The 57362-nt window shown below is 49.3% G+C and carries 57 protein-coding genes, 1 tRNA gene and 3 pseudogenes (1 of these 61 running past the window's edge); 21 read left to right on the top strand and 40 right to left on the bottom strand.

Annotated elements, in window-relative coordinates:
* Nucleotides 1-55 carry the 5' portion of a protein translocase subunit SecD gene (secD, locus tag O3682_RS03875; RefSeq protein ID WP_371508542.1) on the bottom strand. It extends 1799 nt beyond the left edge of the window, so 55 of the gene's 1854 nt are visible here — the first part of the coding sequence; the start codon lies at nt 53-55; its stop codon lies beyond the left edge, outside the window.
* Between the two features lie 75 nt (nt 56-130).
* On the bottom strand, nt 131-397 hold the full coding sequence (gene yajC / locus O3682_RS03870) for a preprotein translocase subunit YajC (RefSeq protein WP_003675720.1): 267 nt from the start codon (nt 395-397) through the stop codon (nt 131-133).
* 177 nt (nt 398-574) lie between these two features.
* Between yajC and O3682_RS03865 the strand changes: the two genes are divergently transcribed.
* The 5 genes from O3682_RS03865 (at nt 575) to copM (ending at nt 6626) form a co-directional block, all read left to right on the top strand.
* Nucleotides 575-1633, top strand: coding sequence for a histone deacetylase family protein (locus O3682_RS03865; protein WP_371508541.1), 1059 nt, complete (start codon nt 575-577; stop codon nt 1631-1633).
* Between the two features lie 233 nt (nt 1634-1866).
* The gene (locus O3682_RS03860; RefSeq protein ID WP_003745670.1) at nt 1867-2931 is read left to right on the top strand and encodes a 2,3-butanediol dehydrogenase; all 1065 of its coding nucleotides are present in this window, start codon (nt 1867-1869) and stop codon (nt 2929-2931) included.
* A 118-nt stretch (nt 2932-3049) separates the two neighbouring features.
* The gene (locus tag O3682_RS03855; protein WP_371508539.1) at nt 3050-4192 is read left to right on the top strand and encodes an NADH-dependent flavin oxidoreductase; all 1143 of its coding nucleotides are present in this window, start codon (nt 3050-3052) and stop codon (nt 4190-4192) included.
* Nucleotides 4193-4405: 213 nt separating this feature from the next.
* Complete coding sequence (locus O3682_RS03850; protein WP_371508537.1) at nt 4406-6001, top strand: peptide chain release factor 3; 1596 nt, start codon at nt 4406-4408, stop codon at nt 5999-6001.
* 241 nt (nt 6002-6242) lie between these two features.
* Nucleotides 6243-6626, top strand: coding sequence for a CopM family metallochaperone (gene copM, locus O3682_RS03845; protein ID WP_128581518.1), 384 nt, complete (start codon nt 6243-6245; stop codon nt 6624-6626).
* A 24-nt stretch (nt 6627-6650) separates the two neighbouring features.
* Here the strand turns inward: copM and O3682_RS03840 are convergent.
* A pseudogene (locus O3682_RS03840) lies at nt 6651-6821 on the bottom strand (IS3 family transposase); the annotation flags it as partial.
* Nucleotides 6808-7374: pseudogene (locus O3682_RS03835) on the bottom strand (sulfite exporter TauE/SafE family protein); the annotation flags it as partial. The pseudogenes O3682_RS03840 and O3682_RS03835, both read right to left, overlap by 14 nt.
* A gap of 196 nt (nt 7375-7570) precedes the next feature.
* Between O3682_RS03835 and O3682_RS03830 the strand changes: the two are divergent.
* Nucleotides 7571-8116 (top strand): TIGR00645 family protein, encoded by a 546-nt coding sequence (locus O3682_RS03830; protein ID WP_004519303.1) that lies wholly within the window; start codon nt 7571-7573, stop codon nt 8114-8116.
* Nucleotides 8117-8185: 69 nt separating this feature from the next.
* On the opposite strand, the gene O3682_RS03825 is transcribed toward O3682_RS03830, so the two are convergent.
* On the bottom strand, nt 8186-9073 hold the full coding sequence (locus O3682_RS03825; RefSeq protein WP_371508535.1) for a YicC/YloC family endoribonuclease: 888 nt from the start codon (nt 9071-9073) through the stop codon (nt 8186-8188).
* 138 nt (nt 9074-9211) lie between these two features.
* Here O3682_RS03825 and rph point away from each other — a divergent pair, with 138 nt between their 5' ends.
* From rph to O3682_RS03810, 3 genes are all read left to right on the top strand, one after another.
* Nucleotides 9212-9940, top strand: a complete 729-nt coding sequence (gene rph / locus O3682_RS03820) for a ribonuclease PH (protein ID WP_371508533.1) — start codon at nt 9212-9214, stop codon at nt 9938-9940.
* A 171-nt stretch (nt 9941-10111) separates the two neighbouring features.
* The gene (locus O3682_RS03815) at nt 10112-11332 is read left to right on the top strand and encodes an aspartate kinase (RefSeq protein WP_371508531.1); all 1221 of its coding nucleotides are present in this window, start codon (nt 10112-10114) and stop codon (nt 11330-11332) included.
* Nucleotides 11333-11664: 332 nt separating this feature from the next.
* Nucleotides 11665-12315 (top strand): PM1805 family lipoprotein, encoded by a 651-nt coding sequence (locus O3682_RS03810; RefSeq protein ID WP_371508530.1) that lies wholly within the window; start codon nt 11665-11667, stop codon nt 12313-12315.
* 87 nt (nt 12316-12402) lie between these two features.
* Here O3682_RS03810 and O3682_RS03805 read toward each other — a convergent pair whose 3' ends face one another.
* Both O3682_RS03805 and O3682_RS03800 read right to left on the bottom strand, forming a co-directional pair.
* Nucleotides 12403-12843: a DNA polymerase III subunit chi gene (locus O3682_RS03805; protein ID WP_070608039.1), complete on the bottom strand. Its 441-nt coding sequence runs from the start codon at nt 12841-12843 to the stop codon at nt 12403-12405.
* Between the two features lie 37 nt (nt 12844-12880).
* On the bottom strand, nt 12881-15367 hold the full coding sequence (locus tag O3682_RS03800) for a heavy metal translocating P-type ATPase (protein WP_371508655.1): 2487 nt from the start codon (nt 15365-15367) through the stop codon (nt 12881-12883).
* Nucleotides 15368-15728: 361 nt separating this feature from the next.
* Here O3682_RS03800 and O3682_RS03795 point away from each other — a divergent pair, with 361 nt between their 5' ends.
* Nucleotides 15729-15854, top strand: a complete 126-nt coding sequence (locus O3682_RS03795) for a hypothetical protein (protein WP_003678791.1) — start codon at nt 15729-15731, stop codon at nt 15852-15854.
* 68 nt (nt 15855-15922) lie between these two features.
* On the opposite strand, the gene hflX is transcribed toward O3682_RS03795, so the two are convergent.
* The 4 genes from hflX to lptF all read right to left on the bottom strand — a co-directional run bounded on the left by hflX (nt 15923) and on the right by lptF (nt 20650).
* Nucleotides 15923-17083: a GTPase HflX gene (hflX, locus tag O3682_RS03790; protein ID WP_371492572.1), complete on the bottom strand. Its 1161-nt coding sequence runs from the start codon at nt 17081-17083 to the stop codon at nt 15923-15925.
* Nucleotides 17084-17127: 44 nt separating this feature from the next.
* Nucleotides 17128-18348 carry a glycosyltransferase gene (locus tag O3682_RS03785; RefSeq protein WP_371508527.1) on the bottom strand — a complete coding sequence of 407 codons (1221 nt, stop codon included), beginning with the start codon at nt 18346-18348 and terminating at the stop codon, nt 17128-17130.
* 119 nt (nt 18349-18467) lie between these two features.
* Complete coding sequence (lptG, locus tag O3682_RS03780; protein WP_063075941.1) at nt 18468-19538, bottom strand: LPS export ABC transporter permease LptG; 1071 nt, start codon at nt 19536-19538, stop codon at nt 18468-18470.
* Entirely contained in the window at nt 19535-20650 is a 1116-nt protein-coding gene (lptF, locus tag O3682_RS03775; RefSeq protein ID WP_371508526.1) for an LPS export ABC transporter permease LptF, read from the bottom strand. Before lptF ends, lptG begins: the two co-directional genes overlap by 4 nt.
* Nucleotides 20651-20808: 158 nt before the next feature.
* Between lptF and O3682_RS03770 the strand changes: the two genes are divergently transcribed.
* The 3 genes from O3682_RS03770 to znuD all read left to right on the top strand — a co-directional run bounded on the left by O3682_RS03770 (nt 20809) and on the right by znuD (nt 25306).
* Nucleotides 20809-22218, top strand: a complete 1410-nt coding sequence (locus tag O3682_RS03770; protein ID WP_371508524.1) for a leucyl aminopeptidase — start codon at nt 20809-20811, stop codon at nt 22216-22218.
* 100 nt (nt 22219-22318) lie between these two features.
* On the top strand, nt 22319-22801 hold the full coding sequence (locus O3682_RS03765) for a cupin domain-containing protein (protein ID WP_371508522.1): 483 nt from the start codon (nt 22319-22321) through the stop codon (nt 22799-22801).
* A gap of 216 nt (nt 22802-23017) precedes the next feature.
* A complete protein-coding gene (gene znuD / locus O3682_RS03760) occupies nt 23018-25306 on the top strand; it encodes a TonB-dependent zinc receptor ZnuD (protein ID WP_371508520.1) in 2289 nt (762 codons plus the stop codon).
* 84 nt (nt 25307-25390) lie between these two features.
* Here the strand turns inward: znuD and O3682_RS03755 are convergent, their stop codons facing one another.
* The 16 genes from O3682_RS03755 to sdhC form a co-directional block, all read right to left on the bottom strand.
* Complete coding sequence (locus O3682_RS03755) at nt 25391-26221, bottom strand: phosphatidylserine decarboxylase (RefSeq protein WP_371508518.1); 831 nt, start codon at nt 26219-26221, stop codon at nt 25391-25393.
* A 225-nt stretch (nt 26222-26446) separates the two neighbouring features.
* Complete coding sequence (locus O3682_RS03750) at nt 26447-26713, bottom strand: hypothetical protein (RefSeq protein ID WP_371508516.1); 267 nt, start codon at nt 26711-26713, stop codon at nt 26447-26449.
* Complete coding sequence (locus O3682_RS03745; protein WP_049330957.1) at nt 26694-27101, bottom strand: phage holin family protein; 408 nt, start codon at nt 27099-27101, stop codon at nt 26694-26696. Before O3682_RS03745 ends, O3682_RS03750 begins: the two co-directional genes overlap by 20 nt.
* 109 nt (nt 27102-27210) lie before the next feature.
* Entirely contained in the window at nt 27211-27645 is a 435-nt protein-coding gene (locus O3682_RS03740; protein WP_371508515.1) for an ElaB/YgaM/YqjD family protein, read from the bottom strand.
* A gap of 193 nt (nt 27646-27838) precedes the next feature.
* Nucleotides 27839-28729, bottom strand: a complete 891-nt coding sequence (sucD, locus tag O3682_RS03735) for a succinate--CoA ligase subunit alpha (RefSeq protein ID WP_002244992.1) — start codon at nt 28727-28729, stop codon at nt 27839-27841.
* Nucleotides 28730-28739: 10 nt separating this feature from the next.
* Nucleotides 28740-29906: an ADP-forming succinate--CoA ligase subunit beta gene (sucC, locus tag O3682_RS03730; RefSeq protein WP_003675098.1), complete on the bottom strand. Its 1167-nt coding sequence runs from the start codon at nt 29904-29906 to the stop codon at nt 28740-28742.
* Nucleotides 29907-29977: 71 nt separating this feature from the next.
* Nucleotides 29978-30265, bottom strand: coding sequence for a hypothetical protein (locus tag O3682_RS03725; RefSeq protein WP_371508511.1), 288 nt, complete (start codon nt 30263-30265; stop codon nt 29978-29980).
* A 123-nt stretch (nt 30266-30388) separates the two neighbouring features.
* Nucleotides 30389-31822 (bottom strand): dihydrolipoyl dehydrogenase, encoded by a 1434-nt coding sequence (gene lpdA / locus O3682_RS03720; RefSeq protein ID WP_371508509.1) that lies wholly within the window; start codon nt 31820-31822, stop codon nt 30389-30391.
* Nucleotides 31823-32079: 257 nt separating this feature from the next.
* Nucleotides 32080-33261 (bottom strand): 2-oxoglutarate dehydrogenase complex dihydrolipoyllysine-residue succinyltransferase, encoded by a 1182-nt coding sequence (gene odhB / locus O3682_RS03715; protein ID WP_002217383.1) that lies wholly within the window; start codon nt 33259-33261, stop codon nt 32080-32082.
* Between the two features lie 99 nt (nt 33262-33360).
* Nucleotides 33361-36189, bottom strand: coding sequence for a 2-oxoglutarate dehydrogenase E1 component (locus O3682_RS03710; protein WP_371508508.1), 2829 nt, complete (start codon nt 36187-36189; stop codon nt 33361-33363).
* A gap of 209 nt (nt 36190-36398) precedes the next feature.
* On the bottom strand, nt 36399-37682 hold the full coding sequence (gene gltA, locus O3682_RS03705; protein WP_371508507.1) for a citrate synthase: 1284 nt from the start codon (nt 37680-37682) through the stop codon (nt 36399-36401).
* Between the two features lie 124 nt (nt 37683-37806).
* Entirely contained in the window at nt 37807-38055 is a 249-nt protein-coding gene (locus O3682_RS03700; protein WP_003678830.1) for an FAD assembly factor SdhE, read from the bottom strand.
* Between the two features lie 3 nt (nt 38056-38058).
* On the bottom strand, nt 38059-38766 hold the full coding sequence (locus tag O3682_RS03695; protein ID WP_002241462.1) for a succinate dehydrogenase iron-sulfur subunit: 708 nt from the start codon (nt 38764-38766) through the stop codon (nt 38059-38061).
* Nucleotides 38767-38885: 119 nt separating this feature from the next.
* Nucleotides 38886-40649: a succinate dehydrogenase flavoprotein subunit gene (gene sdhA, locus O3682_RS03690; RefSeq protein ID WP_003686011.1), complete on the bottom strand. Its 1764-nt coding sequence runs from the start codon at nt 40647-40649 to the stop codon at nt 38886-38888.
* Between the two features lie 2 nt (nt 40650-40651).
* The gene (sdhD, locus tag O3682_RS03685; protein ID WP_004519264.1) at nt 40652-40993 is read right to left on the bottom strand and encodes a succinate dehydrogenase, hydrophobic membrane anchor protein; all 342 of its coding nucleotides are present in this window, start codon (nt 40991-40993) and stop codon (nt 40652-40654) included.
* Complete coding sequence (gene sdhC / locus O3682_RS03680) at nt 40987-41364, bottom strand: succinate dehydrogenase, cytochrome b556 subunit (protein ID WP_004519263.1); 378 nt, start codon at nt 41362-41364, stop codon at nt 40987-40989. Before sdhC ends, sdhD begins: the two co-directional genes overlap by 7 nt.
* Nucleotides 41365-41826: 462 nt before the next feature.
* On the opposite strand from sdhC, the gene O3682_RS03675 reads away from it, so the two are divergent.
* Nucleotides 41827-42210: a YkvA family protein gene (locus tag O3682_RS03675; RefSeq protein WP_285070787.1), complete on the top strand. Its 384-nt coding sequence runs from the start codon at nt 41827-41829 to the stop codon at nt 42208-42210.
* Nucleotides 42211-42294: 84 nt separating this feature from the next.
* Here the strand turns inward: O3682_RS03675 and O3682_RS03670 are convergent, their stop codons facing one another.
* The 4 genes from O3682_RS03670 to dapF form a co-directional block, all read right to left on the bottom strand.
* The gene (locus O3682_RS03670) at nt 42295-42795 is read right to left on the bottom strand and encodes a membrane lipoprotein lipid attachment site-containing protein (RefSeq protein WP_371444493.1); all 501 of its coding nucleotides are present in this window, start codon (nt 42793-42795) and stop codon (nt 42295-42297) included.
* A 154-nt stretch (nt 42796-42949) separates the two neighbouring features.
* The gene (cysK, locus tag O3682_RS03665; protein ID WP_371508504.1) at nt 42950-43882 is read right to left on the bottom strand and encodes a cysteine synthase A; all 933 of its coding nucleotides are present in this window, start codon (nt 43880-43882) and stop codon (nt 42950-42952) included.
* 106 nt (nt 43883-43988) lie between these two features.
* A complete protein-coding gene (locus O3682_RS03660; RefSeq protein ID WP_371508502.1) occupies nt 43989-44591 on the bottom strand; it encodes a hypothetical protein in 603 nt (200 codons plus the stop codon).
* Complete coding sequence (gene dapF / locus O3682_RS03655) at nt 44588-45439, bottom strand: diaminopimelate epimerase (protein WP_371508500.1); 852 nt, start codon at nt 45437-45439, stop codon at nt 44588-44590. The genes O3682_RS03660 and dapF overlap by 4 nt, the downstream gene beginning before the upstream one ends.
* 180 nt (nt 45440-45619) lie before the next feature.
* On the opposite strand from dapF, the gene O3682_RS03650 reads away from it, so the two are divergent.
* The gene (locus O3682_RS03650) at nt 45620-46111 is read left to right on the top strand and encodes a NemA protein (protein WP_107723632.1); all 492 of its coding nucleotides are present in this window, start codon (nt 45620-45622) and stop codon (nt 46109-46111) included.
* A gap of 139 nt (nt 46112-46250) precedes the next feature.
* Nucleotides 46251-46326, top strand: a tRNA-Asn gene (locus O3682_RS03645).
* A 261-nt stretch (nt 46327-46587) separates the two neighbouring features.
* Here the strand turns inward: O3682_RS03645 and O3682_RS03640 are convergent.
* The 3 genes from O3682_RS03640 to dnaX form a co-directional block, all read right to left on the bottom strand.
* Nucleotides 46588-47154 carry a hypothetical protein gene (locus O3682_RS03640; protein ID WP_371508498.1) on the bottom strand — a complete coding sequence of 189 codons (567 nt, stop codon included), beginning with the start codon at nt 47152-47154 and terminating at the stop codon, nt 46588-46590.
* 187 nt (nt 47155-47341) lie between these two features.
* Complete coding sequence (locus O3682_RS03635) at nt 47342-47677, bottom strand: YbaB/EbfC family nucleoid-associated protein (protein WP_003678854.1); 336 nt, start codon at nt 47675-47677, stop codon at nt 47342-47344.
* A 90-nt stretch (nt 47678-47767) separates the two neighbouring features.
* Nucleotides 47768-49771 carry a DNA polymerase III subunit gamma/tau gene (gene dnaX, locus O3682_RS03630; protein ID WP_371508497.1) on the bottom strand — a complete coding sequence of 668 codons (2004 nt, stop codon included), beginning with the start codon at nt 49769-49771 and terminating at the stop codon, nt 47768-47770.
* 198 nt (nt 49772-49969) lie between these two features.
* Here dnaX and O3682_RS03625 point away from each other — a divergent pair, with 198 nt between their 5' ends.
* Nucleotides 49970-50683: an aldose epimerase family protein gene (locus O3682_RS03625; protein ID WP_371508496.1), complete on the top strand. Its 714-nt coding sequence runs from the start codon at nt 49970-49972 to the stop codon at nt 50681-50683.
* A gap of 57 nt (nt 50684-50740) precedes the next feature.
* Here the strand turns inward: O3682_RS03625 and mltB are convergent, their stop codons facing one another.
* The 5 genes from mltB to rpsF all read right to left on the bottom strand — a co-directional run bounded on the left by mltB (nt 50741) and on the right by rpsF (nt 53406).
* Nucleotides 50741-51820: a lytic murein transglycosylase B gene (mltB, locus tag O3682_RS03620; RefSeq protein WP_371508495.1), complete on the bottom strand. Its 1080-nt coding sequence runs from the start codon at nt 51818-51820 to the stop codon at nt 50741-50743.
* A gap of 209 nt (nt 51821-52029) precedes the next feature.
* Entirely contained in the window at nt 52030-52482 is a 453-nt protein-coding gene (rplI, locus tag O3682_RS03615) for a 50S ribosomal protein L9 (RefSeq protein WP_003678862.1), read from the bottom strand.
* Between the two features lie 16 nt (nt 52483-52498).
* On the bottom strand, nt 52499-52729 hold the full coding sequence (gene rpsR, locus O3682_RS03610) for a 30S ribosomal protein S18 (RefSeq protein WP_003678863.1): 231 nt from the start codon (nt 52727-52729) through the stop codon (nt 52499-52501).
* Between the two features lie 6 nt (nt 52730-52735).
* Nucleotides 52736-53038: a primosomal replication protein N gene (gene priB / locus O3682_RS03605; RefSeq protein WP_191620531.1), complete on the bottom strand. Its 303-nt coding sequence runs from the start codon at nt 53036-53038 to the stop codon at nt 52736-52738.
* On the bottom strand, nt 53035-53406 hold the full coding sequence (gene rpsF / locus O3682_RS03600; protein WP_003686150.1) for a 30S ribosomal protein S6: 372 nt from the start codon (nt 53404-53406) through the stop codon (nt 53035-53037). Before rpsF ends, priB begins: the two co-directional genes overlap by 4 nt.
* 245 nt (nt 53407-53651) lie before the next feature.
* Here rpsF and hscA point away from each other — a divergent pair, with 245 nt between their 5' ends.
* From hscA to fdx, 4 genes are all read left to right on the top strand, one after another.
* Nucleotides 53652-55511: a Fe-S protein assembly chaperone HscA gene (gene hscA / locus O3682_RS03595; RefSeq protein ID WP_371508494.1), complete on the top strand. Its 1860-nt coding sequence runs from the start codon at nt 53652-53654 to the stop codon at nt 55509-55511.
* Between the two features lie 82 nt (nt 55512-55593).
* Nucleotides 55594-56223 (top strand): GIY-YIG nuclease family protein, encoded by a 630-nt coding sequence (locus O3682_RS03590; RefSeq protein ID WP_371508493.1) that lies wholly within the window; start codon nt 55594-55596, stop codon nt 56221-56223.
* The gene (locus tag O3682_RS03585) at nt 56220-56582 is read left to right on the top strand and encodes a TIGR02328 family protein (RefSeq protein WP_293206147.1); all 363 of its coding nucleotides are present in this window, start codon (nt 56220-56222) and stop codon (nt 56580-56582) included. The genes O3682_RS03590 and O3682_RS03585 overlap by 4 nt, the downstream gene beginning before the upstream one ends.
* A gap of 92 nt (nt 56583-56674) precedes the next feature.
* Entirely contained in the window at nt 56675-57016 is a 342-nt protein-coding gene (gene fdx / locus O3682_RS03580; RefSeq protein WP_003686005.1) for an ISC system 2Fe-2S type ferredoxin, read from the top strand.
* 205 nt (nt 57017-57221) lie between these two features.
* On the opposite strand, the pseudogene O3682_RS03575 reads toward fdx, so the two are convergent.
* Nucleotides 57222-57362, bottom strand: a pseudogene (locus tag O3682_RS03575) (IS5/IS1182 family transposase); the annotation flags it as partial.

Here is a 57362-nt window from a genome sequence, read left to right as displayed (position 1 = left end):
CAACCACAATCGTGAACGCAATCAGCAGGTATTTCCATAAAGGATAACGGTTCATGGTAAACCTTTGCTTTATTTATAAAGGCAAACAGCCGCGCTCGGAAAATGAGGCGGCTTTTTGCAAAAAAACGGATTATTCGGCTTTCGCGGCAATCGCGTTGCGCTCAACTTCCACTTCGATTTTCGCACCTTGACCGATGTCGACAGTGTAGAATTGCTCGCCGACTTTGGTCACACGGCCTTTGAAACCTGCTGCCAAAACGACTTTATCGCCGACTTTCAAAGCGGCCAACATCGCTTGGTGCGCTTTGAATTTCTTTTGTTGAGGACGCATAATCAGGAAGTAGAACACCACCATGATCAGCACTAAAGGGGCAAATTGAGCCACTGCTTGATTCATAATATATCCGTTCTTTCAAGTTTTAGATTAAGTAAAAAACTGCACACTGCAATCAAATACATTGGTTGGACTGCAAAATTGAGCTATTCTAAAGGCCGTCTGAAAAATTTCCAAGTATTTCCGTATTTATTAACCATATTTAGCAGTCTTTACGACTTGTCCGACATATACTGTTCCATGTTCAAAAAAATCCTTTGGCGCATCAGCACCCGCCTACGCCGTTTGTTTGGCAAAAACGCCCGCACCGTATGGATTTCGCATCCGATATTCCTACAGCACCAGCCGGGGTCCAACCATCCCGACAGGCCCGAACGCATCAGCGCCATTCAAACCGCCTTAAAACAAGAAGGCATTTGGCGTCGCCTGCAAACCACCGAAGCACCGGAAATCAAAGATGCGCAGCTGGCATTGGTCCACTCGCGCAACTATCTGCACGAGTTGGAAGCCGCCCAGCCGCTCCCCGGCAAAATCCACCGCATCGATGACGATACGGTCATCTGCCACGACTCCCTTCAAGCCGCCCGTTTTGCGGCCGGAGCCGTTGTCAAGGCAGTCGATATGGTGATGAATAAAAAAGCCTGGCATGCTTTTTGCGCCATCCGCCCGCCAGGTCACCATGCCCACAGCAACAGCGCCGGCGGATTTTGCCTGATCAACAACGTTGCCGCCGGCGTGATGCACGCCATTGCCCAATACCGCTTGCAACGCATCGCCGTCATCGATTTCGACGTCCACTTCGGCGATGGTACGGCGGAGATTCTCCAAGACGATCCGCGCGTGATGTTTTTCAACCTGTTTGAAACCGACATCTTCCCCTTCCCTCAGGCGGAACAATACGCCGGCAATAAAAATATGCTGCATACGCCCCTCAAACCGGGCACAGGCAGCCGTATCTTCCGCACGACCATCCGTGAACAATGGCTGCCCAAGCTGGAAGCTTTCCGTCCTGAGTTGGTGTTGCTTTCTGCCGGTTTTGACGGGCACAAACAAGACGAAACAGGCCGTCTGAACCTGCATGAAGCCGATTTTGCCTGGCTGACGCACAAAATCGTCCAAGCAACGGCAAGCTGTCAGGGACGTGTCGTTTCCGTACTGGAAGGCGGCTATACCTTGGAATCCATGTCCAAATCCGCCGCCGCTCACATCCGCGTATTAGCAGGCTTGAGCAAGGCCGACTACGTCATCGCCTACCAAAAGCATCTGAAGCGCGGCAAAAGTAATAATCCTACACCATAACGCATTCAAACTATTGCCCTAGGCCGTCTGAAAACAGATTATCCATTTCAGACGGCCTTTTTTTTCATTTACAAACTTTAATTTGAGCAAAGACAAACCATTTCCATATTATCAGTAGTAAAATAACAAACATAAAACATATCAATAAAAACATTTCACACGCCACACTGCTTCCCTTTCCCCAATTGACCGTCTTTTTCAGACGGCCTCCACTTTAAAAAAGGAGCGTTACAATGAAAGCAGCACGTTTTTACAACAAAGGCGACATCCGCATCGAAGACATTCCCGAGCCAACCGTAGCTCCGGGTACTGTCGGCATCAATGTTGCTTGGTGCGGTATCTGCGGTACAGACCTGCACGAATTCATGGAAGGCCCGATTTTCATTCCGCCTTGCGGCCATCCGCACCCAATCTCCGGCGAGTCAGCGCCAGTAACAATGGGTCACGAGTTCTCCGGCGTGGTTTATGCCGTAGGCGAAGGCGTGGACGACATCAAAGTCGGCCAACACGTTGTTGTCGAACCCTACATCATCCGCGACGACGTACCGACCGGCGAAGGCAGCAACTACCACCTCTCCAAAGACATGAACTTCATCGGCTTGGGCGGCTGCGGTGGCGGCTTGTCTGAAAAAATTGCCGTCAAACGCCGTTGGGTACACCCTATTTCCGACAAAATCCCATTAGACCAAGCTGCTTTGATTGAGCCTCTGTCTGTCGGCCATCATGCTTATGTACGCAGTGGCGCGAAAGAAGGCGACGTCGCATTGGTCGGCGGTGCAGGCCCAATCGGTTTGCTGTTGGCTGCCGTACTGAAAGCCAAAGGCATCAAAGTCATCATCACTGAATTGAGCAAAGCGCGTAAAGACAAAGCACGCGAAGCCGGCGTGGCCGACTACATCCTCGACCCATCCGAAGTCGATGTCGTTGAAGAAGTGAAAAAACTGACCAACGGCGAAGGCGTAGACGTTGCATTCGAATGCACCAGTGTCAACAAAGTGCTGGACACCATGGTCGAAGCGTGCCGTCCGACTGCGAAAGTCGTCATCGTATCCATTTGGAGCCACCCCGCTACCATCAACGTCCACAGCGTTGTGATGAAAGAGTTGGACGTGCGCGGCACCATCGCCTACTGCAACGACCACGCCGAAACCATCAAATTGGTTGAAGAAGGCAAAATCAACCTTGAGCCTTTCATCACCCAACGCATCAAACTGGACGAATTGATTTCCGAAGGCTTCGAGCGCTTGATCCACAACAACGAATCCGCAGTAAAAATCATTGTCAATCCTAATCTTTAATCCTAAGGATTAAAGAATAAATAGGCCGTCTGAAATTTTTCAGACGGCCTGTGTACTTGATAAATTCCCGAATGGCCCAATTCTATGCCGACCATTCACTTATCAAGAGTAAAACTCCATGAATCCAAAATACGCCCCACTCTTTCAAACATACACCCTCAATAACGGCGTAACCATCAAAAACCGCCTTGTCGTCGCCCCCATGACCCATTTCGGCTCACAAGCCGACGGTTTGATCAGCGACCAAGAGCGTACCTTCCTCAGCAACCGCGCAGGCGATATGGGCTTGTTTATCACTGCCGCCACTTTGGTTCAAAAAGACGGCAAAGCCTTTCACGGCCAACCTGAAGCCACAGGCGAACACTGCCTCGACAGCCTGAAAGAAACCGCACAAATCCTGCAACAACAAGGCGCAAAAGCAATTTTGCAAATCCATCACGGCGGTTCCAAAGCCATTGATGAACTTTTGGACGGTCTCGACAAAATCAGCGCTTCCGCCAGCGAAGCCGAACACGCACGCGAAGCGACCGCAGAAGAAGTCGAAGCACTCATTGCCTCTTATGCGCAAGCCGCCGATTTGGCGCTTCGTGCCGGTTTTGACGGCGTGGAAATCCACGGTGCGAACGGCTATCTGATCCAACAGTTTTACTCTGCCCAAAGCAACCGCCGCAACGACCAATGGGGCGGCAGCTTGGAAAACAGAATGCGCTTCCCGCTGGCCGTTGTCGATGCCGTGGTTGCCGTCCGTGAAAAACACCAGCGCAACGACTTCATTATCGGCTACCGCTTCTCCCCCGAAGAACCGGGCGATGACGGCTTAACCATGACCGAAACCGGCGCACTGATTGACGCATTGGTACAAAAACCGCTGCAATATCTGCACGTTTCCTTGTGGGAATTTGATAAAAAAATCCGTCGCGGCGGCGATACCGCCCAAACCCGTATGCAGTTCATCCACGAACGCATCAACGGCAAACTGCCGCTTATCGGCGTGGGCAACCTGTTTACCGCCGACCAAATTTTGGCCGCTTATGAAACCGGCTGGGCAGAATTTATCGCATTGGGCAAAACCGTGATGATTAATCCGCACATCGCCACGCAAATCCGTGAAGGCCGCGAAGATGAAATCGAAACGCAACTCGACCCGACGCGTGCCGACCATTACGGCCTCCCCGACACCTTGTGGGGATTTGCCTCCAGCGGTACGCAATCATGGCTGCCGCCGGTAAAAGGCACAGAATGGAAACCACTGGATATTTAATCATCGATTCATAACCGAAGGCCGTCTGAAACTTTTCAGACGGCCTTTGTTTTGGTACAAACATTGAATTATCAAGCATTTTTTTGTACAATTCCGCATCTTTCAATCTATTGCAGGGCGTGTTGCACACGCCCTTATTTTAGCCTGTTTTCCAACACCCATATCCTTCAGGCCGTCTGAAAAAGCGGCCTGAAACTTTTTGCAAAGAAAACCATGTCCCAAGAAATCCTCGACCAAGTGCGCCGCCGCCGCACGTTTGCCATCATCTCCCACCCTGACGCGGGTAAAACCACGCTGACCGAAAAACTGCTGCTGTTTTCAGGTGCGATTCAGAGCGCGGGTACGGTGAAAGGTAAGAAAACCGGCAAATTCGCCACCTCTGACTGGATGGACATCGAGAAGCAGCGCGGCATTTCCGTGGCTTCGTCCGTGATGCAGTTCGACTACAAAGACCATACCGTCAACCTCTTGGACACACCGGGACACCAAGACTTCTCCGAAGATACCTACCGTGTATTGACCGCCGTGGACAGCGCATTGATGGTGATTGATGCGGCAAAAGGTGTGGAAGCGCAAACCATCAAACTCTTGAACGTCTGCCGCCTGCGCAATACGCCGATTGTCACGTTCATGAACAAATACGACCGCGAAGTGCGCGATTCTCTGGAATTGCTGGACGAAGTGGAAAACATCCTGCAAATCCGCTGCGCGCCCGTAACCTGGCCGATAGGCATGGGCAAAAACTTCAAGGGCGTGTACCACATCCTGAACGACGAAATCTATCTCTTTGATGCCGGCGGCGAACGCCTGCCGCACGAGTTCGACATCATCAAAGGCATCGACAATCCTGAATTGGAACAACGCTTTCCGTTGGAAATCCAACAGTTGCGCGACGAAATCGAATTGGTGCAGGCGGCTTCCAACGAATTTAATCTCGACGAATTCCTCGCCGGCGAACTCACGCCCGTGTTCTTCGGCTCGGCAATTAACAACTTCGGTATTCAGGAAATCCTCAATTCATTGATTGAATGGGCGCCTGCGCCGAAACCGCGTGATGCGACCGTACGCATGGTTGAGCCGGATGAGCCGAAATTCTCCGGATTTATCTTCAAAATCCAAGCCAATATGGACCCGAAACACCGCGACCGTATCGCCTTCTTGCGCGTCTGCTCCGGTAAATTCGAGCGCGGCATGAAGATGAAACACCTGCGTATCAACCGCGAAATCGCCGCCTCCAGCGTAGTAACCTTCATGTCCCACGACCGTGAGCTGGTGGAAGAAGCCTACGCCGGCGACATCATCGGTATCCCGAACCACGGCAACATCCAAATCGGCGACAGCTTCTCCGAAGGCGAACAACTGGCATTTACCGGTATCCCATTCTTCGCGCCCGAACTGTTCCGCAGCGTACGCATCAAAAACCCGCTGAAAATCAAGCAACTGCAAAAAGGTTTGCAACAGCTTGGCGAAGAAGGCGCGGTACAGGTTTTCAAACCGATGAGCGGCGCGGATTTGATTTTGGGTGCGGTCGGCGTGTTGCAGTTTGAAGTCGTTACCTCGCGACTGGCCAACGAATACAGCGTAGAAGCCGTGTTCGACAGCGCATCCATCTGGTCGGCGCGCTGGGTATCGTGCGAAGACAAGAAAAAACTAGCGGAATTTGAAAAAGCCAACGCAGGCAATCTGGCGATAGACGCAGGCGGCAACCTCGCCTACCTCGCGCCTAACCGCGTAAACTTAAATCTGACACAAGAACGCTGGCCCGACATCGTATTCCACGAAACACGCGAACATTCGGTTAAACTGTAAAACGCAAAGGCCGTCTGAAACTTTCAGACGGCCTTTTTTTCATTCGATATCAACCCAATAAATCCCAAGCAAACTTCCCAATGGTCAGGCACAGCAGCAACATAAATCCGTAACGCAGCTCAAATATTGTCTTATTTTAGCTTTTAGCACCTCACCAAACATTTTCGGAATAAATGTTGACTTTAACTTTAGGTCAAAGTTTATAATTTGTGCTCCTTCAGTTATCACATAGGCGAAAAACATGAAAAAACTTATGACTTTTATCACACTTAGCGCTGTTGCAATTTCAAATTATGCCCAAGCTAATGAACAACCGCATCAAGCACACATGAATATGCCAATGTCGACAAATTCTGCAATGCAACAAGAATTAATGCAAGGTATGAATCAAATGAATCAAGACATGATGGCAGCTGCGCAATATAAAGATCCTGATGTTGCTTTTGCAGCAGGTATGTTGCCACACCATATTGGCGCAGTAAAAATGGCGGAAGTTGAATTAAAATACGGAAAGGATCCTGAGATGCGTAAGCTTGCTGAGGATATTATTAACGCACAACAAGCGGAAATTGAACAAATGCAAAAATGGCTTAAAGCACACAACAAAAAAAGCTCCGTAAAATGATCTGACCCCAAAAGTTAGACTGATTTAGTTCAAGGACTGAGTTCTGTAATTCACAGAGCTCAGTCCTTTTAGTTTCCCCTGAATGCGCTCATGGTTGTAATAATGAATGTACTCATGAATCGTTTTTTCCAGTTGTTAGAACGTCTCAAATCATTTACCGTAATAACATTCCATTTTTAATCGTCCAATTGATGACCTTTGCCGAGGCGTTGGCCGCTAAAAAATCATAGCCGTAAAAGCGGACGAACACAAAAGCCAACAGGCTGCCCGTTCCCGGCCCGAACACACCGTCGTAAAACCCGATTAACGCGCCGAAAAATAAGCCCCATAAAGTTTCGCGGCGCGTCAGCTTTTCAGTGCGTACCGTCTGCCCCAGGTCTTTTTTCAAAAAAGTGTACAGGCACATGGCAATCATGATGACCAGCATTGCCGGTTTCATGTATTGCACAGGGAAATACACCACCGTTTTCGCGCCCAAATATGAAGCGGCAAATGCCAACGCCGCGGCAGGCAGCAGTATTTTCCACGGCACAGGAATTCGGCGCAGATATTGTCCCGTCGCAGTCAGCGTGCCGCAGCAGGAAGCAAATTTATTGACACCCATCACCGAAGCCACAGGCGTAGCGTTTGGCAATAGGTTGAACAATCCGGGAATCTGCAACAGCCCGCCGCCGCTAACCGCCGCATCCATTAGCCCGGCAGCAAAGCCGACCAACACCAGATAATAAAAAAACGAATCTGCAAGCATAATATCCATCTCTAAAAAGCAAAGCGATTTTGCGCGTGTTTGCCTGTCCTGACAACCTACAAGGCCGTCTGAAAAACAAGGAACGATATTCTGTTTTCAGACGGCCTTTCTTTTTAAATTCAGCCACTCAAATTGCAGCTTAAAAACTTTTCCATTAAAATGCCGCCCCTTATCTTTCCCACACACAACACATTCTATGGAACATTCCACCCCGACCAAACGCACAGCCCACGACCGAATGGGCATCTTCGCGCATTTCATTTTTGCCAGCCGCTGGCTGCAACTACCGATTTATATAGGCTTGATTATCGCCCAAGTCATTTATGCCTGTAAGTTCCTCAAATCATTGTGGCACTTGGTATCCAATTTCAGCATCATGGATGAAAACACCATCATGATCGCCGTATTGAACCTGATTGATGTTGTGATGATTGCCAACCTGCTGACCATGGTCATTGTCGGCGGCTACGAGACCTTCGTCTCCCGCCTTCACGTTGACGAACATCCCGACCAGCCCGAATGGCTCAGCCATGTCAATGCTTCGGTTTTGAAGGTTAAGCTGTCGATGTCCATCATCAGCATTTCCTCCATCCATCTGCTGCAAACCTTCCTCAACGCCGCCAATCTGTCGGAAAAACAAATCATGTGGCAATGTATTACCCACATCTGTTTCCTGATTTCCGCCCTCGCCATGGCTTTAACAGACAAAATCGTGTACAGCACGACGCATAAAGCGCATTGATAATAAAAGGCAATCAAAAGGCCGTCTGAAATGTTTTAGACGGCCTTATCCTATCCGTTCATGATCGATTTATTCGATATTTTGAACCTGTTCGCGCATTTGCTCGATCAAAACTTTCAGTTCAACCGACGCTTGTGTGCATTCGGCGGCAATAGCTTTGCTGCCCAATGTGTTGGCCTCGCGGTTTAACTCTTGCATCAAGAAGTCTAAGCGTTTGCCTGCGCTGCCCTTGCCTTCGGTAACAATGCGGCGTACTTCGGCGATATGGGTGCGCAAACGGCTGAATTCTTCATCCACATCAGATTTTTGAATAAACAAAGCAAATTCTTGTTGCAGGCGGTCGTTGTCGATATTGCCGACGGCTTCTGCCAAACGGGTTTTAACTTTGTCCATATGCGCTTGCAGTAGGCTTGGGAACAGCTCGTTCAAAGCATCCACAATCTCTTCCATAGCGGTCAGACGTTGCAGCAAATGTTCGCCCAGTTTTTTGCCCTCGCGTTTGCGGGCGGCTGTGAACTCTTTCAACGCGCTGGTCAATAAATCTTTGACACCTTTCGCCAAGGCCTCAGAGTCTTCACTCTGACCTGCCAAAACGCCGGGGAAACGCAAAACGTCGGCCACACTCAGCTTGCCGAAATTGTGTTCCTTGCGCCATTCTTTGTTCAACTTAGCCAGCTGTACGACCAAATCCTGATTGACTTCCAAAGTCTGACCGCCCGAAGCCGCATCTTGCAGCTGAACACGGCATTCCAATTTACCGCGCGTCACAGCAGCGGCAATCTGTTCGCGCAATGCGCCTTCCAAATAGCGCAACTCTTCCGGCATACGGAATTGGACATCCAAATAACGATGGTTGACCGCGCGGATTTCCAAATTAATCCGTTTGCCGCCGCATTCGCCTGCGGCATTGGCAAAGCCGGTCATGCTGTGGATTTGAATAGTTCGTCTTGTAGCCATGGTTTTACTCCGTTTCCAAATACGAGTGAAAGTATGGACACTATAACACACCCGACCGACGATTTTCAGACGGCCTTTGGTGCCAAATTCCTCTATAATTCAAGGCAACCTGTTTTTTATTCTCCCCAAAGGACCATCATGAGCGACTACACCCGCACCGGCCGCGCCACCGACAGCCTACGCAACATCAAAATCACCCCCAATTTCCTGCCACACGCCGACGGCTCCTGCCTTATCGAGTGCGGCAACACCAAAGTGATTTGCACTGCCTCCATTGACGAAAACGTTCCCCCTTTCCTGCGCGGTAAAGAACAAGGCTGGGTGACTGCCGAATACGGCATGTTGCCGGCTTCCACCGCCTCCCGTATGCGTCGTGAAGCCGCCGCAGGCAAACAGTCTGGCCGCACACAAGAAATCCAACGCCTGATCGGCCGCTCGCTGCGCGCCGTCGTCGATATGGAAAAACTCGGCGAACGCCAAATCCTGATTGACTGCGACGTTATCCAAGCAGACGGCGGCACGCGTACTGCCTCCATTACCGGTGCCTACGTTGCCCTGCAAATCGCCGTGGACAAACTCCTTTCAGACGGCCTTATCAGCGAAAATCCGATCCGTGAAGCCGTTGCCGCCGTTTCCGCCGGCGTGGTGGGCGGTGTACCGCTTTTGGACTTGGACTACCCCGAAGATTCAGGCTGCGACAGCGACGTCAACATCATCATGACCGCATCCGGCAAAATCATCGAAATCCAAGGTACGGCCGAAGGCGCACCGTTCAGCATCGAAGAATTGGGCAAGCTGATTGCCTTAGCGCACAAAGGCATTGCCGAATTGGTTCAACACCAGCAGGTCGCCCTTTTAGCCCGATAATCAGCACGGCCGTCTGAAAACTTTCAGACGGCCTTTTTTAACCCAACCCTTTTATGCGTATTTACTCAAAAAAGCGCGTTCCATCCTTGAATTCCATGTAAAAAATAGTAATAATAACCCTTTTTCCAGCAAACCAAGCTGCCCGACAACCCCCACAAGAAAGCACGAAACATGGCGTTAATCGTACATAAATACGGCGGCACATCAGTAGGCTCGCCCGAACGCATCAAAAACGTAGCCAAACGTGTCGCCAAAGCCCGCGCCGAAGGACACGACATCGTAGTCGTCGTATCCGCCATGAGCGGTGAAACCAACCGACTGGTCGCACTGGCGCACGAAATGCAAGAGCATCCCGATCCACGCGAACTCGACGTCGTTCTCGCTACCGGCGAACAAGTAACCATCGGCCTGCTGGCCATGGCCCTGAAAGACATCGGTGTTGACGCCAAGAGCTACACCGGCTGGCAAGTCGCCCTTCAAACCGACACTTCCCACACCAAAGCCCGCATCGAAAACATCAACGGCGAAAAAATGCGTGCCGATTTGGCCGCCGGTAAAGTCGTTATCGTAGCCGGTTTCCAAGGCATCAGCAGCGAAGGCAATATCTCAACCCTCGGCCGCGGCGGTTCGGACACTTCCGCCGTTGCCATCGCCGCAGCCCTCAAAGCCGACGAATGCCAAATTTACACCGACGTGGACGGCGTTTACACCACCGACCCACGCGTCGTACCCGAAGCGCGCCGCATGGACACGATCACTTTTGAAGAAATGATCGAACTGGCCAGCCTCGGTTCAAAAATCTTACAAATCCGCTCCGTAGAATTCGCCGGAAAATACAAAGTGCGCCTGCGCGTACTCAGCAGCCTGCAAGATGGCGGCAACGGCACCCTGATTACCTTTGAAGAGGACGACAACATGGAAAGAGCAGCCGTAACCGGTATCGCATTCGACAAAAACCAAGCACGCATCAACGTACGCGGCGTACCTGACAAACCCGGCGTTGCCTACCAAATCCTCGGCGCAGTTGCCGATGCCAACATCGAAGTCGACATGATCATCCAAAATGTCGGTAGCGAAGGCACAACAGACTTCTCCTTCACCGTTCCACGCGGCGACTACAAACAAACCATCGAACTGCTGCAACAACGCCAAGACAGCATCGGCGCCGCCTACATCGACGGAGACGACACCGTATGCAAAGTCTCCGCAGTTGGCTTGGGTATGCGTTCACACGTCGGCGTAGCCGCCAAAATCTTCCGCACCCTCGCAGAAGAAGGCATCAACATCCAAATGATTTCAACTTCCGAAATCAAAGTATCCGTCCTGATTGACGAAAAATACATGGAACTGGCTACCCGCGTTCTGCACAAAGCATTTGATTTAGGCAACTAATTCCAGCCTATTAAAAAGGCCGTCTGAAACTTTATTGTTTCAGACGGCCTTTTTTATTTCATCGCTAGTTAACAACATCTTAATAAAAAAATCTACTTTAATTCAAAACAGCACAGTTTGCCTTATTATTACCCTTGTTAATTTCATTATATGTTCAATATTTCACAACCATCCATCTTGGCCATTTAATTCCAAAAACATACCACTTAACCTAATTTAAGAAAAATAAACAAATTTGTAATAAAATAGGACAAAAGTACAAATAATTATCTACGCTCATCAATAAAAACAAATTTCCCCAATTTTCCCCTAACTTAAGAAGGAATCCTAATATGAACGTATTAAACAAATTCGGTATGCTGATCTTGGCCGCTTCCCTACTGGCAGCTTGCGGCGACTCCGGTAATAAAGGCAGCAGCGACAAACCAGCCGAACAAGTCGCTCAAAGCGAATCTAGCCCGGCCAATAAATACGAAAAAGCCCTGAGCGAATTCCCGGAAGCAGATCCTAAACTGGCCGAACCTATCGTCATTTCCGATAAAAAATCTCCAGACGGTCTTGCCGAATTACAAAAATTCATTCACTTCACCACCGGTGAAGAAGCTCAAAAAATTACTCAGCTAGGCCTAGAATTGCAAAACTTGGCTAACCAAAATAAAGAAAAAGAAGCTTTGGAGCAGATGAACAAACTGACTGCCGCACTGGAACAATTCCATCAGAGCGCAGCTGCCCTCGACATCAAAGATCCTGAAATCAAAGCAGTTCTGGATCGTGCATTACAAGTCAGCAGTGCTGCCAACAACATGATGATTTATGCAGGCAAACATGCTTCTGAGCTGACTATCAACGGCAAAGATAAAGATTCGCTCAAATTTGCCAATGATTTCCAAGAAAAATCTCAAAAACTGCAAGAAACCCTGCGTGCAGCCAATCAGGAAGTAGAAAAGGCTGCCACAGCCTTAGGCAAGAAATATTCCCAATAAGCCTATTGTTTCCAATAAATCGCAGAAAGGGACATCATCAAAATGTCCCTTTGTTTATATTCAGACGGCCTTGAATATCTTCAACACTCAATCCTTCCCTTCTCTCGAAAAATGTTCAATCTCAAATCCGCTCTGACGATAAGCTCGGAAACGGTCTCGGGCTTCGGCCAAATCTTCTAAGCTGTTGCCCACAATTTCAAGGATACGGTTTGGAATGGCCGGGGCTTGGCTCCAAAAATCGGCAGACAGGTTTAAAACCGTGCAATCCTGCGGAATATTCGGCAATGCATTTCCAAACGCAAGCAATACCGGCGTTTCAGACGGCATGGGGTCGGTAGGCAGCCAAACTTCATGCGGAATAAAGCTTTCGGGAATCTGCTGCCACAAATCAACGTCTAGTTGCTGTACTGCCGCAGCAGAATCCGACCACACCAAAATCTGCCCGCCATCGCGTATGGCGCGCGCAATTAGGCGGCAGGCAAAGGCGGCCGGCTGGGCGACGTGTGTATAAAAAGTGGCTTTAGGCATGGCGTATTCTTTCGTTTAGGCAATGGATTTGCCGTTTTCAGACGGCCTTTTTGGTTTTCAACAATCTCAAGGCATTGCCCAACACCAGCAGTGAGCTGAAACTCATGCCGAGCGCGGCGATCCACGGGGTAACGTAACCAAATACGGCCAGCGGAACGGCAACCAGATTGTATGCGCTCGCCCAAGTCAGGTTTTGGCGGATGATTTGATGGGTGCGACGTGCCTGTTTCATCATTACAGGCAAAACATTCAAATCATCATTGAGCAGAACCACATCCGCACCGTCTCGCGCCACATCGGCACTTGTAGCCACTGCGGCAGACACGTCGGCTTGGGCAAGGACGGGGGCGTCGTTGATACCGTCGCCGATCATCATGACTTTACGTCCTTGTTTTTGCAGATTTTCTACATAAGCCAGCTTATCTTCAGGCGTGGCTTCGGCGCGATAGGCATCCAAACCCAGCTCTTGCGCGACTTGTGCTACGGCAGCCTGACGGTCGCCGCTTAAAAGGTGCAGACGGATGCCATGTTGTTTCAGGTTTTGCAACATTTCAGCGGCGCTGTCTTTGATTTGATCTTCCAGCAAAAAGGCCGTCTGAAAACCGCTTTGATTACCCAAGAAAATAATGCCGCCTGTGTGGTCGATATGGGCAAATGCTTCGGGAAGATTACCGGCGATTTCCGAAACAAACGCCGCTTTGCCCAAAGCCCAAACTTGGGTTTCGCCATCAAATTCGATTTGCGCGCTGACACCGTGTCCGATGCGGTTGACCCGTTGCTGCACTTTCACATCAAGCGCGGATACCAGGCCGTCTGAAAGCGTATGGTTCAAAATGGCACGGGCAATGGGGTGTTCGGATTGCTGTTCCAATGCTTGGGCGATAGCAAGGGCTTGGACTTCGTTCAGACGGCCTGCGGACAACATACGGCTGACGGAGAGCTGCCCTTTGGTCAGCGTACCGGTTTTATCGAACACGACATCGTCAATTTGGGCAAGCGTTTCCAGGCTTTGTTTGCCGCTGATGAGAATGCCGTCTTTGGCAAGCGCACCGGTAGAAGCGGCCAGCGCGGTCGGGGTAGCGAGCGACAAGGCGCACGGGCAGGTAATGACCAGCAGGGCAACGGTAATCCACAAGGCTGTGTGTGCGTCGGCATACCACGCCCAGCCGATAAAAACAGGAATCGCAAGCAAGAGTTCGCCAAACACAAAACTGGACGCGTATTTTTCGGCCAACTCGGCGGCACGCGGTTTTTGCGCCAACGCGCGGTCGAGCAATTTGACGATATGGGACAGGCGCGTGTTGCCGCCGGTATGGTCGGTGCAGATGATTAAAGGACTGCTGGTGTTGAGCGTGCCGGCGGTTACTTTTTCAGACGGCCTTTTCACGATGGGCAGGCTTTCGCCGGTCAACATGGCTTCGTTAACTTCGCTCTCGCCGGACAAAACCGTACCGTCCACCGGAATGACTTCGCCGGGTTTCACAACAATCGTATCGCCGATATTGAGGCGGACGACTGCGGCTTCCTCGATGGCATCGCTTTCCGGATAAGAAGGCAAACGGTGGCAGAATGCCGGAACCAGTTTGACCAACCGCTCCGCCGCATCGCCTGCTTTGCGTCGGGCAATCTGTTCCATAAAACGTCCGCCCAACAAGAAAAACAGCAGCATGGCGATGGATTCAAAATACATACCTTGCCCTGCGTTGGTAGCCAAGCTATAAATACCGGCGATAAAGGTCATCACAATGGCAATGGCAATCGGCGTATCCATGCCGACACGGCGGTTTTTCCAGTCGCGCCATGCGCCGCGGTAAAACGGCAACGCGCTGTAAAACACAACGGGCAACACCATCAAAAAGCCGCCCCAATGCAGGATTTCCAAATAAAGCGGCTCGATGTCGCCGCCGTAAAAATAAGTCGGCAGGGCAAACATCATCGTCTGCATCATACCCAGACCGGCCACGGCCAATCTGACGATAAACTGTTTGCGTTCCTTCTGTGCCTGCACTTCGATTTTTTGCGCATCATAAGGCGCGGCGGTATAACCGGTTTGGCGAATTTTCAGCAAAATATCCGACAGTTCGATGTGGGCGCTGTCCCACACCACGCGGCAGCGGTGGGTACTATAATTCAAATCCACGCGCACCACGCCCTTCATACGCAACAACTGCTGCTCAATCAGCCACACACACGCGGCGCAGGTAATGCCGCCCAGCATCAACACTGCCTCGCGCTCATCCCCTGCGCCGACCTCGACAAAATCAGCCTGCACTTCGGGCAAATCGTATAGCTTTAATTGCGACAACACTTCCGGCGGCGGCAATTCGGATTTTTCCGCGTCGGCAGTACGCTGTTTGTAATAATTGCCCAAACCGGCATCAATAATACTCTGCGCCACTGCTTGGCAGCCGGCGCAGCAGGTTTCGTGTTCTACGTCTTCAAAACGAACCGTCAAATGCAGATGATCCGGGACTTCAAGTCCGCAATGGAAACAGTTTTTTTTAGGATGTGTGGGAGATGTCATCATGTGTTCGATTTATTTTTCAGACGGCCTGAAACAACCGTCCCAGGGTGTTACATTTTAGCAAAAAGCGTTTTTCCGCCTCATTTCATTTACTTTTGAATCAATAGACTGTCGAATTTTATAAAAAACATGGAAAACAAAGTATTGACCGTTTATCAAATGATGAACGGTAACATATAAATACCGTTTATCTTTAAAAACTTCCAATTATTTTAATGTAAAAATGGAACTTTTTTAAAAATCCTAATACATTTTTTATTGACCTCAATCCATTTAAGCAGCATACTTTAGGCATTCCGCGAAGACGGAAATCAAAAAACACACATTTACTTATAAAACTAACTTATTGGGAAACCTCACCATGATTGATCGCCTTATGCCTATCTTCGCCGTTATCGGCATTTTGTCCAGCACCGTATACCTGAGCCTCGCCGCTTGGATGCTTTACGAAAGCGTGTTCAAAAAGAAAAGCCCTCTGTCGGCATAATCCTCAGATTTAGAATTTTACGGTAAGGCCGTCTGAACATTCAGACGGCCTTGTTTCATTCCATACTATCAAGCACTTGGCTGTACGGCCAATTCAATCATCGCTTCGCGCAAACCGTCCAATCCCAAACTTTCGGCAACGGAAACATTCACACCGACGGCATGCCCGGAATTGTCGCGCAAAATGCCTGCTTCACGCATACCCGACGGCAGCAAATCGATTTTGTTGTACACCACCAATTGCGGAATTTCATGCGCGCCGATTTCTTCCAAAACTTCGTTGACATCGTCCATCTGCCGTTCAAAATCAGGATTGGAGGCATCAACGACATGCAGTAGCACATCCGCCATCGCCGTCTCTTCCAAGGTAGCGGAAAACGCCGACACCAGCTTGTGCGGCAAATCGCGGACGAAGCCGACGGTATCGGTCAAAATCACGCTCGCCTCGTACGATAGGAAAAGCCGACGCGCAGTGGTATCCAAAGTGGCGAACAACTGGTCTTTCGCCAATACGTCCGCTTTGGTCAAGCGGTTGAACAGGCTGGATTTTCCGGCATTGGTATAGCCGACGATGGCAAAGGTTTTCAGACGGCCGCTCATGCGCGATTTGCGGCGCGTGGCGCGTTGTTTGCGGACATCGGCAAGCTGTTTTTTCAATGCCGTGATTTTTTGTCCGATTAAACGGCGGTCGGTTTCCAACTGGGTTTCGCCCGGCCCTTTCAAGCCGATACCGCCTTTTTGGCTTTGCAAATGTCCATAACCGCGTACCAGCCGTCCGCTCAAGTGGTTCAGCTGAGCCAGCTCCACCTGCAACTTACCTTCCTGCGATTGGGCGCGTTTGGCAAAAATCGCCAAAATCAAACCCACTCTGTCGAGGACGCGGCATTGAAGCTCTTTTTCCAGATTACGCTCTTGTGTCGGCGTGAGTTCGTGGTTGAACACGACCAACCCGACATCATACTGCTCGACCACTGCCGCCAACTCTTCCGCCTTGCCCGTACCGACAAACAAAGCCGGATGCGGTTTGTCACGGCGTGAAGTTTCGATAGAAACCAAATCACCGCCGGCCGCGCTCACCAATTCTGCCGCTTCGGTCAAGGCTGTCTGAAAGCCGCGCTCGCGCGTTTCGTTTGCGCCGGAATAGTCCGCCGTCAACATCACACCGACCAAGAGGACGCGTTCGGGCTTTTCCAAAGATTTATCGACGGAAAACAGATTGCGCTTGCTCAAAAAATTTCCTTTCAGACGGCCTTATGGCCGGGGCAAAGTGCTGATTAACGATTTTTCAAAATATCGGCAAAATATTCGGTCACTTCTGCCAAACGTCCGCCTTGCGCGGCATAAGGCTGCATTACGGCCACCAGCTGCTCCAATACTTCGCGCGTTTCGGTTTGCGCGTGTTCACGGTAGAGCCACATATTTTGCATGGTCACCGTGGTCAACGCCTCGCGTACATTAAGCAAGAGCAAGTGACGGCAAGACTCATAGCCTTGGCGTAAATCGCCGGCCGCATAGGCGGTAACCGACAATTCATAGTCGATGTCCAACTGATAAATATTGCTTTGGACAAAAAGAATATCGTCTGTTGGGAACGGAATGCGTTTCGCCATCAGGCCGATCGCATGGGAAATGCGGTATTTTCCTTCCTGGCGCAACATGGTTTGCGCCAGGTAGAGACACTCGGCACGGCGCGGATTGTAATCGTAGCCTGCCAACCAAGTCGCCAAGGCTTCATCGCGTTTGCCCATTAATTTGTAGCACTCGCCCAGCTGTTGGTAAGAAACCGACACTTCCTCGATCCAACCGCCCAACTCGATGCGTTTTTTAAACCATTCGCTCGCACGCTCAGGCATATCAGAATCCCAATAAGAACGCGCCGCGTAAAAGGCGTAACGCGGTTTCAGGTCTTCATCTTCAGGGCTGTAAAACGCTTTTTCCAAAGAAACGGCGTCAAGCAGGTATTTGTTCGCCATATTGCTGCGTGCGCCGAAACGACCGCTGAGAACCGTATAGTCGCCATGAAGCGTGGCTTCGCTGGTATCTTGTTTGTCGGTTTCAATAAATTCGTGCAACACGCCGCGCCAGTAGAATGTGCCGTCATTGCGCAACAACAGCGGACGATAATAAACCACGCTGCCCATGGCATTTCTCATGCGGAGGCGGTAGCGGTCGGCGGTCAGCTCGGGCAATTCCAATTTGCCTTCAAAGCGGTCGTCCGCATCAAAAATCAACACGTAATCGGTTTTGTCTTTTGCGTGTTTCAACGCTTGATTGCGGTTGTATGCAAAATTTTGCCAACCATCATGATGAATCTCGCCTGCGATGCCCTTTGCATCGAAAAAGCGGCGGATCACGCCGGCGGTATCATCGGTCGAGCCGGTGTCGCTGATGACATAGTAGTCAAGTTTGATGTGGTCGGTGATGTTGGCCAGTGTTTCTTCGATGATTGCCGCTTCGTTTTTGACAATCATATTCAAGCAGATGGTTTGGGACATTTTCAATAGCCGCATTGGTTTGGAAAGGTATTATTTTACTTTAGCATTTTGTTTTTTGCACACAAAATACTCAGGCCGTCTGAAGATTGCCTTTCAGACGGCCTGAAGTTTATTTTGCCTTATCTTTTTTCCTGACGGCGTATCAGATACACCGCCAACAGTGCAAACAAAACCGTCGGCAATGCGCCTGCCAAAAACGGCGGCACGCCGTACAACTGGCTGGTAAAGCCGAAGAGCCGTCCGGCAAAGTGAAACAGCAAACCGAGACAGATACCACCGAAAAGTTTCAAGCCCATATTGCCGTGGCGCGTGGTTTGCGGGGTAAAGGCGAAGGCAACAAGCGCCATCACCCATGCGGCAACGGGATACACCAGCTTGCGCCACCATGCGATGGCATAGACTTGGGTATTTTGGTTGTTTTTTTCCAGATGGTCGATGTAGGTAGTCAATTCGCCGACAGACATTTGGTCGGGCTTGACGAGCAATACATCCATCAGGTTGCGTTTGACGGAAATCGGCCAGTTTTCTTCGGCGGCAGTAGAAACCTCGACTTTATCTTCTCCCAATATGCTGCGGCGGATATTTTTCAGCTGCCAGCTACCGTCTGGATTCAAAACAGCGGATTCGGCTTCTGCCGCTTGGATCAGTTCGTTTTTATCGTTGCGCTGCCAAATTTTGATGCCCAAAAGCGTATGGTCGGGCAACATTTCGCGCACGTTGATGATGCTGTTTTTTTCTTTCAGCCAAAGGCCGGTATTGCCGGTACTGATTTTGCCGTTGATGGCGGCGGCTTTGATGTTTTCGGCTTTTTGGCTCAGCGTGGGGGCGACCCATTCGCCAAGTGCGACGGTGGCAATGGCGAAAATCAAACCGAACTGCGACAGAATCAACAGCAGCTTTTTGGTGCTCATGCCGCTGGCTTTGATAACGGTCAGCTCGCTGCCGGAAGCCAGTTGGCTGAGGGAAATCAGGCCGCCGATCAAAACGGCAAGCGGCATCAGTTCATATGCGCGCGCAGGCATCTGCATTAAAACATACTGCCCCAATTTTGCGCCGTTATAGCTGCCTTTTCCAAGATCACCGACTTCATTGATGATTTCAAAAAAGCTGTACAAAGCGAGGAAGGCTAGGAGGGCGTAAACCGCCATAACCGCCATTTGACGGATGATGTAACGTGAAATCAGGTTCATTTTCCGCCTTTCAATGTCAGACTTTTGGCAACCGCCTGCCAGAAGGGTTGGCTGGGCATGCTGCGCACGCGCAGCAGGACGACGGCAATCACAAACATGATGATGTGCATAGGCAGCAGTCCGAGCCAGAAATGGATTTTGCCGTCTTCCACGGCGTTGCGCAGGAAGGTCAGCCCGTTTTGGTAAACCAAAAACAAACCGATGGCAATCAGGATATTGTAGGTGTGGCCGCTGCGCGGATTGAAATAGGAAAGCGGCACGGCAAGCAGGCACAGCAACAAAACGCTGACGGTCAAGGAAATACGCCACATCAATTCCGCCTGGTGTTGGGGATTGCTGCTGCCAATCAGTTGGGCGGTCGGAATGGTACGGCGGTGGGAAACGGGGTCGATGAGTTTCGGCGTGGTGCTGATAATCAGGCTGAGGTGCTGGAAAGAAACGCGGTTGTAATCGGCTTTGCCGGGCGTACCGCTGTAACGGTAGCCGTCGCGCAATTCAAGCGTGCGTCTGTTGTCGGTCAGCGAAAAATTGCCCTCTTTGGCAAAAACGATGTTGTCGTTGCCGTTTTTGTCCTGCTCGCGCAGGAACAGGTTTTTCATGATACCGGATTCGGTATCGAAGGTTTCGACAAAATAAACCCTGCCGTTACGCTTGCCCAAGTTATTGAACTCGCCGGCTTCCACCAAAGACAATTCCTGCTTCTGCTTCAAAATTTCGGCATATTCACGGCTGCGCAACTCTGCCCACGGCATTACCCAAAGCTGCATGACGGCAATCAAAATGGCAAACGGCACGGCAAACTGCATGACCGGGCGTATCCATTGTTTCAATGCCAAGCCGCAGGAGAGCCAAACCGACATTTCGCTGTCGCGCCAGTAGCGGGTCAATACGGTCAACGTACTGATAAATGCGGTCAACACCAGCAAAAGCGGGGTCATGCCGATGACCCAGAAGCCGACCAAGGCCAACACGGCATCGATGGCGACACGCCCGTCGGCTGCACGGCCAAGCAGGTTGATGGCCTGCGTGGACACCAATACCGCCAAGAGAACGACAAAGATGCCGACGGCGGTAAAGGAAAGTTCTTTAATAAAGTTTCTTTGGTAAATCATAAGATTGAGCGTGGTATACGGTTTATAGGAAACCTATATTTATTAATAAGGCTTCAGACGGCATGACACAAATGGAGTACAATGATTTTCATCTGTTCGGACGGTTGGTCAACAGGCCGTCTGAACAACCGACAACCGTTCCAATCAGGAGAATAAACGTGAAATTTAGCACAAAAGCCGAAACTTTGCAGGCTCAACAGGCAGGTGCGCAATTATTTGTCTGCGCCGAAGCATCTCAACTGAGCAACCCGACTGCCCTCGCCCTCTTCTCCTCCCTTGAAGAAGGTCAAAATTTCGCCGACACCAAAATCCCGACGGACAACGGTTTGCAGGCAGTTGCCGTCGTCCGCCTCGAAAAAACCGACCGCGCCGCGCTGAACAAAGCTGCTGCCGAAGCCGCCAAATGGGCGCAAAATCAGGAAACGGTCAATGCGGACACCCATGCCTTCGATGAAGCGCAAGCTGCTGCCGTAGCCGAAGCCTTCGCCATCGCGTTCGGCAACGCTGCCTACCGTTTCGACCGCTACAAAAAAGAAGCCAAGCCTGCCAAATTCTCGCAAGCCGTGTTCCACACCGCACACGAAGCCGCCGTCGAAGAAGCCCTGCGCGTTGCCGAAGCGCAAGTTTACGGTCAAAGCCTCTGCCGCGACTTGGGTAATGCCGCACCCAACGAATGCACGCCTGAATTCCTCGCGCGTACCGCCAAAGCCGAAGCCGAAAAATTGGGCGCACACGCCAAAATCATTGAAAAAGACTACATCAAAGAAAACATGGGTTCGTTCTGGTCTGTCGCCAAAGGCAGTGTCGAAGATCCATATTTGGTCGAACTGAGCTATTTTGGTGCGGCCGACAAAGAAGCCGCGCCTGTGGTATTGGTCGGCAAAGGCATTACCTTCGATACCGGCGGCATTTCCCTCAAACCCGGCCTGAACATGGACGAAATGAAGTTTGACATGTGCGGCGCGGCAACCGTCATCAGCACCTTCTGCGCCGCCGTCAAACTGCAACTGCCGATCAACCTGATTGCTATCGTCGCCACCTGCGAAAACATGCCTTCCGGCGCGGCCAACAAACCTGGCGACGTCGTGAAAAGCATGAAAGGCTTGACCATCGAAGTGTTGAACACCGATGCCGAAGGTCGTCTGATTTTGTGCGACGCGCTCACTTACGCCGAGCAGTTCAAGCCCAAAGCCGTCATCGACGTCGCCACTCTGACCGGCGCGTGCATCATCGCCCTGGGTCATGACGTCAGCGGCGTGATGGGCAACAATCAAGATTTGGTCGACAGCCTGCTGGCCGCTTCCCGCAACGTGGACGACAAAGCATGGCAACTGCCGCTCTTTGAGACCTACAAAGACCAACTCAAATCTAACTTTGCCGACATTCCAAACATTGGTACGCCGGGTGCAGGCACGATTACCGCCGCAACATTCCTGTCTTACTTCACCGAAGACTATCCATGGGCACACCTCGACATCGCAGGTACCGCATGGAAATCCGGCGGTGAAAAAGGCGCGACCGGCCGCCCTGTTCCTTTATTGCTGAACTATCTGCGCAATGTGAAATAAATCTTGGGGGAAGCCTGCGGGGTTACACATTTCAACCCCGCAGGCCGTCTGAAAACGGAATCCGCATTATCTGACTCAACCTGACAAACGGAGAACCACCATGAAACCACTATTTGCCGCATTATCTGTCGCCCTTCTACTCGGCACATCCATAAGCGCCCAAGCCGCCGAACAAACCACCCCCACCGACCGCAGCATCCAAGTGTACAAAAAAGCCGACTTAGCAGAATGGAACCGCGAAAACGCAGCCGGAGGCCAAGGCCCCTTGCTCGGCAACTTTGCCTTCACGCGCCATCAAACCGCCGACCAAGACGCATTCAAAGAAATCGGCTGGCTCACATTACCGCCGGGCGCTTCCATCGGCCAACACAAACATACCGGCAATGAAGACGTTTATATCATCGTATCCGGCAAAGGCCTGTTTACCGATAGCAAAGGCAAACAAACCGAAGTCGGCGCCGGCGACATTACCATCGCCCGCCCCGGCCAGTCCCACGCACTCAAAAACATCGGCAAAAAGCCGTTGGTATTCTTGGATTTGATTGCCGAGACCGCTGGCGCTAAAGCCGCCGAAACCAAGTAATGCTTTCAATGAAAGCAAACAATCTGCCATGACTTTCTGCCTTACCCAAACCAGGCAGCAGAGAGATTGTTCCGTTTTCATTTAAACCTACATACAAGCTAAAGGACGTCTGAAAACCACGCTTCGTTTTCAGACGTCCTTTTTTCTCAAAAATCTTATCATATATAATGAAATGTTATATAATAACAGTCTTTCGAAATATGATGAGAAACTAAAATGACACAAACCACACTCAAACCCATTGTTTTATCTATTCTTTTAATCAGCACCCCCATCCTCTCCCAAGCGCATGAAACCGAGCAGTCGGTTGACTTGGAAGAGGTTACCATCGTCGGCAAAAGCCGTCCACGCGCGACTTCGGGGCTGCTGCACACTTCGACCGCCTCCGACAAAATCATCTCCGGCGATACCTTGCGCCAAAAAGCCGTCAACTTGGGCGATGCTTTGGACGGCGTACCGGGCATTCATGCCTCGCAATACGGCGGCGGCGCGTCTGCTCCCGTCATTCGTGGTCAAACAGGCAGACGGATTAAAGTGTTGAACCATCACGGCGAAACGGGTGACATGGCGGACTTCTCGCCCGACCATGCCTTAATGGTGGACAGCGCCTTGTCGCAACAGGTCGAAATCCTGCGCGGCCCAGTTACGCTCTTGTACAGCTCAGGCAATGTGGCCGGTTTGGTCGATGTTGCCGATGGCAGAATCCCCGAAAAAATGCCTGAAAACGGCGTATCGGGCGAAGCCGGATTGCGTTTGAGCAGCGGCAACTTGGAAAAACTGACATCCGCAGGCATCAATATCGGCTTGGGCAACCACTTCGTGCTACATACCGAAGGCTTGTACCGCAAATCGGGCGATTACGCCGTACCGCGCTATCAAAAAGAAGAAGGCCGTCTGAAACGACTGCCCGACAGCCATGCCGATTCAAAAACAGGCAGCATCGGCCTGTCTTGGGTTGGGGATAAAGGTTTTCTCGGTGTAGCGTACAGCGACCGTCGAGACCGCTACGGCCTGCCTGCCCACAGCCATCTCTACGACGACTGCCACGCCGACATCATCTGGCAGAAAAGTTTGATTAACAAACGCTATTTGCAGCTTTATCCGCACCTATTGACCGAAGAAGACGTCGATTACGACAATCCGGGCTTGAGCTGCGGCTTTCACGACGACGATAATGCACACGCCCATGCCCACAACGGCAAACCTTGGATAGACCTGCGCAACAAACGCTACGAACTCCGCGCCGAATGGAAGCAGCCATTCCCCGGTTTTGAAGCCCTGCGCGTACACCTGAACCGCAACGACTACCACCACGACGAAAAAGCGGGCGACGTGGTGGAAAACTTCTTCAACAATAAAACACACAACGCCCGTATCGAGTTGCGCCACCAACCCATAGGCCGTCTGAAAGGCAGCTGGGGTGTGCAATATTTGGGACAAAAATCCAGCGCACTTTCCGCCATTCCCGAAACCGTCCAACAACCGATGCTGATTGACAACAATGTGCGCCATTACAGCTTTTTCGGTGTAGAACAGGCAAACTGGGACAACTTCACGCTTGAAGGCGGCGTACGCGTGGAAAAACAAAAAGCCTCCATCCAGTACGACAAAGCATTGATTGATCGAGAAAACTACTACAACCAACCCCTACCCGACCTCGGCGCACACCGCCAAACCGCCCGCTCGTTCGCACTTTCGGGCAACTGGTATTTCACGCCACAACACAAACTCAGCCTGACCGCCTCCCATCAGGAACGCCTGCCGTCAACTCAAGAGCTGTACGCACACGGCAAACACGTTGCCACCAACACCTTTGAAGTCGGCAACAAACACCTCAACAAAGAGCGTTCCAACAATATCGAACTCGCGCTGGGCTACGAAGGCGACCGCTGGCAATACAATCTGGCGCTCTACCGCAACCGCTTCGGCAACTACATTTACGCCCAAACCTTAAACGACGGACGCGGCCCTAAATCCATCGAAGACGACAGCGAAATGAAGCTCGTGCGCTACAATCAATCCGGTGCCGACTTCTACGGTGCTGAAGGAGAAATCTACTTCAAACCGACACCGCGCTACCGCATCGGCGTTTCCGGCGACTATGTACGAGGCCGTCTGAAAAACCTGCCGTCCCTACCCGGCAGGGAAGATGCCTACGGCAACCGTCCTTTCATCGCACAGGACGACCAAAACGCCCCTCGTGTTCCGGCTGCGCGCCTCGGCTTCCACCTGAAAGCCTCGCTGACCGACCGTATCGATGCCAATTTGGACTACTACCGCGTGTTCGCCCAAAACAAACTCGCCCGCTACGAAACACGCACGCCCGGACACCATATGCTCAACCTCGGCGCAAACTACCGCCGCAATACGCGCTATGGCGAGTGGAATTGGTATGTCAAAGCCGACAACCTGCTCAACCAATCCGTTTACGCCCACAGCAGCTTCCTCTCTGATACGCCGCAAATGGGCCGCAGCTTTACCGGCGGTGTAAACGTGAAGTTTTAAAATCGGATAGGCAAACAAAAAAGGTTTTCAGACGGCCGTCTGAAAACCTTTTTCTTGTTTTAACCAATCATTTAAAACTGACTATTAATCTTTCAACACATCTTGCACAGCCGCTTCAATCTTAGCCGCCGCCGCTTCAATTTGCTGCTGTTCGGTAGATTGGCTTGCCACTGTTTCAACCGGAGTCGCTTGAGAAGCCGGAGCAGCTTGTGAAACTGGCGCGGCTTGTGGAGCTGCGGCTTTAGGCTCAGATTCAGTTTGCGGCGCAGTCAGCGGCAAACGCGCCAATACAGTGCTGACGCCGGTAACTTTATCGCCAATCGCCACTTGCGCCTGCGCATCGACAGGCAGATACATATCCACGCGCGAGCCAAAGCGGATAAAGCCATAACGTTCGCCGCGAGACAGTTTTGCACCTGCTTGGGTGTAGCACAAAATACGGCGCGCCACCAAACCGGCCACTTGAACAAAAGTAATTTCACGACCAGAAGCCGTAGTCGCCAAAACCGCATTACGTTCATTTTCCGTGCTGGCTTTGTCCAAATCCGCATTCACGAATTTGCCTTTGTTATAGACCACTTTCGTTACCGTACAATCGGCAGGCGATTTTTGCGAATGCACGTTGAACACGTTCATAAAAATACTAATTTTCAAAGCATCGACATCACGATACGGATCGCGTGCGCGCTCAACCACCACGATACGGCCGTCAACCGGGCTCAACACCGCTTCAGGATTTTGCGGAATCTCACGCGCAGGGTCGCGGAAAAACTGCAGAGCAAATACGGTAAACACCCAAAACGGCAAAGACCACCAGCCGCAACACATCGACACCAGCAGGCTCAAAGCCAAACCGCCGCCGATAATCGGCCAGCCCTCACGGGCGATAATCGGGTGGGGATACAAACGGTTCATCACTTATCCTTCATTTAATAATTTCAAAATTGCCGCCATTATATCTGAAACTCCAAACATTGAGGCCGTCTGAAATGTTCAGACGGCCGGTGTCTTTTGTAAAAAATACTCAACATAGATAAAGTTTCAGTTTCGGCAACACAATGACGCAGCGTCCTCAACCAGCGGCTCACACGAGCCAACAACTCGCCGCAAATATCATTTAGACCAAACCACTGCCCTCGATTATCTCGACAAACCCAGTATGACCGCCAACACCAGCCAAATCCAATGCCGACGGCGTGATGTAGAGAACAAAGAGCGTTGAGACAGCAAACGCGTTTGGCTCAACTGATACGCCACATCTGCGAGCTTAATCAACTGATTGCCCTGTCGTATTTTGCTTTCTTCCGCTTTACGCAGTTTCAAATTTTCCGCTTCAATCCTCAGCCGCACCAGCTTGGCTTCTAAAAGCAGCAGCTCGCGCGCTTCTTCATACTCCTGTCGCTTCATCGTCCGTATCCTTGTCTATCTCACCGCGTAAATACGCAATATCCGATCGAATATCCTGCAAGGTTTCAGCCACACGACTGCCCTGCTCCCGATAATCTGCCGATACTTTGCGGAACAATACAGCAATAATCAACAGGCTTACAAAGAAAATGCCGAAAAATACCCACAAAGCGGCCACATCTGACAGCACGCGGTTCAAGCCGAACAGCAAACCGACCAAGCCCACCATCAACAGCGCGCCGGACAACACCAGCCAAATCGCCAAACGAAACACATTCTCCGCCTGACGCGTCAAATCCAAGCTCAATACCTGCAAACGCAACAGCAGCAAATCCGCGCCCTGATTCAACAAAGCCTTGCCATGTTCAAAACGCTGGCGAATTCCCATCTCGATTATCCTTTTTCTCAGGAACAATAAGGCTAAGGCCGTCTGCACGGCGCAATGAAATCCACGATTTCATGTGCACGCCTGTTCAGACGGCCTTAACATATTCACATTAACGGCGGTTCAACAACACACCGACAACCAAACCGGCCAATGCGGCAAAACCCATCGCATAGTATGGTTTTTCATGCACCACTTCATCAGCGTGTTTGGCACCGCGTTTCAAACGCGCACCTGCATCGGCTTCAAATTCGGCAAAACGCTCTTTGCCTTCTTTAAAACGTTCCTGAGCCGCTTCTTCAAACTGCTCGTATTTTTCACGCGCACGCTCGGCATGATGGCGCAAACGCTCACCGGCCTCTTCTTCAAAACGGTTCAAACGCTCTTTGGCCACAGCCAATTTCTCTTCCAATTTGGCTCGGGCTTTGCTGCCCTCTTCCGAACCGGCTTCAACACCATTGCGGTACAATTCTTCCACATCATCCATTACTTCTCGGATGTCTTTCAGCAAAGCCTCGCGACGTGCCTCAAAATCGTGTTTTTTCATGGTTTTCTCCTTGATATAGGTTGATATGGTTACAGATTGTTCATCTGTTAATAATATTATAACCATTTATTTCCAAATAAACGTTAATTTAAATTAAATTAAGTGCTTATTCTGAAAACAACCCAATGGAATTTAAAAAAGGCCGTCTGAAGACTTCAGACGGCCTTTTCAATTCAGTTTAAAGACTTAAGTCTTATGCCAAACCTTTTGCTTTCAACACTTCCAGCATGGTAGTGCCCAACTCGGCAGGGCTGCGGGTGTAAGCGATACCGGCTTTTTCAAAAGCGGCGAATTTTTCTTCGGCAGTACCTTTACCACCGGAGATAATCGCACCGGCGTGGCCCATACGTTTGCCTTTAGGAGCGGTAACACCTGCGATGTAACCTACAACAGGTTTGGTTACGTTGGATTGGATGTATTCGGCTGCTTCTTCTTCCGCAGTACCACCGATTTCACCGATCATGATGATGGCGTCGGTATCTGGGTCTTCTTGGAAGAGTTTCAGTGCGTCGATTTGGTTCATGCCAGGAATCGGGTCGCCGCCGATACCGATACAGGTTGATTGACCCAAGCCCAGTTTGGTGGTTTGTGCCACAGCTTCGTAAGTCAATGTACCGGAACGGGAAATAATACCGATGCGGCCCGGAGTGTGGATGTGGCCCGGCATAATACCGATTTTGCACTCACCCGGAGTAATCACGCCCGGGCAGTTAGGGCCGACCAAGCGGGTACCGTTGCCGTTGGTTTCCAAGTAACGTTTGGCTTTGAGCATGTCCAAAGTAGGCACGCCTTCGGTAATCACAACGACCAAGCCTACGCCTGAATCAACGGCTTCAACGATAGAATCCAAAACAAACGGAGCTGGAACATAAATTACAGATGCGTCAGCGCCGGTTTCTTTAACGGCTTCTTTCATGGTGTTGAATACAGGCAGGTCCAGGTGGGTTTGACCACCTTTGCCTGGGGTAACGCCGCCGACAACTTTAGTGCCGTAAGCCAGAGCTTGTTCGGAGTGGAAAGTACCGTTTTTACCAGTGAAACCTTGAACCAATACTTTGGTGTCTTTATTAATCAATACGCTCATTCTTTTCTCCTTAGGCGTTTACGGCTGCAACAATTTTTTCGGCTGCGTCATTCAGGCCGTCTGCAGAAGTCAGTTTCAGACCTGATTCGTTCAGGATTTTTGCGCCGAGTTCGGCGTTGTTACCTTCCAAACGAACAACGACAGGAACGTTGACGTTGATTTCTTTAACGGCTGCCACGATGGCTTCCGCAATCATGTCGCAACGTACGATACCGCCGAAGATGTTGATCAATACGCCTTTAACGGATTTGTCTTCCAAAATCAGTTTGAACGCTTCAACCACGCGGTCTTTGGTTGCGCCGCCGCCAACGTCCAAGAAGTTGGCAGGTTGGCCGCCTTTGAGTTTGATAATGTCCATAGTGGCCATCGCCAAACCGGCACCGTTAACCATACAGCCGATGTTGCCTTCCAGGGCAACATAGTTCAGGTCGAATTCAGAAGCTTTCAGCTCACGCTCGTTTTCTTGAGATTTGTCGCGCAATTCAGCGATTTTTGGCAGGCGGTAGAGCGCGTTGCTGTCGATACCGATTTTGCCGTCCACGCAAGCCAGCGCGCCGTTTTCGCGAACTGCCAATGGGTTTACTTCAAACAGGGCGAAGTCGTTTTCGATAAACGCTTTGTACGCGCCGGTCATCAGTTTGACGAACTCGTTGATTTGTTTGTCTTTCAAGCCCAGTTGGAAGGCAACTTCGCGAGCTTGACAAGGTTGCAGGCCAACCAGCGGATCAACGGTTACTTTGAAGATTTTTTCTGGAGTTTCGGCAGCAACTTTTTCGATTTCCACGCCACCTTCGGTAGAAGCCATGAATGTAACGCGGCGGGTAGAACGGTCAACCACTGCGCCCAAGTACAGCTCGGTTTGAACCGGATACATATCTTCGCAAACCAAAACGCTGTTGACAGGTTGGCCGTTGGCATCGGTTTGGTAAGTTACCAAGTTGGTGCCAATCAGGCTTTCAGCCACTTCTTTAGCTTCTTCGCGGCTTTTAACGACTTTTACGCCGCCCGCTTTACCGCGGCCGCCAGCGTGTACTTGTGCTTTGACAACAGCGAATTTGCCGCCCAATTTGTCGTAAGCTGCAGCGGCTTCTTCGCCGTTGTGTGCCAAAATACCGCCTTGTACGGGCAAACCGTAGCTAGCCAGCAGTTCTTTAGCCTGATACTCGTGTAAATTCATGGATTTCTCCTTAAGGTGAGTGGGTTTTAGGAATCGCCCTGCGGCCAATCCCATATTTTCAGACGGCCCTACTATTTACTGAAGGGCAACCATATCCGCGCCAGCAGATACATGGTTGCACCGCCTCCCCCGAGAATAAAAAAGACGATGCCTTTTTTACGCGAATTCGGGCAGAGCAGATAAACGGCAAGGCTGAAACTGATAAACAACAATGCCACGCGCCAAACCAATTCTTTATCTTTGAAACGGTTGAGCGTATAAGTTTCGGTCATCATCACATACATCTGCCACAATGCGGCCATACACATGCTGATGATGCCCATCGGTATAAAGAAAATACCGACTATTTCTTTGTTCATAATGAATGTAATGCTGTTTGTTTGCCTGACGAAATTATAAATCAGAAAACGAAGCTCTCGAAACATTCAATTTCTCGAAGGTCTTAAAGCCGTCTGAAAAGTTTCAGACGGCTTTAATGTCTATCAACCGTGCAAAGCGCGTTTGTCGGCCGCCAATGCAGCTTCGTGAACCACTTCGGACAAGGTTGGGTGGGCATGGATAATGCGGGCGATGTCTTCGCTGCTGGCGAAGAATTCGAGCGCAGTCACGCCTTCGGTAACCAATTCGCTGACAACCGGGCCAATCATGTGTACGCCCAAGATACGGTCGGTTTTTGCATCTGCCAATACTTTAACCGTACCTTTGGCTTTGCCCATGGCCAATGCGCGACCGTTTGCGCCGAAACCTGAAGTACCTTTTTTGTACTCCACGCCTTCGGCTTTGAGTTGCTCTTCGGTTTTACCCACCCAAGCGATTTCAGGGTCGGTGTAAATCACGAACGGTACGTTGTTGAAGTCGATATGCGGTTTTTGACCGGCAATGCGCTCGGCAACGGCAACACCTTCGTCACTGGCTTTGTGTGCCAACATCGGGCCGCGAACCACGTCGCCGATTGCCCATACGTTAGGCAGGTTGGTACGGCATTCGCCGTCTACTTTGATAAAGCCGCGCTCGTCTTTTTCCAAGCCTACGGCCTCTGCGTTCAGGCCTTTGGTGTTTGGAATACGGCCGATGGCAACGATCAGTTTGTCGAATACTTCGGTTTTGGCTTCGCCGGCAGCAGTTTCGTAAGCAACGGAAACGCCTTTGCCTTCAGATTTGATGTCGCCGATTTTCACGCCCAATTCAATGCTTAAGCCTTGCTCTTTGGTGAAGTATTTGAAGGCTTCTTTGGCGATTTGTTGGTCTGCGGCAGCCAGGAAGGTCGGCGCGGCTTCAAGAATGGTAACTTCTGAACCCACGCGGTTCCATACGGAACCCATTTCCAAACCAATCACGCCGGAACCGATTACACCGAGTTTGGCAGGCACTTCGGTCAGGTTCAATGCGCCTTCGTTGTCCAATACGTTCACATTGTCGATAGCGACTTGTGGCAGCGGACGCGGTACGGAACCGGTGGCTACGATGACGTGTTTGGCTTCGATAACGGTTTTCTCGCCTTTGTTATCGACTTCGATTTGGTAAGCATCGCCATTTTTACCGGCAAAGGAAGCAGTACCGAACAGACTGGTTACTTTGTTTTTTTGGAACAGGAATTTCACGCCGCCGGTCAGTTTGGTTACGATGGCATCTTTGCGCTCAATCATTTTGGCCGCGTCGAATTTTACGTCGCCGACAGTGATACCGTGTTCGGCAAACTCGTGTTGCGCAGCGTGGAAATGTTCGCTGGATTGCAACAGGGCTTTGGAAGGGATACAGCCTACGTTCAAGCAAGTACCGCCCAAGGCAGGGGCATTGCCTGCTTTGTTAACGCCTGCGTCAACGCAAGCGGTTTTGAAACCCAGTTGCGCGGCACGGATGGCGGCAACGTATCCGCCCGGGCCTGCACCAATCACTACTACATCATATTGAGACATCGTGTCATCCTTTGCTTTAGCAGTATCTCAAAATAAAAACGATACTTTTGTTTCTTTTTTATTTTGAATGACTGCGTTTTGATGGTTTTAAGAAAAGGCCGTCTGAAAGTCCATATCTGCCGATTCATTCGAATCAAATGTTTCAGACGGCCTCAATCGTTCGTTGAGCCTATTGTAGCACGATACTACATTACGCTACATCTAAATAAAAATTCAGACGGCCTTTTCATTAACAAATAAAAGGCCGTCTGAAACGATTACAGATCCAACAACAGGCGGGCTGGGTCTTCCAACGCGTCTTTAATGGCTACCAAGGTCAATACAGCTTCGCGGCCGTCGATGATACGGTGGTCGTAAGACAGAGCCAGATACATCATTGGACGGACAACAACTTGACCGTTTTCAACCACAGCGCGCTCTTTAGTGGCGTGCATACCCAAAATCGCAGATTGAGGCGGGTTGATGATCGGGGTGGACATCATAGAACCGAAAGTACCGCCGTTGGTAATACTGAATGTACCGCCGGTCAGATCTTCGATAGCGATTTTGCCGTCTTTTGCTTTTTTCGCGTAATCAACAATTGCTTGTTCGATGTCGGCAATGCTCATTTGGTCGGCATCGCGCAGGATTGGTACAACCAAACCGCGTGGGCTGCCAATTGCGATACCGATGTCGAAGTAGCCGTGGTATACGATGTCTTTGCCGTCAACAGAAGCATTCACAACCGGGTATTTTTTCAGAGCTGCAACAGCGGCTTTAACGAAGAAGGACATAAAGCCCAGTTTTACGCCGTGTTCTTTCTCGAATTTTTCTTTGTACTTCGCACGCAAGTCCATGATTGGTTTCATGTTGACTTCGTTGAATGTAGTCAGAATGGCGTTTTCTTGTTGAGAAGCCAAGAGGCGTTCTGCAACACGGGCACGCAGGCGGCTCATTGGTACGCGTTCTTCAGGACGTGCGCCGGCAGGAAGTGCAACAGCAGGAGCAGCGGCTGCGGCAGGTTTGGCAGCGGCATTTTGTACGTCTTCTTTCAATACGCGACCGTCACGACCGGAACCTTGCAATGCGTTTACGTCAACACCGGTCTCGGCAGCCAGTTTGGCGGCAGCAGGCATAGCGGCGTTGTTTTGTGCAGCAGCAGGAGCGGCAGCTGGAGCTGCTTCGGCAGGAGCGGCGGCTGGGGCTTCAGCAGCGGCAGTAGCAGCGGTATCGATGCGCGCCAAAACTTGGTCGGCAACAACGGTTTCACCGTCTTGCGCTACGATTTCAACCAATACGCCGGCTTGTGGAGAAGGTACTTCCAAAACCACTTTGTCAGTTTCGATATCGATCAAGATTTCGTCACGGGCAACTGCTTCGCCAACTTTTTTCTTCCATTCCAAGAGCGTGCCTTCAGATACGCTTTCAGACAGCATAGGTACTTTTACATCAATAATCATTTTGTGTCTCCAATGGCCCTTTCAGACGGCCTGTTGTGTGTTTTTAATTCTGCATATGGGCATTCCGCCTGAGCAGACTCAGACGGAATGCTACTTGATTTACAATGCCAAAGCGTCTTCAACCAATTGTTTCAATTGAGCAATGTGTTTGCTTGAGTAGCCCACTGCAGGCGATGCGCTGCTTGGACGACCGGCATAAGACAGTTTTTGCTCTTCGCTGATAACGTCTTCGATGCGGTGGCGGATTTGGTAGAACGCGCCTTGGTTTTTCGGCTCTTCTTGTGCCCAAACCACAGATTTTGCGTTCGGATATTTCGCCAGTTCAGCTTTAACCTCGTCGTATGGGAACGGATACAGCTGCTCAACGCGGACGATAGCAACATCATCTTCCAGTTTACGCTCGGCACGGCCAGCTTCCAAGTCATAGTAAACCTGACCGGCACACAATACCACGCGTTTCACGCTATCGTTGCTTGCGCGTTCGGCGGTATCGCCGATAACCGGACGGAAAGTCGAACCTTCGGTGAAGTTTTCCAGCGGGCTCATTGCACCTTTGAAGCGCAACAGGCGTTTGGACATGAAAATCACCAGCGGTTTACGGTATGAACCCAAGACTTGGCGTTGCAAGAGGTGGAACATTTGCGACGCTTCAGACGGCATGATGACTTGCATATTGTTCTCGGAACACAGTTGCAACCAACGTTCTACGCGTGCAGAAGAGTGCTCAGGGCCTTGACCGTCGTAGCCGTGCGGCAGGATGGTGGTCAGGCCGCACAAACGACCCCATTTGGTTTCACCTGAAGACAGAAATTGGTCAATAGTCACTTGCGCGCCGTTGGCGAAGTCACCGAATTGAGCTTCCCAAATGGTCAGCTTGTCAGGTGCGGAGCAGGCAAAGCCGTACTCGAACGCCATCACGGCTTCTTCGTTCAAGATAGAGTCGATAACCAGGAACTCGCCCAAGCCTTCGCCCATGTTACGCAGAGGAACATAAGTACCGTCGTCCCATTTTTCGCGTTTTTGATCGTGCAGAACGGCATGACGGTGTGAGAATGTACCGCGGCCGGAGTCCTCACCGGAGATACGCACGCCATGACCTTTGGTCAGCAGGCTTGCGTATGCGAGGGTTTCGGCCATACCCCAGTCGATGGCTTGTTTTCCGGATGCCATGGCTTTACGCGCTTCAATCACACGTTTTGCAGTCGGATGCAGGGCAAAGCCTTCCGGTACGGCAGTAAATTTCTCGGTAAGACGCTCAATATCTGCGGCAGGCAAACCGGTTTCGATGTGTTCGCGCCAATCTTTACCTTGGTATTTACTCCAGTCGATTTGTGTGCGTTGGAAGTTGCTCAAAGTTGTTTGTTCAACATGTTCGCCTTTGTCCAAAGCATCGCGGTAAGCTTGGATGTAACCGTCAGCCTCAGCTTGAGTTACCACGCCTTCAGCAATCAGTTGCTCGGTGTACAAAGCACGCGCACCTGGGTGTTGCGATACTTTTTTGTACATCATCGGTTGGGTCAAGGTCGGATCATCGCCCTCGTTGTGGCCCCATTTACGGTAGCAGACAACGTCGATCACGATGTCTTTATGGAATTTTTTGCGGTAATCCAAAGCGGCTTGGATAGCAAAGCAAACGCGTTCAGGGTCATCGCCGTTCACGTGGATAACCGGAGCGGAAACCATTTTCGCGATATCGGTACAGTATACGGTAGAACGGGTATCGCGGGTATCGGAAGTCGTAAAGCCGATTTGGTTGTTGATCACGATGTGAACAGTACCGCCGGTGGTATAACCACGTGTTTTAGATAGGTTGAATGTTGCTTGGTTAACACCCAAACCGATAAATGCGGAGTCACCATGAATCAATACCGGCAAGACTTTATCGCGGCCGTTTTCGCCCAAACGTTTTTGTTTGGCGCGCGCAGAACCTTCCACTACTGGGTTAACAATTTCCAAGTGTGACGGGTTAAATGCCAAAGAAACGTGCATTGGGCCATGCGGAGTGGCGATGTCGGAGCTGAAGCCCATGTGGTATTTCACGTCGCCGCTAGGCAATTTGATTTCGGCACGGCCTTCAAATTCGGCAAACAGATCAGCCGGTTTTTTGCCCAAAATGTTAACCAAAACATTCAGACGGCCACGGTGTGCCATACCGATGATGACTTCTTCCACGCCGTCTTTACCAGCGTTTTGAATCAGGTAATTCAAACCGGCAATCGCGCTTTCACCGCCTTCTACACCAAAGCGTTTTTGACCGACATATTTGGTATGCAGGTAGCGTTCCAGAGTTTCGGCAGCAGTCATTTCTTTCAAGATACGGCGTTTTTGTTCAACGTTGTAGCTTGGCGTAGACAGTACGCTTTCAAAATAATTGCGAACCCAGCGGCGCTCTTCGGTATTTGGGATGTAGATATACTCTACCGCAATATGGCCGCAGTAGGTTTGTTTGAGGTTGCTGATGATTTGGGACAGAGGCAGTTTGCTCTGACCGGAAAAATCGCCCTCGCCCATATTGAACTGAAGCGCCATATCGGCATCTGACAGACCGTGAAATTTAGGATCGAGAGCTTCGATATTTTGAGGAGGAATACGTTTGAGCGGATCAAGTTGGGCTGCACCCACGCCTTGGATACGATAGGCAGAAATCAGTCGCAAAACGCTGACTTGCTTTTTCATCATTGCCTCATCCACACCGCCTGCGACGGCTGCGGCAATTTTCTTTTTAGCCAAAGTGGCAAATGATTCACGAATCGGTGTATGGGCAACATCGACAGCGACTGCGCCCGGCTGTTTACTCAAATCGGTAAAGTACTGTTTCCATTTTTCATCGACAGATTCCGGATTATCCAGAAACTTTTCATACAACTCCTCGATGTATGGCGCATTAGAACCAAACAGATAAGAGAAATTGAGTTTTTCGTCCATCATGGCGTGAGCTCTTTTCTTTAAAATATAAACAAAGGGTAGAATCCCGTGTTCTCCGAACGGAATTCAGGCCGTCTGAAATGACACTTTATTCTACCCTATTTCAAATCAAATTACCTGCTATCAACTTAATTAATTACGACCAACCTCATTGAAAACGGCAATTCGATTTTTTCAAACGACTTTTCAACAATATATTAATGTATTGTCTATTAGCGTTTATCTACCGGAACGTAATCGCGACGCTCTGCACCGGTATACAGTTGACGTGGGCGGCCGATTTTCAGTGCCGGATCGCTAATCATTTCATGCCAATGAGAAATCCAACCTACACTGCGCGACAATGCGAAGATAACGGTAAACATTTCAGTTGGAATGCCCAATGCGGACAAGACGATACCGGAGTAGAAATCGACGTTTGGATACAGCTTGCGTTCAACAAAGAATGGATCTTTCAGTGCGATTTGTTCCAATTCCATCGCCAGCTTGAATTTAGGACTGTCTTCCAAGCCCAATTCTTTCAAGACTTCATAACAGGTTTCGCGCATGATGCTGGCTCGTGGGTCCATATTGCGGTATACGCGGTGACCGAAGCCCATCAGACGGTATTTACGTTGTTTCACACCTTCCATGTATGCGGCAACATTAGATACATCGCCGATTTCGTCCAGCATCTTCAACACAGCTTCGTTTGCACCGCCGTGTGAAGCACCCCACAGACAGGCAATACCGGCAGCGATACAGGCAAATGGATTTGCACCAGAAGAGCCGGCCAAACGTACGGTCGAAGTAGAGGCGTTTTGCTCGTGGTCGGCATGCAAAATAAAGATGCGGTCGAGCGCGCGAGCCAATACTGGATTAGGTTTGTATTCTTCACACGGTGTGGCAAACATCATGTGCAAGAAGTTTTCAGCATAGGTAAGGTTATTTTTTGGATAATTGAACGGCAAACCGTTGGAATAACGGTAACACATTGCCGCAATGGTCGGAATTTTGGAGATTAAGCGGTAAATCGCGATTTTGCGGTGTTCAGGATTGGTAATATCCAAGCTGTCTTGATAAAACGCAGACAGAGCGCCAACCACGCCAACCATCATCGCCATCGGGTGTGCATCGCGACGGAATCCGCGGAAGAACCAAGTCAACTGTTCATGCAGCATAGTATGGCGACCAACTGTGGCATCAAATTCTTTTTTCTGTTCAGGGGTAGGCAGTTCGCCGTAAATCAACAGGTAGCAAACTTCCAAGTAATCAGATTTTTCGGCCAGCTGCTCGATAGGATAACCACGGTAATACAACAGACCTTCATCGCCATCAATATAAGTGATTTTAGATTCGCAACTTGCAGTTGAAACGAATCCGGGGTCGAAGGAAAACAGACCTGTATTTTTAGTCAAAGTACGGATATCAACCACATCATGGCCGATACTTGCTTCCAATACTGGCAGTTCCAAGGTCTCTTGATTTGGGGTGGTGAGCTTGACTGATTTAGACATTCTTAAACTCCTTTGTAAGTTGGGGCTTTCGTTGCCGCCCAAGCGGCACGGTCCTTTTTTTCAGACGGCCTCAGTATGGAAAGAGCTTGTTCGGATTGGCATCGCAAACAAGCTCTATAACACGTCATGCCTGTCTGATTTTTTCAAGCATGGGAATCAGGTGTTTCTTGTCCGTCGCCGAATGTCCGTTAATCAAGGCAAGCAACTCTTGGTCTTGAAATTCGAGGATTTCGGAAAATTCGGACAACTCCTGATCACTCAGGTGCTCGAATTCTTTTTCCATAAACCTACCAAAGATTAAGTCTAATTCCAACAATCCCCGGCGGGTTTGAAAACGGATTTTCCGTTTGGCAATATCGTCAAAAACCATCATTTCTTAAACGGCTCGTTTCAACATAATCTCTTTAATCTTACCGATGGCTCGGGTCGGATTCAAGTGTTTAGGACATACGTCTACGCAGTTCATAATGGTGTGGCAACGGAACAAACGGTATGGGTCGTTCAGGTTATCCAAACGCTCATTAGTGATGGTATCACGGCTATCCGCAATGAAACGGTAAGCATTCAGCAAACCGGACGGACCAACAAATTTATCAGGATTCCACCAGAATGATGGGCAGGCAGTCGAACAGCAGGCACACAAAATACATTCGTACAAACCGTCCAACTCTTTACGCTCTTCCTGAGTTTGCAGACGCTCTTTGTCCGCATCGATAGGGTTATCGTTGACAACGTAAGGTTTGATGGAGTGATATTGTTTGAAGAACTGGGTCATATCCACAATCAGGTCGCGGATAACAGGCAGACCTGGCAGAGGACGGATTTTAACCGGCTGTTTCAAGCCACGCAGATCGGTCAGACATGCCAAGCCGTTTTTGCCGTTGATGTTCATACCGTCAGAACCGCAAATACCTTCGCGGCAAGAACGGCGGAAAGACAATGTATCGTCTTGTGCTTTCAGGCGCACTAAAGCGTCCAAAAGTTTAACGTCGGTTGGTTCCAATTCCAACTCGTAACGTTGCATATAAGGCTTGGCATCAACGTCCGGGTTGTAACGGTAAATTTCAAAACTCATTTTTTCCATGAGAAGTGTTCCTTTTCTCATAAACTGCCCAATGATTTTGTATTATGAATTCAAGCAGTTCAATGTGGGTATGGTTAGGTTTCAGACGGCCTTTAAGGTAAAGGCCGTCTGAAAACTCATCAATAAACGCGTTTAGCCGGTTTGATGTATTCCACGCTCAAAGGCTTGGTATGTACCGGTTTGTAAGACAAAGTATTGGTATCTGAATGATACAGGGTATGTTTCATCCAGTTTTCGTCATCGCGCTCAGGATGGTCGTCTGAAGCGTGTGCGCCACGCGATTCTTTACGCGCTTCGGCGGACACCAAAGTCGCTTTCGCTACTTCAATCAGATTATCCAATTCCAAAGCTTCGATACGCGCAGTATTCCACACTTTGCTCTTGTCTTTGATTTCAGTACGTTTCACGCGCTCGGCAATCGCCATGATTTCTCGAACGCCTTTGCTCAGAATCTCATCGGTACGGAACACACCGGCGTGCAGTTGTACGGAGCGTTGCAGCTCGCGACGCAATGCATCAACGTTTTCACCATCGGTTTGGTTGTCCAAACGCTCGATACGTTGGCGGGTCAACTCACCGGCATTAGCAGGCAGAGGTTTCCAGTCGCTTTGCTCTTTGATGAATTTAATCATACTGTCGCCGGCAGCTTTACCAAATACCACCAAGTCCAACAGGGAGTTAGTACCCAAGCGGTTCGCACCGTGTACAGAAGCACAAGCGCACTCCCCTGCCGCATATAGACCTTTTACAGGCACTTCGTAATCTTCACCTTGCGGAACGACAACTTCGCCATGGTAGTTGGTCGGAATACCACCCATCATGTAGTGGGTAGTCGGTACAACAGGAATCGGGTCTTTAATCGGGTCGATACCGGCAAACTGAATGGAAATCTCACGGATGCCCGGCAGTTTTTCCATAATTTTTTCTGCGCCGATATGGTCGATTTTCAGCAAAACGTGGTCTTTGTTTTTACCGCAGCCGCGACCTTCGTAAATTTCCATTGCCATCGCACGGGAAACCACGTCACGGGAAGCCAAGTCTTTTACAGTCGGAGCGTAACGTTCCATAAAGCGTTCGCCATCGGCATTCAACAGAATACCACCCTCACCGCGTACACCCTCGGTAATCAATACACCGGCACCGGCTACACCGGTCGGGTGGAATTGCCAGAATTCCATGTCTTCCAACGGAATACCTGCACGGGCACAAATACCCAAACCGTCACCGGTATTCATATAAGCATTGGTAGAAGAAGCATAAATACGACCACCGCCACCGGTAGCAAACATCACAGCTTTAGCATGGAAAATATAAACTTCGCCGGTTTCCATTTCCATGGCAGTTACACCGACTACGTCGCCATTTTCATCACGAATCAAATCTTGCGCTGTCCATTCCACAAAGAATTGTGTATTGGCACGGACGTTTTGTTGGTACAAAGTATGCAACATCGCATGACCGGTACGGTCGGCAACCGCACATGCACGTTCTACCGCACGTTTACCATGTTCGGCAGTATGGCCACCGAAAGGACGTTGGTAGATTTTGCCACTTTCCACACGGTCAAAAGGCATACCCATGTGTTCCAACTCAATTACGGCTTCAGGCGCGGCGCGACACATAAACTCAATCGCATCTTGGTCGCCCAACCAGTCAGAACCTTTCACGGTATCGTACATATGCCAATCCCAACGGTCTTCTTGCACATTACCCAATGAAGCAGAAATACCACCTTGAGCCGCTACAGTATGAGAACGGGTTGGGAAGACTTTAGACAAAACAGCACAATTCAGGCCGGATTTAGACAATTGGAGGGCTGCGCGTAAACCTGCACCACCACCGCCAACAATCACGGCATCAAACTTGCGAACAGGAAAACCCATATTTACCCCCAAATTACTTTAACTGAATACACCAAGCAGCCTACCAACCAAACGATGGTGGCAACTTGTAAAAATAAACGCACGCCGAAAGGCTTAATGTAGTCCATCCACAAATCACGGATACCTACCCATGCATGCAGGAATACGGCCAAGAAGCTCACTTGGGTAAACACCTTCACCCAAGTTTGATCAAAAAATGCCTGCCATGCCGAATATTCTTTAGGCAACGTAAACAAAACAACCAAAAGAACCACGGTGTACACCAGCATGATGACCGCAGTTGCACGTTGCATTGCCCAATCGCGCAAACCGTAATGCGCACCTGTCAATTTACGTTCTACCATAACAAAGCTCCCAAAACGACGGTCAGAATCAAAGCAGAAGCAAATACAACTTTAGCAGTAGTACGGGCAGTATTTAATTCCAGGCCTTTATGCACATCCAAAAACAGAAAGCGGATACCGGCAAAAAAGTGGTGCAGATATGCCCACAACAGACCGATAAGGATCAGCTTCACAAACGGATTGGAAATAGCAGAACGATATGCTTCAAACGACGCTTCGCGATCCAGCGTTCCAGAGAAGAAATACAAGAGAACAGGCAGCATCACAAACAAGCCGACGCCGCTGATACGGTGAAGAATAGATACAATCCCCGGTATGGGCAATCGGATATTCGGAATTTCCAAAAATACCGGGCGTGATTTGGCGGACATGGTCAGTTCCTCTAGATTTATTATCAGCTCAAAACCTATAGCTCAGCACTACAATAAGCTACATAAACCATAATTTACCTGTTTTATCTCATTTTGAACAGTGCAATTTATGAATGCTCTAATGATTTTTACCAAAAGGCCAATAAAATCAAATAATCATTCTTAGATTTTTTTTTGTGTGCTTAGCCTTTTTTGTTACTTTCCTGCAATTAAGCCATCTCCCCATCAAAGCACTTACGATAACATCATTATGATTTGAGAATTGTATCTATTGCGAGATAAATTCTCATTCTTGATACCTAATCTTTACAAAGGCATAAGCCATTCCTAACTTATTACCACTGCATTATCACCACTACTCTTACATAGTTATACATTCAAAGACATTTCATTCATTCCTAGATGGACTAAAATACAGTGTAATACCAATAATGTTTCCATACCTTATAAGGAGGCTGTATCATGACACACTCCCCTCATCAAAACACACCCAATCCGGAAGACTACATCCCCTCCTTCCGTCGCCGAAACTTGGACACATCCGGTTTTATGAAAAAACTCGGACGCTTTGCCAGCCGCCTGGGCAAACCTGTCGTCCGTCAACTTTATGCACTTTATTACCTTTGGGAATCCGAACACACGCCCAAACGGGCCAAAATGATTATTGTCGGTGCACTGGTTTATTTCCTCAGCCCTATCGACAGCATTCCCGACCTTCTGATTCCATTTGGCTTCAGCGATGACATTGCTGTCATTGCATTGGTTTATTCTCAAATGAAAAACTATCTGACCGAAGATATTCAAGAAAAAGCCCGTCAAGCGGCTGACAAGCTGTTTGGTTCTTAATTGGATACAATTCGACTACACATATATAAATATAAGAAGAAGGCCGTCCGAATATTCAGACGGCCTTCTCGGTTTATGACTTTTTTATTTCAAAGGCTGCATACCCATAACTTCCATCAGGAAGTTGGTAAACGCAGGATTGCTTGGTTTGGTATCCATGTTTTTCCAACGTTGCTGCCAACCGCGCAAAGCACCTTGAATGTACTGTTTGGATTGCTCGGTAGTAATTTCACCACGTTGGCTGTCAACGGCAGAACGCAGATAAACTTCGTACATACTGTCATCGACAGAGTTGCGTCCCACTTGTTGGATACGGAAGCGGTTCAAATATTGTGCAGCCTGAACTTTGGTCAGACTACCTTGGCTCACTTGGGTACTCAAGCGACGTGCTTCATCATGAATCTTGGAAACATCTGCCCAATGCGAAGGAGCCAAATGATAACCGGTAGCTGAAACTTGTGAATCAGCCTTAGGTTTCTTGACGTTGGTTGGTCGAACTGGCACTTCTTTCAATGTTGGAACATAAATTGATTCACAACCGGCAAGTGCCGCCACAGCAAGGATAGGAAGAATGTATTTTTTCATAATGCGCATTATAAGCATGATTCGTTGAAGAAACCAACTTTTGAATAACGGTATTCAAAGCTCATTAACTGAATTACAACAGATTTCATACGATATCTCAAGCCCATACGCAAAAAAGGCCGTCTGAAAACGGCCTTTTAACAACAATCCTATATTATGCCAAATCGGCAAAAAGCGGCGTAGAAAGATAGCGTTCACCATATGATGGCAACAAGACAACGATCAGCTTACCTTCGTTTTCAGGTTTTTTGGCCAGTTGCAATGCGCTCCATACTGCGGCACCTGAAGAAATACCTACCAAAATGCCTTCTTTTTCAGCCATAGCGCGTGCAGTTTCAAACGCTGCTTCGTTAGGTACTTTGACAATGCTGTCGTAAACAGTCGTATTCAAAACGTTGGGGATAAAGCCTGCGCCCAAACCTTGAATCGGATGTGGGCCTTTTTCGCCACCACTCAATACCGGAGAAGCTTCAGGCTCGACAGCCACGATTTGAACTTCGGGTTTGTATTTTTTCAACACTTCGCCCACGCCGGTAATCGTGCCGCCAGTACCCACACCGGCCACGAAAATATCTACTTTACCGTCTGTATCGCGCCAAATCTCTTCGGCAGTGGTTTTGCGGTGAACTTCAGGATTGGCCTCGTTATCAAATTGGCGCGGCATGAAATAAGTGCCCGGATGTTCGTCCACTAAAGATTGGGCTTTGGCAATAGCGCCTGCCATGCCTTCGGCAGCAGGAGTCAAAATCAATTCTGCACCAAACGCACGCAGCAGCATTTTGCGTTCTTTACTCATGCTTTCAGGCATGGTGATGGCCAATTTATAACCGCGGGCCGCGCACACCATGGCCAAACCGATACCGGTATTGCCACTGGTTGCCTCGACGATAACGGTATCTTTATTGATTTTACCGGCTTGCTCGGCCGCTTCAATCATGGCTTCGGCAATACGGTCTTTCACGCTGCTGCCTGGATTAAAGAATTCAAGTTTAACGGCGATTTGCGCTTTTAAACCTTCGGTCAGGCGGTTCAGTTTCACCAGAGGTGTGTTGCCGATCAGCTCGGTAATATTATTTGCAATTTTCATTTCCTGCTCCTGATTTAGATGTAATACAGCCTGCATATTAAACTCAGGCCGTCTGAAAAACCAATATCGAAAATTTCTTTCTTTATAACTTTTGGTTCAAGCGCGGTCAATATCCACTGCGCTCAAAAATCAATGCAACGGCAACCACAGCCTGCATCACGACGGCAACCATCCAGCCTGCCCACATCTGCCGCATACTGAAAAGAGAGGCAGACTGCTTGCAAACAACCACTCTGTGCAGATAAAACACCAGCATCAGGACGCCCTGCAATGCAAACCAATAAATGGGTTTCAAAGCATAAATTTTCAGTAAGGCCGCCCATGCAAAAACCGCGCCAGCCAGCGGCAAGATGAAATAAACCACGCCTGCCAAGAAAACAAAAGCCAAAGTCATGACGACATTGGAAACCGCAAATAAGGTTAAACCGGCATATTCGCCTGCCGACCAAAACTTTTTGTCTTCCGTTTTACTGCAGTCATCAATAAAGAAGAAAATACTGGCGATTGTCAGATAAAAATGAGGGATGAGCAAAGGGCCTGTATGCGTAAAGCCCCACATTCCGGGCAACAAGCGCGCGCCCAGTGCCGAAATCCCCAGCCACAACAACACCGTAGCCCAAAGCCATTGAAACCGCTGCGCGCGAAAAATAAATGCCAACGATACCGCAGCATACGCGACGGCAAACCAAAAATCCAAAGAAACCATCATGAATACTGCAACTCGCCTTCAAAAACGGTTTCAGCAGGGCCGGTCATTTGCACATCGCCACCTTCTTCCCAACTGATAAACAATTCGCCGCCAGGCAGAGTAACACGCACAGGCACACCCGCTTTCAGCAAGCCATTGCGCACGCCGGCCACCACGGCCGCACACGCTCCAGTGCCGCAAGCCTGAGTTTCCCCCACCCCGCGTTCAAACACACGCAGGCGGACGGACAACTCATCTTCAACCTGCAAAAAGCCGACATTGACCCGTTCAGGAAACTGCTCGTGTGATTCAATAGCGCCGCCCCAATGCTCCACCGGTGCGGTTTCAACATTATCAACCAAAATTACCGCATGCGGATTACCCATATTCACACAGCTTACCGGTACAGACTCCAAACCGACCAAGACAATATGTGTCAACGCATCTTCATTTTCACCATGTGCAGGCACAAACGGAATTTCAGACGGCATGAAACGCGGTTTACCCATATTGACGGTAACCAAACCGTTATCCAACAGCTTCGGCACAATAATCCCTTTGGCCGTTTCGACCAAAATTTCCGTTTTATCCGTCAAACCCTTATCCGCGACAAAACGCGCAAAACAACGCGCTCCATTGCCGCACTGCTCTACTTCCCGACCATCCGCATTGAAAATGCGGTACCGAAAATCGACCGCATCAGAAGAAGGCTTCTCCACTACCAAAAACTGATCAAAACCCACGCCGCGATAGCGGTCTGCCCATTGGGCAAGCGGCGCAGTCAACGGATCAAAGTCCTGATTGATGGCATTGACCACCATAAAATCATTGCCCAAGCCGTGCATCTTCGTAAATTTCAAAGTTTTCATTATTCATTCACATTCTTATTAAATCATTATTCCGGCACATTTTACACCAGAATGATATATTCGTTTCTATCTTGTTTTTCAGACGGCCTTGCGCCCTTTTACCAATACTAACACCAGCCACTCCGCAAAAATACTATACTTCCCACATTACAAACATTTCTTATTACAAGGATACACATTATGAAAAAAGTTCTCTTACCTGCCCTTTTGGCCGCTTCACTCAGCGCATGTACAGTCGGCACGCCCGGCGTTTCCGTCGGTTTAGGCGTCGGCACCAGCATCGGCCGCCATGTCGGCTTGGGTACATCCATCAACATCCCTGTAGGCTTGGACAAAACCAAAACCACCAAAGGCACGGATTCAGACGGCATCCGTATCTCAGAAGAACAAATCGTGACCTATTTTGATGCACACGGCACACCCAGCAACAGCGCAGTCAAAGGCGGCTTCCATCGCCAACTGATCAGCAAACGCAACAACGAATATGTCGTCCAAGACTTTTACAGCGACAACAGCCAAAAACGCACGGATCCCTACGTCCTCAGCCGTAACCAACTGATGCAGTTCCGCGCCACACCAAGCAATGGCTCGTTAACCACTTACGCCTACAACGGTACAGTGATGCAGCAGCAAGTATTCCAAAACGGCAAATTGGTTACCGCCAAATACTAAAGGCCGTCTGAAACGGCTGGGAAGCATGTGAAACTTGATTACAAAATATTTTTAACATTCAAACATTTGAAATATTTTGCACCATTTTCTTAAAAATATTGATTGACACATTTTTTCCAGCCATTATAATACGCCCCATTCCCCGATAGCTCAGTCGGTAGAGCGACGGACTGTTAATCCGCAGGTCCCTGGTTCGAGCCCAGGTCGGGGAGCCAAATTTTAAAAGCCTGAACTTCCGTTCAGGCTTTTTTTACATCAATAAGGAACGATTGTTCTTTCCCAAAGAAAGTCCTGCATCCCCATGAGACCTTTGCAAAGGTCTCTATCTGCCAAACTGGCACGCCTTGCGCCCTACCCGCTTCATCTGGCGAACAGGTGCAAACAGCCCGAAACCTTTTTCAGTCAGGTTTCAGGCTGTTTCGTTTTTTGAATGAACGGCATCTTTTCAGACGGCCTTGTCCATCAAATTTGGCACATTATTTCACACACGGATTGTCTAAAACGACCGAAACATTGCGTTCAGCTTTGTTCATATACGTCATGTGGACTTTCTTGCCTTTGAATTCTACTTCGACGACGGATTCCAACGAGACAACATCTTGAGGGAAGCCAAATTTTTTGTCGTTTGCAGCAATGAATTTGACGGGTTTGTCGCGGAATAGCGAGTAGAACGACACGCCTTTATTACCTGCGGTCACAGCGCATTGCGTTTTGCTGTCGGTGGCGATGACGGAGGAAAGCGTATAGGGCTTGTGGATACGGTCTGCGAAGGTGGTGTAGGAATCATACGATCCTAAGCTAGTCCTTAATACGAAGGTATTGCCAAGCCACTCATAGCTTGTCCTGTCTTCGGGAAGATTTTCCTCGATGGCTTTTTTGCCTGCAAAGAAAGAGCATTCTTGGGTTTTGTGGTTGCAGACTTTTTTAACGCTGAACTGCTTGTCCGGAGAAGTGATGACGGTTTCGGCGGCAAAGCTGTTTGCGCTTGCTGCGGCGAACATACAACTTAAAAGAAGTGAGCGGATGGGAAGGGACGGTTTCATTTTGTTTGGTGTATCGATTGGTTTTTAATATTGGTTGAGCAGATTTGAATGCAATAAACACTCAATATACCTTCGGCGGAATAACTGCCGATATGTTGATTTCAATCTGCAAAACAGATAATCCAAAGGCCGTCTGAAACTGATTTTTAGTGTTTCAGACGACCTTTGTTTGCTTTGCTGCGCGGGTTTAGCGGAAGAAGTCGCCCATACCTGCCGGCAGGCCTTGGGTAAACGCACCCATGGTTTTGTTGGTGGTTTCTTCGGCTTTTTCAGAAGCGGCATTGATAGCGGCCAATACCAAATCTTCCAACATTTCTTTGTCATCAGCGGCTTCTTGAATCAAATCAGGGCTGATTTCAAGTTTGCGGACAACGTGCGAACACGTCATCACAACTTTTACCAAACCATTGCCTGCTTCGCCTTCAACTTCGGTTTCAGCCAGCTTGGCTTGTGCCTTTTTCATGTTTTCCTGCATTTGTTGCGCCTGCTTCATCAGGCCGCCTAATCCGGCTTTTCCGAACATGTTTTACTCCTATGGGTTTGAATAAATGGGTTTCACTCATGCCGTCTGAAAAACGCTATTGCCTTTCAGACGACCTTGTATATCAGTATTTTAAGAATGTCCTGCCAATTCTAAAGAATCCGGCAGCCATTGCGCTTCAAAGGTTTGTAAGATTTTCTGCGCCGTTGTATCCGCTTCCAGCAAATCTTGCGCCTGCTGCCGCCCTTCTTCTTGAATACGTTTGCGGCGTATAACCGGCGTTTCCCAACCTTTATCATCCTGCCAAGGCTCGGTTTGCAGCCTTAAATTGCCAAGATGGTAGGCCTCGCTCAACGTCTGGCAGATTTTATCCAAGCGCTCTTTATTGGCAGTCGCTTTGGCCTCATCCGTCAACGACAGCATGATTAAACCGGCTTCCGCATCATAACTCGTCCATGCCGCATTTTGCGCCAACATCTGCGCCGCGCCTAATTTACGGGCGAAGCGTTCGATAATACTGTGCCAATTCTCTGTTTTAAACTCAGGCAAAGGAGCGAACTGAAGCTCTTCTTCATCGCCCTCCTCTTCTTCAGACTCAGTAGATGAAACCGGCTGCGGTACTTCCATCACATCAGCACGATGCGGATCATCATATGCATATGCTTCATCAAAATACGGAGGCGGAATTTCCTCATCCATGTGCGGATATTCTTCCGGCTCAGAGGCCGTCTGAACTTTTGCAACAGGCAATGGCTCCGCAGTTTCTTGCATCTGCGCCGTTTGTGTTTGAGGCGGCTCAGCCGATATTTGGCTCGGCATGTCTTCCCAAGGCGGCACATCCGCCTGTTGTTGCTGAACAGGCTGAACCGTTTCTTCAGACGGCCTTTCAACGGTATCCTGTTTGCTCGGAACAACCTCTTTCTCAACCGCCGGTGCTGCTATCGGCTCAGATTTCGGCAGCTGAAAAGGCTTTTTTTCGGCCTCAGCTTTCTGATGGTCGGAATGCAAATCCGTGTGTTCAATCTGACTTTGCGTATCACAACCCGAAGCGGCCAACGGCGCAAATGCAAGCATGCGCAAAAGCGTCATGACAAAACCGGCATACTCATCCGGAGCCAGCGGCAAATCCTGTTTACCATGAATAGCACATTGATAATAAAGCTGAATCTGCTCTCCACTCAAAGCCTGACTTAATCGCAGCAAAGTTTCACGTTCAGGGTCGTCATTCGCCAAGGCGGAAGGAATGGTTTGAATCAAAGCCAAACGTTGCAACAGCATGGCCAATTCTGCCAATGCGCTGTCAAAACCAATCGCTCTGGCGGACATTTCCTGAGCTTTTTCCAGCAAGGCCTCACCGTTTTGATTGATGATTCCTTCAAGCAATTCAAACAAGTATTGTTTATCAACTGCTCCGATCATTTGGCGAACATCTTGTTCGGCCACTTTACCCGACCCCATGGCAATCGCCTGATCCAAAAGGCTCAACGCATCGCGCATCGAACCGGCGGCGGCACGTCCTAAAAGTTGCAAAGCCTGTGGCTGATAAGGAACGTTTTCACGATCCAATACATGCGCCAAATGCTCGGCAACCTGCTGGGTTGTCATGTTGCGCAAAACAAACTGCAAACAGCGGCTCAATACAGTAATGGGGACTTTGTGCGGATCGGTGGTCGCCAAAATGAATTTAACGTGTTCAGGTGGTTCTTCCAAAGTCTTCAGCATGGCATTGAACGCGCTTTTGGAAAGCATATGCACTTCGTCGATGATATAGACTTTGTATTTACCCGCAGTCGGCGCGTATTGCGCGTTTTCCAACACTTCGCGGATATTGTCGATACCGGTATTCGATGCCGCGTCGATTTCCAATAGATCCACATAACGGCCGCTGTCGATTTGCGTACAGCTTTCACACTGACCGCACGGCTCGCCATGCACGGCATTTTCGCAGTTCAAGCTCTTGGCCAAAATCCTGGCAATCGTGGTCTTACCCACACCGCGTGTCCCTGTCAGCAGATAGGCATGGTGCAGACGGCCTTCGTCCAGCGCGTTGCGCAGGGCTTTGACGACGTGTTCCTGACCGACCAAATCGGCAAAGGTTTTCGGGCGCCATTTTCGTGCAAGAACTTGATAAGCCATGTTGTTTCTCTACGGGAAATAAATCGGAAGGCCATCTGAAAAGAATTATCCGCTTTTCAGACAGCCTCAGAAAATGGCATATATTCTAGCATTTTTTTGATTTTTATTAAGGATTTTCTATCAAGCCGACAGCGACAGCATGTCATCGCAATGTTAGAATGCTACATAAATGATAAGTAATTTGAAGTTTGAAACATCATGTCCGAAATCATACTACGCAACCAATCAGCCACTATGCAAGTAAATACAATGGGCGGATATATTGATTCCCTGATTCTAAAAGGATGGGAAGTCTTATTTCCGAAAACCAGCGTTCAAGTAGGCGATGACACAAAATTACGCGGCGGTATGCACGTCTGCCTACCTCAATTCGGACCTGACAGCAAAAATCATCTGGCCCAACATGGTTTTGGCAGAACTTCAGACTGGGAAATCCGCCATCAAAATGAATCAGATATCGGCTTAAAATTAATCAGCACAGAAAAAGGCTATGAACACGTCGAATGGTTGCTCGATTACAGTCTGCCTAACGAAAATGAAGCCATCGCCATCCTAACTGTCTGCAATTACGGCGAATCGCCCGTCCGCACATCCCCGGGGTTCCACCCCTACTTTACCGCCGCCGGCACACAATTTGATTTCAACGGCGCGCCATACGATGCCGACTATATCTCCCATACCGAATTTGTTTCCTCCGACCAGGATGCACACGTTGCATTTGACGGCTTGAAACTGGATATCCGCACCCACAATCTGCCTGTGTATGCCCTCTGGAGCGATCGAAACGGCCAATATACTTGTGCAGAACCAACCGCAGAAGGCAATGCATTTTTATCCCCTGCCCGAGGTGGACAGTTTGTTTCAGGACACAGCAAAAAACGTTACGCCATGAAAATCAGACTGATGGCTTAACCCCCTTACAAATCCTCAATATTTAAAAACCACCCCGAAGGGTGGTTTTCTTATGGCTTACAGGCCATTGTTATTGATTGCATTCGCAATATCGCGTACCGCTGTTACATACATGCGGCTGTGGTTGTATTGCCATACTGTGTAGAAGTTATTCAGGCCCAAATAGTATTCAAATACGCCCGGGCTGGTTTCCAAAGCATACAATACAGCCTTTTCATTATCCGCAACAGCAGCTTGAGGCACGACACCCAAAGCTTTGAAATCTGCGACAGTGCGCGTCAAGGCAGTTTTCTCATCGATAATCGCCTGCAAGTGCGGCGTAATCGTCAGACTGACCGGCACAACCATCTTACCGCCGGTCTGCCAGCCATGCTGTTTCATATAATTGGCGACAGAAGCCGCCACATCGCCGACATTATTCCAAATATCGCGATGACCATCACCATCATAATCCACCGCCCATTTACGGTAGCTTGAAGGCATAAATTGCGGCATGCCCATCGCGCCGGCATAGCTGCCTTTGAAGTCAAAGATATTTTCTTTTTCTTCTTTTGCCATCAGCAAAAGTTCGCTCAATTCATTTTGGAAGAACTCGGCACGGCGTGGATAATCAAAGGCCAATGTACTCAAGGCATCGGCAACGCGGAAGCTGCCTGTATTTTTGCCATAATTGGTTTCAATACCGAGAATTGCCACAATCAATTCGGCAGGTACGCCGTATTTGCGTGCCACATCATCAATTACGGCACGGTTTGCCGCATAGAATTGTCTGCCGCCATTAAATTTGGCCGCACCGGAGTTACCGATGCGGAATTCATACCAAGGACGCGAAGTGCTTGGGCGGTACATAATGGTAATAATATTGCCTTTATACACCACGCCATTGAAGAAGTTACGCAATTCTTCCGCACTGAAACGGCGGTTTTTTACTTCATATTGGATAAACTGCTGAACATTGACGTTCTCATTAAAACCGCTGCTGGCAACAGATTCAGCCGCAGCATCAAATACAGGGCGTTTTGCAGAGGAAACGGGCTCGACAGGTTTTGCCGTATCAACAGCAGGCTTTTGCGGGGTACTACATGAAGCCAGAGCCAAAGCAGCCAGACCCATCCCAAAGATTTTGATTTTATTCATAAATAATCTCTTTACTAAATAACACGACAAACCCGAACACGAATGAATATTCGGCCAATACATCATCTCTTCATATCAACCGCTATATTTCTAGACAAACTCAAAAATATAGACAAATCGATATTTACTTACTTCGACTCAAGCACATAGACAAGGCCGTCTGAAATCCAAGGAAACCCTTGATTTTCAGACGGCCTTGAATGAATCAATTACTCAGCGGCTGCAACAACAGCAACGGTAATTTTAGCAACGGCGTCAGTGTGCAGAGCCACTTCAACTTCGTATTCGCCAACAGCTTTCAAAGGACCGTTAGGCAGACGTACGTTTGCTTTAGCAGCTTGGATACCGGCAGCAACAATCGCTTCAGCGATGTCAGCATTGGTAACAGAACCGAACAGACGACCATCAACACCGGCTTTTTGAGCAACAGTAATGGTTTGGCCTTCCAGTTTTTCTTGACGTGCTTTAGCATCAGCCAAGATTTCAGCTTGTTTGGCTTCCAATTCAGCGCGGCGTGCTTCGAATTCTTTCATGTTGGCTTCGGTCGCACGTTTTGCTTTACCGGCAGGAATCAGGAAGTTGCGTGCGTAACCGTTTTTAACGGTAACGATGTCACCCAAGTTACCCAGACCGCCGATTTTTTCTAACAGAATAATTTGCATGATTTAAACTCCAAAATTATTTGTGTTGATCGGTGTAAGGCAACAGAGCCAGGAAACGGGCACGTTTCACAGCAGTAGCCAACTGACGTTGGTAGTGTGCTTTAGTACCAGTAATGCGGGCAGGGATGATTTTGCCGTTTTCAGAGATGAAGTCTTTCAACAAATCAACTTGTTTATAATCAACTTCTTGGATTTTTTCAGCCGTAAAGCGGCAGAATTTTCTACGTTTGAATGATTGACGAGCCATTGTCGTTTAACCTTTATATTCTTTAATGTTCTGTATGCGTAGTACCGGCTTGGGGAAGCGTTGGCTGCGTTGCGCCAAAAAACCTTCCGATTCGATGACGGCATCTTGCCGATACTGCCATTCCTCAGCCTGCTTACCTAAAATCCGCGCAGGGATTTCAAACTTGACCAGACATTTCTGTCCGTTTTCTTCCTGCCAAGACTCATGTTGTAACACAACATCTAAAACAGGAATTCCTGCCGGCGTATATCTCAAGGGCTGAACCTGCAAGATACGGGCGGTAAGCTTAATCAGATTGTTCAATCTTATTCAGCTGCTGCAACTTCTTCAGCTGCACCGTTCAGCAAGTTTTTTGCTTTTTCGCCGCCCAGCATTGGGGAAGCTTCAGTTACAGCGTGTTTTGTTTTGATGGTCAGGTGACGCAGTACGGCATCATTGAAGCGGAAAGCAGTTTCCAGCTCTTCAACCACTTCAGGAGTAGTTTCGATATTCATCAAAACATAGTGTGCTTTGTGGATTTTGTTGATTGGGTAAGCCAATTGACGACGGCCCCAGTCTTCCAAACGGTGGATTTTACCGCTGGCTTCAGTAATCATGGTTTTGTAACGCTCAACCATAGCAGGCACTTGCTCGCTTTGATCAGGATGAACGATAAACACGATCTCGTAATGACGCATGTTATCTCCTTATGGATGATTAAAAACAGCCTTTCACCATGCGAAGTAAAAGGCAAGGCAAAGAGGTCGAATTTTATCCGCATTTCTTAAAAAATACAAGTCCGGATTCAAAATCCACTTTCTTTTCAATTAAAAAACAACATTAGGCCTTATGGTTATTTCCTAGCAAACCACTCAACTATCTGCCAAAAATCTGCTAAAATCTGCCCCATCCTAATAAATACAGCATCAGAAGGCACACAATCATGGCTCTTTTGCAGATTTCAGAACCCGGCATGTCTGCCGCCCCCCATCAACACCGCCTCGCCGTAGGCATTGATTTAGGCACAACCAACAGCTTGGTTGCCACAGTCCGCAGCGGCAGCGCAGTCTGCCTGCCCGATTCAGACGGCCGTGCCACCCTGCCTTCGGTTGTCCGTTATTTGGATGGCAAAGTTGAAGTCGGCAAAAACGCCCTTTCTGCCCAAAAAACCGATCCGCTAAATACAGTCAGCTCCGCCAAACGCCTGATCGGCCGCACCCTTACCGACCTCGCACAAGAGGCGCAATACCTGCCCTATCGATTTACACCCAATGAGCGCGTAGTCGAGTTAAACACCCGTCAAGGTGCAAAAACGCCTATCGAAGTATCGGCAGAAATCCTCAAAGCCCTCAAATTGCGCGCCGAAGAAACATTAGGCGGCGATTTGGTCGGCGCCGTCATTACCGTACCCGCTTATTTTGACGATGCCCAACGTCAAGCCACCAAAGATGCCGCACGCTTGGCAGGCTTGAATGTATTGCGCCTCCTCAATGAGCCGACCGCCGCCGCAATCGCCTACGGACTAGATAACGCCTCAGAAGGCACGTTTGTCGTTTATGACTTGGGTGGCGGCACATTCGACGTATCCGTATTGCAACTGACCAAAGGCCTGTTTGAAGTCAAAGCCACCGGCGGCAACAGCGCATTGGGTGGCGATGACTTCGATCATCGTTTGTTCTGCTACCTGCTCGAACAAAACAACCTTTCCAAACTTAACGAACAAGACAGCCAGCTTCTGCTTTCCCTTGTTCGTACTGCAAAAGAAAAACTGACTACTCAAACCGAAGCAGTTATCGAAACCACACTTTCAGACGGCTATAACGTTCATACCGTCATTACCCGCCAAGAGTTTCACAATCTGACCCAAAATCTGGTGCAAAAAACCATAGAGCCGGTCAAACAGGCTTTGAAAGATGCCGGCGTAACCAAGGCGGATGTCAAGGGCGTGATTATGGTTGGCGGCTCTACCCGCATGTTGCATGTTCAACAAGCAGTTGCTACATTCTTCGGACAAACCCCGCTGAATAACCTCAACCCTGACGAAGTGGTCGCACTCGGTGCCGCCATACAGGCAAACGTCCTTGCCGGCAACAAAACCGACGGCGAATGGCTGCTGCTTGACGTTACACCCTTGTCGCTCGGTTTGGAAACCTACGGCGGTCTTGCCGAAAAAATTATCCCGCGCAACTCCACCATTCCTACCGCTCGTGCTCAGGACTTTACCACTTTCAAAGACGGTCAAACCGCCATGACGATACACGTCGTACAAGGCGAGCGCGAACTCGTTTCCGACTGCCGCAGCCTTGCCAAATTTACCCTGCGCGGCATTCCGCCGATGGCCGCGGGCGCAGCACGTATCCGCGTGACCTTCCAAGTTGATGCCGACGGATTGCTGTCCGTTTCAGCACAAGAACAAAGCACCGGCGTACAGGCGCAAATCGAAGTCAAACCTTCCTACGGCTTGGACGACAGCACCATTACCCAAATGCTCAAAGACAGCATGAGCAACGCCGCCGAAGACATGGCGGCACGCGCCCGTGCCGAAGCCGTGGTCGAAGCCGAAAGCCTGACCGACGCCGTCAACGCCGCCCTTGAGCTGGATGGCGATTTGTTGGAAGCCGAAGAATTGCAACAGATTCAACAAGACATCGCCGATTTGCAAGGCCGTCTGAATGACGGCAACGCCGAAGACATCCGCGCTGCCGTCGCCAAACTCAGCCACAGTACCGACAACTTCGCCGCCAAGCGCATGAACCGCAACATCCAACGCGCGCTTACCGGCCAAAGTGTTGATAATATTTGATGGCAAATGGTTTCAGACGGCCTTGGATAAAAAGGCCGTCTGAAAAGATATCCTCTTACAGAAATAAAAATAAAGAACAACAATGGAAAAAGCAGGCATTGTCTACCTGATGAAAACTGTCATCAAAGGCGTATATAAAATTGGTATTACTGACAAAAATAATTTTGAAACTAGAATGCGCCATTTGGAAAACAACGGCTACGCAAATGTTGGCGGGTTAGAGCGCATTCTAGCCATTAAAACCGACAACTATAAAGAAAAAGAAACCTTACTTCATGAAATTTTCGGCAAAAGCCAAATAGGAGAAACTGAGCTTTTTGCAATTGATGAAAATCTTGTAAAAAGGCTTTTTCTCTCGTTAAGAGGCGAAATTGTATTTCCTAAAAATGAAACAGCAGAGTTAGGTTTTGAAAAAACCGTCGAAGAACATCATCAAGAAAAAATTTTTGAAGTAACCAGAAGTGCATTTGTCTCCTTTATCAAGGAAAAGCACCAACAAAATCCTTCCATATTACGAAATCTCATCTCTTCAGAAAATGCATATAAACCCAAAAATTCCAAAGTCCGTTTATATAAAGACGAATACTTTGGGACAAGCGGTTCAAAGCTAACTACTGAAATTGAAGAAGGTCTTCATATTTATACTACCTATTCAAAAGAAAATTTAGAGAAAGCTTACACAGAATATTCAAAATTATTTGAATCACAATGAGACTCTGGCACCAAACCCTTATCCCCCTACTCCCCCGCGCCCAGCTTTTGGGGCAACACCGCGAATGCGCTGCCTTGCGCGGGGCCGGCTGGGGCAGGCCGCATGCGACGGTTAATTACGTTTTCACTCATTCGCCCTACAAACTCTATCTGTATCACGCGTTGATTATGGAAGAGATGGAAAGGCGCGGTTACAAACCGGATGCTTTATGGAAAGACCCGCTATATCGTGGCAAAGCCGTTGCCCCATACCATTCGCACGCGATTGAAGCATCCACTTCGCCGATTTACGCCGAACATGATGATGCCTACTTGGACGAATGTCTGGAAAATTTAAAAAGTAAAGGCATCATGTTATAAACCCATTTTTCAGACGGCCTGAATATTGAATACTCAAGGCCGTCTGAAACCACTTTAACCACAACCACTCTTAAACAACCGAGACAATAAAAATGCCAAAAATTACCGTACTCCCACACGCGACATTATGCCCTGAAGGCGCGGTTATCGAAGATGCACCGGAAGGCCAAACCGTCCTTGACGTGCTGCTCGACCACGACATCGAAGTCGATCACGCCTGCGAAAAATCCTGCGCCTGCACCACTTGCCACGTCATCATCCGCAAAGGTTTTGACAGCTTAGAAGAGCCGACCGAATTGGAAGAAGATCTGCTCGACCAGGCATGGGGCTTGGAAGCCGATTCACGCTTGAGCTGTCAGGCAGTCGTTGCCGATGAAGATTTGGTCGTAGAAATTCCTAAATATACGATCAACCACGCGCGTGAAGACCATTAAAACAAGGTTTAATGAAAAGGCCGTCTGAAACCACAAATTCATGGTTTTCAGACGGCCTGAGACCTTTGCAAAAAAGTCCTCCCCCAAACAGCCGAAACCTAAACACAGGTTTACGGCTGTTTTTATTTCAAATATCCACTGATTCTACTCAAATACCCCCTTAATCCCCCTTGGATACCTGATTAAGCAGGCATCCGGCCGCCTTTTAGGCAGCAATAGGCGCACTTAGCCTGTTGGCGGCTTTCAAAAGGTTCAAACACATCGCCTTCAGGTGGCTTTGCGCACTCACTTTAATCAGACCAAAATAGGCTGCCCAGGCGTAGCGGAATTTACGGTGCAACGTACC

The organism is Neisseria sp. 27098_8_112, from assembly GCF_041433235.1.
In the GTDB taxonomy this organism is placed as follows: domain Bacteria; phylum Pseudomonadota; class Gammaproteobacteria; order Burkholderiales; family Neisseriaceae; genus Neisseria.
This window is presented reverse-complemented; position numbering and strand designations above follow the sequence as displayed.

Excerpts from the sequence above, each read along its gene's own strand:
- O3682_RS03830 (WP_004519303.1), top strand. The coding sequence starts at position 7,571 with ATGGAACATTCCACCCCGACCAAACGCACAGCCCACGACCGAATGGGC.
- O3682_RS03625 (WP_371508496.1), top strand. The coding sequence starts at position 49,970 with ATGTCCGAAATCATACTACGCAACCAATCAGCCACTATGCAAGTAAAT.
- O3682_RS03800 (WP_371508655.1), bottom strand. The coding sequence starts at position 15,367 with ATGACATCTCCCACACATCCTAAAAAAAACTGTTTCCATTGCGGACTT.
- sdhD (WP_004519264.1), bottom strand. The coding sequence starts at position 40,993 with ATGGTAGAACGTAAATTGACAGGTGCGCATTACGGTTTGCGCGATTGG.
- O3682_RS03855 (WP_371508539.1), top strand. The coding sequence starts at position 3,050 with ATGAATCCAAAATACGCCCCACTCTTTCAAACATACACCCTCAATAAC.
- O3682_RS03810 (WP_371508530.1), top strand. The coding sequence starts at position 11,665 with ATGAACGTATTAAACAAATTCGGTATGCTGATCTTGGCCGCTTCCCTA.
- O3682_RS03785 (WP_371508527.1), bottom strand. The coding sequence starts at position 18,348 with ATGTCCCAAACCATCTGCTTGAATATGATTGTCAAAAACGAAGCGGCA.
- O3682_RS03795 (WP_003678791.1), top strand. The coding sequence starts at position 15,729 with ATGATTGATCGCCTTATGCCTATCTTCGCCGTTATCGGCATTTTGTCC.
- dapF (WP_371508500.1), bottom strand. The coding sequence starts at position 45,439 with ATGAAAACTTTGAAATTTACGAAGATGCACGGCTTGGGCAATGATTTT.
- znuD (WP_371508520.1), top strand. The coding sequence starts at position 23,018 with ATGACACAAACCACACTCAAACCCATTGTTTTATCTATTCTTTTAATC.
- lptG (WP_063075941.1), bottom strand. The coding sequence starts at position 19,538 with ATGAACCTGATTTCACGTTACATCATCCGTCAAATGGCGGTTATGGCG.
- rpsR (WP_003678863.1), bottom strand. The coding sequence starts at position 52,729 with ATGGCTCGTCAATCATTCAAACGTAGAAAATTCTGCCGCTTTACGGCT.
- O3682_RS03660 (WP_371508502.1), bottom strand. The coding sequence starts at position 44,591 with ATGATGGTTTCTTTGGATTTTTGGTTTGCCGTCGCGTATGCTGCGGTA.
- gltA (WP_371508507.1), bottom strand. The coding sequence starts at position 37,682 with ATGTCTAAATCAGTCAAGCTCACCACCCCAAATCAAGAGACCTTGGAA.
- O3682_RS03850 (WP_371508537.1), top strand. The coding sequence starts at position 4,406 with ATGTCCCAAGAAATCCTCGACCAAGTGCGCCGCCGCCGCACGTTTGCC.
- O3682_RS03675 (WP_285070787.1), top strand. The coding sequence starts at position 41,827 with ATGACACACTCCCCTCATCAAAACACACCCAATCCGGAAGACTACATC.
- sdhC (WP_004519263.1), bottom strand. The coding sequence starts at position 41,364 with ATGTCCGCCAAATCACGCCCGGTATTTTTGGAAATTCCGAATATCCGA.
- O3682_RS03860 (WP_003745670.1), top strand. The coding sequence starts at position 1,867 with ATGAAAGCAGCACGTTTTTACAACAAAGGCGACATCCGCATCGAAGAC.
- sucD (WP_002244992.1), bottom strand. The coding sequence starts at position 28,729 with ATGAGCGTATTGATTAATAAAGACACCAAAGTATTGGTTCAAGGTTTC.
- O3682_RS03700 (WP_003678830.1), bottom strand. The coding sequence starts at position 38,055 with ATGATGGTTTTTGACGATATTGCCAAACGGAAAATCCGTTTTCAAACC.
- fdx (WP_003686005.1), top strand. The coding sequence starts at position 56,675 with ATGCCAAAAATTACCGTACTCCCACACGCGACATTATGCCCTGAAGGC.
- yajC (WP_003675720.1), bottom strand. The coding sequence starts at position 397 with ATGAATCAAGCAGTGGCTCAATTTGCCCCTTTAGTGCTGATCATGGTG.
- O3682_RS03745 (WP_049330957.1), bottom strand. The coding sequence starts at position 27,101 with ATGGGAATTCGCCAGCGTTTTGAACATGGCAAGGCTTTGTTGAATCAG.
- sdhA (WP_003686011.1), bottom strand. The coding sequence starts at position 40,649 with ATGGGTTTTCCTGTTCGCAAGTTTGATGCCGTGATTGTTGGCGGTGGT.
- O3682_RS03750 (WP_371508516.1), bottom strand. The coding sequence starts at position 26,713 with ATGAAGCGACAGGAGTATGAAGAAGCGCGCGAGCTGCTGCTTTTAGAA.
- O3682_RS03635 (WP_003678854.1), bottom strand. The coding sequence starts at position 47,677 with ATGTTCGGAAAAGCCGGATTAGGCGGCCTGATGAAGCAGGCGCAACAA.
- O3682_RS03695 (WP_002241462.1), bottom strand. The coding sequence starts at position 38,766 with ATGGAAAAAATGAGTTTTGAAATTTACCGTTACAACCCGGACGTTGAT.
- O3682_RS03825 (WP_371508535.1), bottom strand. The coding sequence starts at position 9,073 with ATGGCTACAAGACGAACTATTCAAATCCACAGCATGACCGGCTTTGCC.
- O3682_RS03805 (WP_070608039.1), bottom strand. The coding sequence starts at position 12,843 with ATGCCTAAAGCCACTTTTTATACACACGTCGCCCAGCCGGCCGCCTTT.
- cysK (WP_371508504.1), bottom strand. The coding sequence starts at position 43,882 with ATGAAAATTGCAAATAATATTACCGAGCTGATCGGCAACACACCTCTG.
- O3682_RS03740 (WP_371508515.1), bottom strand. The coding sequence starts at position 27,645 with ATGAAAAAACACGATTTTGAGGCACGTCGCGAGGCTTTGCTGAAAGAC.
- mltB (WP_371508495.1), bottom strand. The coding sequence starts at position 51,820 with ATGAATAAAATCAAAATCTTTGGGATGGGTCTGGCTGCTTTGGCTCTG.
- lpdA (WP_371508509.1), bottom strand. The coding sequence starts at position 31,822 with ATGTCTCAATATGATGTAGTAGTGATTGGTGCAGGCCCGGGCGGATAC.
- rpsF (WP_003686150.1), bottom strand. The coding sequence starts at position 53,406 with ATGCGTCATTACGAGATCGTGTTTATCGTTCATCCTGATCAAAGCGAG.
- O3682_RS03590 (WP_371508493.1), top strand. The coding sequence starts at position 55,594 with ATGGAAAAAGCAGGCATTGTCTACCTGATGAAAACTGTCATCAAAGGC.
- O3682_RS03650 (WP_107723632.1), top strand. The coding sequence starts at position 45,620 with ATGAAAAAAGTTCTCTTACCTGCCCTTTTGGCCGCTTCACTCAGCGCA.
- sucC (WP_003675098.1), bottom strand. The coding sequence starts at position 29,906 with ATGAATTTACACGAGTATCAGGCTAAAGAACTGCTGGCTAGCTACGGT.
- copM (WP_128581518.1), top strand. The coding sequence starts at position 6,243 with ATGAAAAAACTTATGACTTTTATCACACTTAGCGCTGTTGCAATTTCA.
- rplI (WP_003678862.1), bottom strand. The coding sequence starts at position 52,482 with ATGCAAATTATTCTGTTAGAAAAAATCGGCGGTCTGGGTAACTTGGGT.
- O3682_RS03725 (WP_371508511.1), bottom strand. The coding sequence starts at position 30,265 with ATGAACAAAGAAATAGTCGGTATTTTCTTTATACCGATGGGCATCATC.
- O3682_RS03585 (WP_293206147.1), top strand. The coding sequence starts at position 56,220 with ATGAGACTCTGGCACCAAACCCTTATCCCCCTACTCCCCCGCGCCCAG.
- O3682_RS03815 (WP_371508531.1), top strand. The coding sequence starts at position 10,112 with ATGGCGTTAATCGTACATAAATACGGCGGCACATCAGTAGGCTCGCCC.
- O3682_RS03670 (WP_371444493.1), bottom strand. The coding sequence starts at position 42,795 with ATGAAAAAATACATTCTTCCTATCCTTGCTGTGGCGGCACTTGCCGGT.
- O3682_RS03710 (WP_371508508.1), bottom strand. The coding sequence starts at position 36,189 with ATGATGGACGAAAAACTCAATTTCTCTTATCTGTTTGGTTCTAATGCG.
- odhB (WP_002217383.1), bottom strand. The coding sequence starts at position 33,261 with ATGATTATTGATGTAAAAGTACCTATGCTGTCTGAAAGCGTATCTGAA.
- O3682_RS03640 (WP_371508498.1), bottom strand. The coding sequence starts at position 47,154 with ATGAAACCGTCCCTTCCCATCCGCTCACTTCTTTTAAGTTGTATGTTC.
- O3682_RS03865 (WP_371508541.1), top strand. The coding sequence starts at position 575 with ATGTTCAAAAAAATCCTTTGGCGCATCAGCACCCGCCTACGCCGTTTG.
- hscA (WP_371508494.1), top strand. The coding sequence starts at position 53,652 with ATGGCTCTTTTGCAGATTTCAGAACCCGGCATGTCTGCCGCCCCCCAT.
- rph (WP_371508533.1), top strand. The coding sequence starts at position 9,212 with ATGAGCGACTACACCCGCACCGGCCGCGCCACCGACAGCCTACGCAAC.
- O3682_RS03765 (WP_371508522.1), top strand. The coding sequence starts at position 22,319 with ATGAAACCACTATTTGCCGCATTATCTGTCGCCCTTCTACTCGGCACA.
- O3682_RS03755 (WP_371508518.1), bottom strand. The coding sequence starts at position 26,221 with ATGAACCGTTTGTATCCCCACCCGATTATCGCCCGTGAGGGCTGGCCG.
- lptF (WP_371508526.1), bottom strand. The coding sequence starts at position 20,650 with ATGATTTACCAAAGAAACTTTATTAAAGAACTTTCCTTTACCGCCGTC.
- dnaX (WP_371508497.1), bottom strand. The coding sequence starts at position 49,771 with ATGGCTTATCAAGTTCTTGCACGAAAATGGCGCCCGAAAACCTTTGCC.